The organism is Eubacterium callanderi, assembly GCF_900142645.1.
Lineage (GTDB): Bacteria > Bacillota > Clostridia > Eubacteriales > Eubacteriaceae > Eubacterium > Eubacterium callanderi.
Window position 1 is genome coordinate 56867 of the sequence record NZ_FRBP01000004.1, and the last position, 57671, is coordinate 114537.

General features: G+C 47.3%; 51 protein-coding genes, 1 pseudogene and 1 riboswitch (2 of these 53 running past the window's edge). Of the genes and pseudogenes, 36 read left to right on the forward strand and 16 right to left on the reverse strand.

Translation table 11 applies throughout. The features are described 5' to 3' along the window. The 9 genes from BUC22_RS05920 to BUC22_RS05960 all read left to right on the forward strand — a co-directional run. Positions 1-112: the 3' end of a GntR family transcriptional regulator gene (locus tag BUC22_RS05920; RefSeq protein ID WP_013379376.1), read on the forward strand. 587 nt of this gene lie to the left of the window's left edge; only the last 112 of its 699 coding nucleotides appear in the window; its start codon lies beyond the left edge, outside the window; it ends in the stop codon at positions 110-112. Positions 113-536: 424 nt separating this feature from the next. Then, entirely contained in the window at positions 537-1775 is a 1239-nt protein-coding gene (locus BUC22_RS05925) for a tyrosine-type recombinase/integrase (protein WP_013379377.1), read from the forward strand. A 340-nt stretch (positions 1776-2115) separates the two neighbouring features. Continuing rightward, a complete protein-coding gene (locus BUC22_RS05930) occupies positions 2116-10584 on the forward strand; it encodes an InlB B-repeat-containing protein (protein ID WP_013379378.1) in 8469 nt (2822 codons plus the stop codon). A gap of 262 nt (positions 10585-10846) precedes the next feature. Then, entirely contained in the window at positions 10847-11716 is an 870-nt protein-coding gene (locus tag BUC22_RS05935; RefSeq protein WP_013379380.1) for a hypothetical protein, read from the forward strand. Positions 11717-11732: 16 nt separating this feature from the next. Further along, entirely contained in the window at positions 11733-11999 is a 267-nt protein-coding gene (locus BUC22_RS05940; RefSeq protein ID WP_013379381.1) for a PqqD family protein, read from the forward strand. Beyond that, complete coding sequence (locus BUC22_RS05945) at positions 11992-12468, forward strand: S24/S26 family peptidase (RefSeq protein ID WP_013379382.1); 477 nt, start codon at positions 11992-11994, stop codon at positions 12466-12468. The genes BUC22_RS05940 and BUC22_RS05945 overlap by 8 nt, the downstream gene beginning before the upstream one ends. Positions 12469-12570: 102 nt before the next feature. Continuing rightward, complete coding sequence (locus BUC22_RS05950) at positions 12571-14259, forward strand: ABC transporter ATP-binding protein (protein WP_013379383.1); 1689 nt, start codon at positions 12571-12573, stop codon at positions 14257-14259. An 11-nt stretch (positions 14260-14270) separates the two neighbouring features. Next, on the forward strand, positions 14271-15482 hold the full coding sequence (locus tag BUC22_RS05955) for a nucleotidyltransferase domain-containing protein (protein WP_013379384.1): 1212 nt from the start codon (positions 14271-14273) through the stop codon (positions 15480-15482). Next, positions 15460-16203, forward strand: coding sequence for a hypothetical protein (locus tag BUC22_RS05960; RefSeq protein WP_013379385.1), 744 nt, complete (start codon positions 15460-15462; stop codon positions 16201-16203). Before BUC22_RS05955 ends, BUC22_RS05960 begins: the two co-directional genes overlap by 23 nt. Positions 16204-16257: 54 nt before the next feature. Here BUC22_RS05960 and lsrF read toward each other — a convergent pair whose 3' ends face one another. The 4 genes from lsrF to BUC22_RS05980 form a co-directional block, all read right to left on the reverse strand. After that, positions 16258-17136, reverse strand: coding sequence for a 3-hydroxy-5-phosphonooxypentane-2,4-dione thiolase (gene lsrF, locus BUC22_RS05965; protein WP_013379386.1), 879 nt, complete (start codon positions 17134-17136; stop codon positions 16258-16260). Positions 17137-17209: 73 nt separating this feature from the next. Then, positions 17210-18208, reverse strand: a complete 999-nt coding sequence (locus BUC22_RS05970; protein ID WP_013379387.1) for a dihydroxyacetone kinase subunit DhaK — start codon at positions 18206-18208, stop codon at positions 17210-17212. Positions 18209-18394: 186 nt separating this feature from the next. Further along, positions 18395-18718 carry a hypothetical protein gene (locus tag BUC22_RS05975; RefSeq protein ID WP_013379388.1) on the reverse strand — a complete coding sequence of 108 codons (324 nt, stop codon included), beginning with the start codon at positions 18716-18718 and terminating at the stop codon, positions 18395-18397. Positions 18719-18756: 38 nt separating this feature from the next. Beyond that, positions 18757-19380, reverse strand: coding sequence for a dihydroxyacetone kinase subunit L (locus tag BUC22_RS05980; protein WP_013379389.1), 624 nt, complete (start codon positions 19378-19380; stop codon positions 18757-18759). Positions 19381-19625: 245 nt separating this feature from the next. Between BUC22_RS05980 and BUC22_RS05985 the strand changes: the two genes are divergently transcribed. Then, on the forward strand, positions 19626-20564 hold the full coding sequence (locus tag BUC22_RS05985) for a sugar-binding transcriptional regulator (protein ID WP_013379390.1): 939 nt from the start codon (positions 19626-19628) through the stop codon (positions 20562-20564). Here BUC22_RS05985 and BUC22_RS05990 read toward each other — a convergent pair. Both BUC22_RS05990 and BUC22_RS05995 read right to left on the reverse strand, forming a co-directional pair. Beyond that, positions 20547-21077: an ATP-binding protein gene (locus BUC22_RS05990; RefSeq protein WP_013379391.1), complete on the reverse strand. Its 531-nt coding sequence runs from the start codon at positions 21075-21077 to the stop codon at positions 20547-20549. The genes BUC22_RS05985 and BUC22_RS05990 overlap by 18 nt on opposite strands. Positions 21078-21102: 25 nt before the next feature. Next, positions 21103-21708: a DUF2284 domain-containing protein gene (locus BUC22_RS05995; protein WP_013379392.1), complete on the reverse strand. Its 606-nt coding sequence runs from the start codon at positions 21706-21708 to the stop codon at positions 21103-21105. 113 nt (positions 21709-21821) lie between these two features. Beyond that, positions 21822-21985: riboswitch (cobalamin riboswitch) on the reverse strand. A gap of 366 nt (positions 21986-22351) precedes the next feature. On the opposite strand from BUC22_RS05995, the gene BUC22_RS06000 reads away from it, so the two are divergent. The 9 genes and pseudogenes from BUC22_RS06000 to BUC22_RS06035 all read left to right on the forward strand — a co-directional run bounded on the left by BUC22_RS06000 (position 22352) and on the right by BUC22_RS06035 (position 31082). Then, positions 22352-23776: a peptidoglycan DD-metalloendopeptidase family protein gene (locus BUC22_RS06000; protein WP_073382593.1), complete on the forward strand. Its 1425-nt coding sequence runs from the start codon at positions 22352-22354 to the stop codon at positions 23774-23776. Between the two features lie 291 nt (positions 23777-24067). Next, positions 24068-24241 (forward strand): annotated as a pseudogene (locus BUC22_RS22665) (DeoR family transcriptional regulator); the annotation flags it as partial. 39 nt (positions 24242-24280) lie between these two features. Continuing rightward, complete coding sequence (locus BUC22_RS06005) at positions 24281-24844, forward strand: DeoR/GlpR family DNA-binding transcription regulator (protein ID WP_437341561.1); 564 nt, start codon at positions 24281-24283, stop codon at positions 24842-24844. Beyond that, on the forward strand, positions 24822-25727 hold the full coding sequence (pfkB, locus tag BUC22_RS06010) for a 1-phosphofructokinase (RefSeq protein WP_013379397.1): 906 nt from the start codon (positions 24822-24824) through the stop codon (positions 25725-25727). The genes BUC22_RS06005 and pfkB overlap by 23 nt, the downstream gene beginning before the upstream one ends. A gap of 17 nt (positions 25728-25744) precedes the next feature. Continuing rightward, positions 25745-27757, forward strand: a complete 2013-nt coding sequence (locus BUC22_RS06015; RefSeq protein WP_013379398.1) for a PTS fructose transporter subunit IIABC — start codon at positions 25745-25747, stop codon at positions 27755-27757. 137 nt (positions 27758-27894) lie between these two features. Next, positions 27895-28152 (forward strand): HPr family phosphocarrier protein, encoded by a 258-nt coding sequence (locus tag BUC22_RS06020; protein WP_013379399.1) that lies wholly within the window; start codon positions 27895-27897, stop codon positions 28150-28152. Positions 28153-28394: 242 nt separating this feature from the next. Continuing rightward, positions 28395-29012 (forward strand): anthranilate synthase component II, encoded by a 618-nt coding sequence (locus BUC22_RS06025; RefSeq protein ID WP_013379401.1) that lies wholly within the window; start codon positions 28395-28397, stop codon positions 29010-29012. Beyond that, the gene (gene pabB, locus BUC22_RS06030; RefSeq protein ID WP_013379402.1) at positions 28981-30333 is read left to right on the forward strand and encodes an aminodeoxychorismate synthase component I; all 1353 of its coding nucleotides are present in this window, start codon (positions 28981-28983) and stop codon (positions 30331-30333) included. The genes BUC22_RS06025 and pabB overlap by 32 nt, the downstream gene beginning before the upstream one ends. Next, positions 30330-31082 carry an aminotransferase class IV gene (locus BUC22_RS06035; RefSeq protein ID WP_013379403.1) on the forward strand — a complete coding sequence of 251 codons (753 nt, stop codon included), beginning with the start codon at positions 30330-30332 and terminating at the stop codon, positions 31080-31082. Before pabB ends, BUC22_RS06035 begins: the two co-directional genes overlap by 4 nt. Before the next feature lie 27 nt (positions 31083-31109). Here the strand turns inward: BUC22_RS06035 and BUC22_RS06040 are convergent, their stop codons facing one another. Next, the gene (locus BUC22_RS06040) at positions 31110-32219 is read right to left on the reverse strand and encodes an Mbeg1-like protein (protein ID WP_013379404.1); all 1110 of its coding nucleotides are present in this window, start codon (positions 32217-32219) and stop codon (positions 31110-31112) included. A gap of 159 nt (positions 32220-32378) precedes the next feature. On the opposite strand from BUC22_RS06040, the gene BUC22_RS06045 reads away from it, so the two are divergent. From BUC22_RS06045 to BUC22_RS06075, 7 genes are all read left to right on the forward strand, one after another. Continuing rightward, a complete protein-coding gene (locus BUC22_RS06045) occupies positions 32379-32873 on the forward strand; it encodes a hypothetical protein (RefSeq protein WP_013379405.1) in 495 nt (164 codons plus the stop codon). 154 nt (positions 32874-33027) lie between these two features. Further along, positions 33028-34062 (forward strand): radical SAM protein, encoded by a 1035-nt coding sequence (locus tag BUC22_RS06050; protein WP_013379406.1) that lies wholly within the window; start codon positions 33028-33030, stop codon positions 34060-34062. A gap of 14 nt (positions 34063-34076) precedes the next feature. Then, positions 34077-35045: an ABC transporter substrate-binding protein gene (locus BUC22_RS06055; RefSeq protein WP_013379407.1), complete on the forward strand. Its 969-nt coding sequence runs from the start codon at positions 34077-34079 to the stop codon at positions 35043-35045. Positions 35046-35053: 8 nt separating this feature from the next. Beyond that, positions 35054-35866, forward strand: a complete 813-nt coding sequence (locus BUC22_RS06060; protein ID WP_013379408.1) for an ABC transporter permease — start codon at positions 35054-35056, stop codon at positions 35864-35866. Continuing rightward, positions 35850-36590, forward strand: a complete 741-nt coding sequence (locus BUC22_RS06065) for an ABC transporter ATP-binding protein (protein ID WP_013379409.1) — start codon at positions 35850-35852, stop codon at positions 36588-36590. The genes BUC22_RS06060 and BUC22_RS06065 overlap by 17 nt, the downstream gene beginning before the upstream one ends. 181 nt (positions 36591-36771) lie before the next feature. Continuing rightward, the gene (locus BUC22_RS06070) at positions 36772-37230 is read left to right on the forward strand and encodes a hypothetical protein (protein WP_013379410.1); all 459 of its coding nucleotides are present in this window, start codon (positions 36772-36774) and stop codon (positions 37228-37230) included. Between the two features lie 170 nt (positions 37231-37400). After that, positions 37401-40412 carry an MrcB family domain-containing protein gene (locus tag BUC22_RS06075; RefSeq protein WP_073382595.1) on the forward strand — a complete coding sequence of 1004 codons (3012 nt, stop codon included), beginning with the start codon at positions 37401-37403 and terminating at the stop codon, positions 40410-40412. Positions 40413-40897: 485 nt separating this feature from the next. Here the strand turns inward: BUC22_RS06075 and BUC22_RS06080 are convergent, their stop codons facing one another. After that, complete coding sequence (locus BUC22_RS06080; RefSeq protein WP_013379413.1) at positions 40898-42400, reverse strand: GntR family transcriptional regulator; 1503 nt, start codon at positions 42398-42400, stop codon at positions 40898-40900. 201 nt (positions 42401-42601) lie between these two features. On the opposite strand from BUC22_RS06080, the gene BUC22_RS06085 reads away from it, so the two are divergent. Continuing rightward, complete coding sequence (locus BUC22_RS06085) at positions 42602-43102, forward strand: hypothetical protein (RefSeq protein WP_073382599.1); 501 nt, start codon at positions 42602-42604, stop codon at positions 43100-43102. Positions 43103-43333: 231 nt separating this feature from the next. Further along, a complete protein-coding gene (locus BUC22_RS06090) occupies positions 43334-43684 on the forward strand; it encodes a hypothetical protein (RefSeq protein WP_013379415.1) in 351 nt (116 codons plus the stop codon). Positions 43685-43720: 36 nt separating this feature from the next. On the opposite strand, the gene BUC22_RS06095 is transcribed toward BUC22_RS06090, so the two are convergent. Continuing rightward, positions 43721-44140, reverse strand: a complete 420-nt coding sequence (locus tag BUC22_RS06095) for a Mini-ribonuclease 3 (RefSeq protein ID WP_013379416.1) — start codon at positions 44138-44140, stop codon at positions 43721-43723. Next, positions 44125-45522, reverse strand: a complete 1398-nt coding sequence (cysS, locus tag BUC22_RS06100; protein WP_013379417.1) for a cysteine--tRNA ligase — start codon at positions 45520-45522, stop codon at positions 44125-44127. The genes BUC22_RS06095 and cysS overlap by 16 nt, the downstream gene beginning before the upstream one ends. Before the next feature lie 177 nt (positions 45523-45699). Here cysS and BUC22_RS06105 point away from each other — a divergent pair, with 177 nt between their 5' ends. From BUC22_RS06105 to ispD, 7 genes are all read left to right on the forward strand, one after another. Continuing rightward, entirely contained in the window at positions 45700-46665 is a 966-nt protein-coding gene (locus BUC22_RS06105; RefSeq protein ID WP_073382601.1) for a bile acid:sodium symporter family protein, read from the forward strand. A gap of 93 nt (positions 46666-46758) precedes the next feature. Beyond that, on the forward strand, positions 46759-47511 hold the full coding sequence (gene yaaA / locus BUC22_RS06110) for a peroxide stress protein YaaA (RefSeq protein WP_013379419.1): 753 nt from the start codon (positions 46759-46761) through the stop codon (positions 47509-47511). Positions 47512-47640: 129 nt separating this feature from the next. Further along, positions 47641-47934, forward strand: coding sequence for a YerC/YecD family TrpR-related protein (locus BUC22_RS06115; RefSeq protein ID WP_013379420.1), 294 nt, complete (start codon positions 47641-47643; stop codon positions 47932-47934). Then, positions 47934-49151 carry a pyridoxal phosphate-dependent aminotransferase gene (locus BUC22_RS06120; protein WP_073382604.1) on the forward strand — a complete coding sequence of 406 codons (1218 nt, stop codon included), beginning with the start codon at positions 47934-47936 and terminating at the stop codon, positions 49149-49151. The genes BUC22_RS06115 and BUC22_RS06120 overlap by 1 nt, the downstream gene beginning before the upstream one ends. A 9-nt stretch (positions 49152-49160) precedes the next feature. Further along, the gene (locus BUC22_RS06125) at positions 49161-49466 is read left to right on the forward strand and encodes a PspC domain-containing protein (RefSeq protein WP_013379422.1); all 306 of its coding nucleotides are present in this window, start codon (positions 49161-49163) and stop codon (positions 49464-49466) included. 8 nt (positions 49467-49474) lie between these two features. Continuing rightward, positions 49475-49939, forward strand: a complete 465-nt coding sequence (gene tsaE / locus BUC22_RS06130) for a tRNA (adenosine(37)-N6)-threonylcarbamoyltransferase complex ATPase subunit type 1 TsaE (protein WP_013379423.1) — start codon at positions 49475-49477, stop codon at positions 49937-49939. A gap of 4 nt (positions 49940-49943) precedes the next feature. Next, a complete protein-coding gene (gene ispD, locus BUC22_RS06135; RefSeq protein ID WP_041690090.1) occupies positions 49944-50648 on the forward strand; it encodes a 2-C-methyl-D-erythritol 4-phosphate cytidylyltransferase in 705 nt (234 codons plus the stop codon). 47 nt (positions 50649-50695) lie between these two features. Here the strand turns inward: ispD and BUC22_RS06140 are convergent, their stop codons facing one another. From BUC22_RS06140 to BUC22_RS06165, 6 genes are all read right to left on the reverse strand, one after another. Then, positions 50696-51502, reverse strand: coding sequence for a DUF92 domain-containing protein (locus tag BUC22_RS06140; RefSeq protein WP_013379425.1), 807 nt, complete (start codon positions 51500-51502; stop codon positions 50696-50698). Positions 51503-51512: 10 nt separating this feature from the next. Continuing rightward, on the reverse strand, positions 51513-52181 hold the full coding sequence (locus BUC22_RS06145; protein ID WP_013379426.1) for a diacylglycerol/polyprenol kinase family protein: 669 nt from the start codon (positions 52179-52181) through the stop codon (positions 51513-51515). After that, a complete protein-coding gene (locus BUC22_RS06150; RefSeq protein WP_013379427.1) occupies positions 52178-53041 on the reverse strand; it encodes a phytoene/squalene synthase family protein in 864 nt (287 codons plus the stop codon). Before BUC22_RS06150 ends, BUC22_RS06145 begins: the two co-directional genes overlap by 4 nt. Next, positions 53038-54537 (reverse strand): phytoene desaturase family protein, encoded by a 1500-nt coding sequence (locus BUC22_RS06155; protein WP_013379428.1) that lies wholly within the window; start codon positions 54535-54537, stop codon positions 53038-53040. Before BUC22_RS06155 ends, BUC22_RS06150 begins: the two co-directional genes overlap by 4 nt. Positions 54538-54651: 114 nt before the next feature. Further along, a complete protein-coding gene (locus tag BUC22_RS06160) occupies positions 54652-55227 on the reverse strand; it encodes an SOS response-associated peptidase (protein ID WP_013379429.1) in 576 nt (191 codons plus the stop codon). Positions 55228-55290: 63 nt separating this feature from the next. Beyond that, a complete protein-coding gene (locus BUC22_RS06165) occupies positions 55291-56922 on the reverse strand; it encodes a hypothetical protein (protein ID WP_013379430.1) in 1632 nt (543 codons plus the stop codon). 263 nt (positions 56923-57185) lie between these two features. Between BUC22_RS06165 and BUC22_RS06170 the strand changes: the two genes are divergently transcribed. After that, positions 57186-57671, forward strand: partial view of a thiamine pyrophosphate-dependent dehydrogenase E1 component subunit alpha gene (locus tag BUC22_RS06170; RefSeq protein ID WP_013379431.1) — the 5' portion only. It continues 477 nt past the right edge of the window; the window shows 486 of its 963 coding nt (coding positions 1-486); it begins with the start codon at positions 57186-57188; its stop codon lies off the right edge, out of view.

The following is a 57671-nucleotide window of genomic DNA, read 5'->3' on the forward strand; positions in this document are numbered from 1 at the left end:
TTATTTTAAGCAGAAATACTACGATAAATACGACCAATTGGTAGCCGTTGGTCAGACCTACACCATTGCGGACAGTATACAGGTAGTGGCCACGAGCCGGAATGGCGTATGAAGTGGAGGATGAAGTAATGTAGAATTTTTGCTGAAAATTCTGCATATAGTATTAAAATAATATTTTTAGTAAATAAGACAATGTATAGCAGTATACGCCGAAACGACGTATACTGCTTTTTTAGTTTTCTTAAAAAGTGCGTTCGAAAATAATGCATCAATTTGATTGTAGAAACTTGTGCAAAAAAGAAAAAACTCGTGAAATAGTACCATTTCACGAGTGAAGTTTGTTCCAAATTTCGATAAGAAAACTATTAATCCTACCAGTTGGGGATATTATATCATCTTTGTAAAATAAATGCACGCACTTTTTTACGTGTAAAATAGAAAAAACACCATACAAATCCATTTCTTGCCCTTTGTTTTAGATATAATTGACAAAAGTATGGTCAAAATAATGGTCATACCAAGAGAGGAAAAACGATATGAAGAACTACCGTAAAAATGTAAGAAAAAGAGCGGATGGGCGTTATGAAGCGCGGTGTATTGTAGGTTATAACAATATTTATGGCAAGGCAGTCTATCGGTATTTATATGCAAAAACCTATCAGAAGGTAGTTGAAAAATTAGAATGTTGTGAAAAAGAAAATTTTGAAGAAGTTGAACTGCAAAGAGTCTTAAGAAAAAACAGGAAGCGTAAAAATTCCAGTGGTGTCATAACTGAAAAATTTCAAGAAAAGGAAATTATAAACTCTGAGGAGTATTCTGCCTTTTTGCGGGAATGGCTGACGGACTGGCTTGAAAACAGCAAAAAAACAGAAATCAAGAAATCCTCTTATACACAATATAGCAGTGTTGTCTATAATCATCTGATTCCTACAATAGGTGACTATAGGCTGCAGGAAGTAACCAGTGACGTTATTCAAAACTATGTAAAAGCAAAATTAAGCCACCATCAAAAGGCGTTGTCAAGCACAACGGTCAGACGCCATATTTCTATTTTATCTTCTGCACTTAAACAAGCTGTGAAATTAGGGATTATCACGGTCAATCCTTGTATAGATGTGTGTATTCCCGCAGCAAAGAAAAGGAAAATGGATGTTTTTAGCAAAGAAGAATATCAGAAGCTTGAGAAAACCTTGTACTGTGACCAAGACAAGGTAAAGGCGACAGCTGTTCTGTTGGCGTTAAAAACAGGCGTACGGCTTGGAGAATTAGCGGCTCTTCGGTGGTGTGATATTGATTTTGAGGAAAAAACAATGATGGTGCGCGACGCTGTTCATCGTGTGAACACATCAGAAGAGGCTGGTGGTAAAAAAACGACAATGATTTTTGAAGGAACGAAATCCTATTATTCTGAAAGGAATATTCCAATGAATCATGAGATTTATACATTGCTAAAGGGCTATGAGGCAATCCTTTCGGTGAAAGGAGAGTTTGTTTTTTTAAGTAAAAAAGGATCATTTATTGATCCAAGAGTTTATCAAACCTATTTTGCAGATGTCTTAAAAAATGCAGGTATCAAGAAAAGGAATTTCCATATTTTAAGGCACACATTTGCCACAAGGGCCGCAAGTAAAAATATGCAGTTAGCTGTCCTAAGCAGGCTTTTGGGGCACTCCAATATTACTGTCACATTAAAGAGCTACATCCATCCTCTGACAGAACAGGATCGTATTGAAATGAATAAATTATCAGAGATTCCAATAGATAAAGAAAAATAAAATGGTCAAAAAAATGGTCGAAATCTATCAGGATGGTGTAAATAAAGGAGTTAGCGATTAAAACTCGTGAAATGGTACTATTTCACGAGTAAATTCAAGACTTCTTAGTTTACGCATCATTGTACTTTTATTCTGATATTCAGAGATGGCAACTCTAGAATATAAAACTTTTTGTAATCGCGGAGGATGGCCTATTCCTCCGCCCATTTCTCAACCCAAATCGTACATAGTGTACGATATTAAAATTAAATTTACGTTAAGGTAAAGAAAGAGGTGAAGCCTGCAACAAAAATGTGTGAAAGTATATGGGATTAGGGATTCAAACAGGAGGTAAAAGAAAGTGAGAAAGTCTAAATTAAAACAGACCATATCAATGCTGCTCGCAGTATTGATGGTATTCATGTCCATGAATTTCTCAGTGTTTGCAGAAGAATTAACCGCTCCGGCCGACGAGACCAAAACACCTGCCGTCGAAGCGCCAGCTGAGGAGCCAGCAGAAGAACAGACACCAGCCGTCGAGGCGCCGGCACTGGTGGATGAGGAAACAGGGACAACAGAAGAAAATACAACAGACAATTCGTTACAAAAGGAGCAGTCGGCATTACTGCAGACACCAACAACAAATGGAGAAGTGATTGCAAAAATTGATGATCAGGGTTATACAGATCAGGCAACATTTCTGACAGCATTTAACGCGCTTGCGGGAGTGCATACCGTTCAGCTATTGGCAGATGTTGATCTTGGTATAATCACGACGAATAATGCTCAAGGACATGCACAAGCCAATGATATTTTTTTAGTGAGACAAGATGCACAGATAATCCTTGATTTGAATGGTTGGGCGATTACTGGCGATCTTGCAAGCGGAAACAACTATAATGATGAAGAGATTATTGGCAATTTTGGTGTTTTGACGATTCAAGATAGTAGTGCGGATAAAACCGGTAAAATAGAAAACACTGCCGCAAATCCAAATATTTGTGTGCCAACAGTTTCTAATGAATTTAATGCGACACTGATCGTTGAGGGAGGAACTATCCAGTCAACAAAAGGTAACGCCATCACTAATTATGGAAAAACAACTATTTATAGCGGTACTATTAAAACAAACTCACCTGCTACTGGTGGTTGGGACAATGGCGCGGCAGCCATTCATAACCGAGGTAACCTTGCTATAGAGAAAAAGGACGGACTCTCTGAGCCTGAAATATCGACCAATCGAGGTTATCCTGTCTGGTGCGGTGATTCCAGAGGCATTGGTAATGCTCAGATCTCGGCCGGTAAATTTACAACCAATCATGATATGGACATAAAGATTCAGACCGGTCATTTTGACACTGTCGTTAATGTTACTGGCGGCACATGGGATAAAGATCCAACTGATTATGTCAGCAAACCTTATATTGTAAAAAAAGATTCCGGTGGAATATATACCGTTGTTAAGGGAGATGATGGAACAAAAGAGGCAGCTACTTATGCAGAATTAAAAAGGATTTTATCAGATACAACAGACAATTGGGTAGAAATCCTTATCACGGACGATATCACCGTAACTGATGATTTGACGATTCCATTAAAAGCAAATGTTGAAATCCAACCGGGTAAAACGCTCAAGATCTCTAATGGAAAAAAGGTTGAATTGAGTGGTAAACTAATAAATAACGGAACTCTTGATATCAGCACTATAGACAGCGGCTGGATCAATAATATTGACCAGTTCAAAAATAACGGGCAGATTATCGGCCTTCCAACACCCGAAAATAATGTTTATAAAATTTCGACTGTTAACCAGCTCCAGTTTTTACAGTATGTGATGGTAGCTGGAAACGGGCCCTTTACAGGAACCATTGAAATTCAAAACCCAATAGATGCGCAGGGGTACAAGTTCCGAGCATTGGGTGATAACACAAACGTTTTTTCAGGAACTTTTGATGGAAAAGAGAATGAAATCAAAAACATTACCGTCGACGCTTTCAACAATAGTGGCTCACTATTTAACCGCGTGACAGACGCGACTTTTCAGAATCTGAATCTGACAAACTGTGACATTTACACAAACGGTGGTTATCTTGGTCTGCTAGCTGGCAGCGCCAGTGGGACAACAATTGTAAAAGATTCAACATTAGGTGGGAAATTGTCTGCGGACAATACCTTCTTCGGGGGTGGACTTTTTGGTTCTATCACTCCAGGCGGTCTCTTCAATTTTGAAAATTGTGTAATGGACCTTGATATTACCGCGCCATATAATGTCGGAACTTTTTGGGGATCGACGGAAAATTCGTCTGTAGAAGTTACGATTGTCAATTGTAGCAATGCCGGCGACATCAATGCGACCGGTGGCTCCTATGGCACCATTGGTGGCTGGGGGCATGGTCTGCCCTTAAAGGTCACTGTTTTCGGTTATGATTATACAGGAACAGTAACCGAAAATTGTAAAGTGCAGGAAAACCCAAAATACTGTACAAAATCGGATAATGATCAGTTCATTATAGCAGCTGCGAGAATTCAAAACTCAGACGGAAGCACTCAATATTATGGAAGCATTCAGGAAGCGGTGTCTAATGCTGCTAATGGAGATATTATTGAGATCGCGCCCGGCACATACAATTTAGAATCAACCTTAAAAGTTGAAAAACCATTAACCTTAAGAGGCATGGGGAGCGTTGTCATTATGCGTGATGATACCTGGAGTCCTGCTCAGGCGACAAGCGGTGAACAAGGTTCTCTTATAAACATTGACAGGGTCACAGGTCCAGTCGTGTTGGAAAACCTTACTGTACAGGACGCTCGAAATATTGATGGAGCCAGCGGACATGGTATCAACATTGTGCAGTCTGCTGACGTAACCATGAAGAACATCACCTCAAAGGGTAATGCCGCCGCAGGCGTAGTTGTCAACGGCTCTACCGTAACTGCCACAGGCCTGTATACCAGCGGAAATGGGTGGTATGGGGTTAATGTGGATCAAGGGAACGGTGTGACTGATGATACTCTGTTCACGTTAAAGGCACCCTATCGCTTTGGGGAAACTTATCAAATTGTATCCGATAAATATAATTCAAATGATAACATCGAGGTAAATCTGCCGGATGCGTTTGTACAAAGTGATTTGGAGAATGGATCCGTTTATTGGAATGATTTTTCAACAATGATCAAGAATCAAAATAAAAACAGAACCTACCCAACTATTCAGGCAGCCATTGATGATGCGAACCGGAACAATACGATTCTGATTCCGGCAGGAATCTATGCGGAAGACCTGAACATCGAACAATCCGTCACTCTGAAGAAAGCGGAAAATACAGAAGGTGATTGCGTTTTAGACGGAAATATTACAGTGGCTGAAGGTAAAAAAGTAACACTCAGTGACCTGAACGCGGGAACAAATGCTGCCGTTATGGTTAAAAAAGGTGCGAATTTAGCACTGGTTAACAGTGATGCCTTTGTTGAAAATCAACATATTACTGTCGAGAAACTTTTCGGTACAGAATATGATACCAGTGTCATTAAGCAAAATGACCAGAAGGTTGCAAAAGATAAACTCTCATTTGTTTATCTGGGTGAAGAAATAAGACCAGATATGAACCTTTTCAGAGCAGATGAAGTATCTTATACGGTTAAAACGCCAGCCCAATTCTACTGGTTATCGCAGCAGATTAATAAAGGAAGCATTGATACTTTAAAAGTAACGATTAAATTAGGCAACGATCTTGATTTCCATAATGACGAATGGTTACCCGTAGGGGTAGAAGGTCATGAGTACAAAGGAAATTTTGATGGACAGGGAAAAACCATTTCCAATTTATATATTAATAGGCCAGGTGAAAATTACCTTGGACTGTTTGGAACGGCCAATAATAACAACGCATTAAGAAATATAACATTTGACAAAGTGGAGATTATTGGAAAGAGCTTATACAATGGTGGACCAGGTGGTCTTTATGGAGGTAATTACGCTGGTGCCCTTGTTGGTAGATTGTTAACTGGCATGGTAGATAGTGTTTCTGTTAAAAGCTTTTCCTATAATTCTGATAGAGATACAGCAGCTGGTAACTTTATTGGTGGTGTCATTGGATCTGCTGAAAGTATTAATCTGTCCAACAGTAGTGTCAATACTGGTGTGTTTATGACAAGTGGTGATAATGTTGGTGGTGTTATCGGCTTTATCGAGTCAAATGCCAATGTTACAGATTGTCATGGGAATAATATTGACATAGCAGAGAACTGCACCGGTGATGCTGGCGGTGTTATCGGTACAGCAACAAACGGAAACGTAAAAGTTTATAATTGTAGCGTTAAAAATAGTACCATTAGAATTTCAACGCCGATCTATGTAGACCCAGACTACACTTACCGAGGTGAACTTATTGGCGAGATGCGTTCTGGTATTCTTTATCTGTATAATTGCACCTCTGAAAATACAACGGCAATCAACGTAAAAATTCCAAATGATGAAAGTCAGCTTGTAGGCGGCGACCAAACAAAAATTAAAATCCTGACTGTCTACAATGAAAACACTGATACACCATACGCAACCATTCAGGAAGCAATAAACGCAGCTGATTCTGGTGATACGATTACCGTTGGCGCTGGCATCTATGATGAAGCTATTAATTTAAATAAAGCTGTGAACCTTGTTGGGCCAAATGCGGATATTAACCCGAATGGAGATAATGATCTGCCCTCCAGCAGAGGCGAAGAAGCAATCTTAAAAGGTGGTATCAATATCACCAGACAAGATAAGAACAGTAGTGAGTCAATCAGTATTAAAGGATTAAAATTTACAAAAAGCGGCATCTATTCAGTTGGTTGGGGGAATGACCCTAATTTGAATAGTATCACGATTGAAAACAATGTGTTTGAAAATATCGCGAATGAGTTAAATAATAGTGAAAAAAATGTATCAGCTATTCACTTTAATTTAGCAGATAATCAACCAGTTCAGAATTGCACCATCAAAAACAATCGTATTTCTGGTGTTGCCAATGGTGACTCCAGCGGGATTAATGTTTTTACGGTCAGTGGAACAACAACCATTACTGGTAATTACATTGAAAATACCAATCATAGCGCATTGCAAATTCCGGGCACAGCCGCAGGGGATGTAATGATTACCGGTAATACCTTTAAAGACTGGGATCAGGATGTAGCGAACGGCGGACGCGCCATGCGTTTTGGCAAGTTTGCAAAGGTCGACTCAATGACTGTTACAAACAATAAAATAATTCGAGACTTAGAGCCAGGTGAAGATAAAGATCAAATGGCAAAATTTGACACAATACCAGATGAAGGGTCACTTGACTTTAGCTTAAACTACTGGAATGGCAAGCTGCCAGTGACAACCTATGGTAAAGCAGAAGACAGCTCTGTCATTGTCATATCAGAAGGTAATGCAAAAATCGATGCATTGCCATATTACGCTGACGAAGAAATGAAGAGACCTTTAGTACCGGTTGAAGTAAAGGACAGTACAGGGAATTTAAAAGGAAATTACTTAACGATCCCTGAAGCTGTTGCTGACGCAGAAACTAAAGATCATATTGTAATTTCCGAGGGTATCCAGACGTTATCAAGCAGTATCACCATTCCAAGTGGAAAAGACCTGACATTTGAAGGGACAGTATCCGACAGTGGCGCATTACTGACAACACTGCAGAGAAGCGCTGACGGTGGCGATGGTAATAACATCATTTTTTCAGCAGCACAGGAAAATGTTCAAACAACGGTTAAAAACCTGAACTTTGTCACAACAAAAGAAGGAGCATCCACTTTCTATTCAGACAAAAAATCAGCAGAATTAACCATTGAAGGCTGTAGCTTTAATCCGGCCGAGGGCATAAATTACGGTGGAAATATTGTAATGGGTGCTGGCGTTGAAAATACAGGCAAACTGAGCTTTGTTAACAATAAGGTAAACTTCAGCTTCCGAAATGGTATTAACGCAGCAGGAAACAATAGTGTTATTACCGGGAATGAATTTGTATATACCAGTGACAGAATTAATGATAGTAACAGAACCTCTGTACTTTCACTGGTAGCTGATGATAACAGTGGAATTATTACTATTACAGACAATATTTTTAAAAACGCGAACCGCGCTATCGCAGTAGATAATTCAAAGATGCTAAGCGGGAATAATGTAACCATCCAAGATAACCAGTTCATTGACGTGCGTTATGGATTTGAATTAGGCTCTACGGTCAACAAAGGCTGCGGCGTATATGATTTATCTAAAAACTACTACGCTAGAACACAACCAGATGGCTCAGAAATAGCCGCTCCGATGTTAATTGAGGACGCCGATATTTCTGAAGGAACACATTTTGATGGATCAAGAGATTACAAAGGCGATCAGGTCAACGTTTATCCATATTACGTTGATAAGGAAATGACAAAAACTTACGCGCCGGTAGAAGTACAGCATAAAGATGAAGGTGCAAAAACCGAATACTTCGGCACCATTGCCAAAGCATATGAAGCGGCACATGCAGGCGATACTATCGTCATCAACAGAGCTGCCAATGGAAGCGACGCGGTCATTGATGAAGCGGTCGATATGAACACAAAAGATGCGGACCTGAAACTCATGGGCAGCACAACCTTTAACGGTACTTTTGCGGGATCAACCCGAGCCAGCCTGATCTTACAGAATGGGACAACCGCGACCTTCACAAATACAGCGCAAAATGCGATTCAGTACTTTACCTCGGTTGATGTCGAAAACTTCAATGCAGAGGCTCCGACACAAATTGTTGCGCCAACAGTTAACACCTCACAAAACTCCTTCATCGCCAAAGGCGGCCTGATGGACTATGTCAAAGGTGATCCGAACAGTACATGGACCTACGGCAGCCCAAGCGACCGTTTTAACGGAGGTGATGGAACAGCCGAAAAACCATGGCAGATTAATACGCCGGAACAGCTGAAGCTTGTTCAAAGTACAGATACTACCGGCAAATACTTTAAACTGACCAATGATATCACAGTAAATGACTGGACACCACTGGCAAAATTTGAAGGTAACTTCAATGGTAATGGCTATACAATTACTGGCAATAACGTGAACTTTATTGATGAATTAGCTAAAAGTGCTAAAGTCGAAAAACTTCGGTTTGAAGGCTTTACCAATTTAGTGAATACCAATAATGGCACCGTTGAAAACTGTTATACCGTTGGAGAAAAAACCACCGCGATTGTCAATATTATGGACAAAAATGGAAAACTGACCGACAGCTTTACAGCTGGAACAAAAGCGGTACAGACTAATGAAGCGCAAGGCACAATATTACGTGTCTACTATTGCGGTGAAACAGGCGGTATCGGCACAGCCATGACCAAAGCGGACATGCAGAAAGCACGCTTTGCTAATACGCTGAACAGTGAAAAAGAAGGTGTGTGGGATTATAACGCAGATATTGAAAGCCCATCGGCATATCCGTTTGTGATGAAGGATGACAAGACAACAACGATTCAGAAATTAGGTGAAGTTAAAGTTATCTGTGATTCAAGTATTGGTAAAGTATCAATAGTACAACCAGACGATGGAATCTATGCAAAAGATACCATCACCTTAAAAGCTGAAATCACAAATTCAGATTATGATTTCTTGTCTTGGACAAATGTAAGCGGCGAAATTATTGGAACAAATAGGACCTGTGATTATACGGTGCGCACAAAAGATGATGTTGGAACATTTACAGCAAACTTTACACGCAAACCAACAATTACAGTAAGTGCATTGAATTTCAATGCAAGTGCAGGAAGTATTAGCGTAAATGGCATCGAAAATTCAAATGCTGTGAATGCTGAGATCAATGTTGGTACTATGGCAAGATTAAAGGCAACACCAAAGGCTGGCTATAAATTTGTTAAATGGACGACTCTCCAGGACATGAACACCGCGGTTTCAGTTGAAGATACGTTTACGATTTATGCCGGAACCAGCAATTTACAATATCTCGCGCATTTTGAAGAAATTCAGGCTGATAAAGTAACAGTAAGTTTCAAAAACTCTGTAACAGGTGCGATCATTGGACAACCCCAGACCATTGATAAAAATGGTGAAGTGGCTGTACCAGAAGCGCCAGTCTATTTGGATAGAGACTTTGTCGGTTGGTATGACGGCAATATAAAAGCAAATGTTGTGAATGGCAAGATTCAAAATGTCCAAAAGGATACAACCTATGAAGCCCGTTATACACAAAAACAAATACAGTATACTGTGACCGTCACTAAAGGGAAAATTGACGGTGAAGAAGAAACAAACGTGAAAAAAGATGCTAATAGCCGCGTAACAGTTATTGCAAATACGCCGGAACAAGGCAAGCAATTTGCCGGATGGAAATATACAAACGGTGATTCCATTATCAGTTACAACGCAACTTATACTTTTACGCTAAAAGCAGATACATCAATTGAAGCAACTTATTCAGAACTTCCAGTAGAAAAGCAACCAACGGTTTCTATTGATCCGAACCCTGTTCAAATTGATCAGAGTGAAGGCCTGTATAAGCTACGCTTTATTGTAAGGTCAGAAGTTCCAGATGATGGTGGTTACACGCCAATTAAATGTGGGATTGTGGCAAAAAAAGCAGATGTAGCAAACCCAGAAGAATTAGCCTTAGGTGCAGCTGATGTAATCGTAGGTGGAAAAACAAATATCGGAAATCAATATACCTACACAGTAAACTTGGGAAATTTGGCGGTTAGTACGACTGTTTCCGCGAGAGGATACTTGACTTATATGAAGAATGGTGAGACATATACTATCTACACCGACATGGTCAAGGGAACTGTAGTAGCGAATTAAAACATAAACGCCATGGCAGAGGGCTTTATACTCTGCTATAAAAAACTTAAGTGGAGGTGAAAAATTTGAAAGACTATCTAAAACCGGGACTCGATATTCAGGAATTTGAAGTAGAAGATATTATGGTGGATAGCAGTGGTGAGGAAGATCTTTAACCTAGTGAATACTATATGGATTCTTCACTGAGCAACAAGTAAATTTGAATAGGAAACTTTATTGTAGAATAAAGTTTCCTATGTCAATATTTAAGGTAAGTAAAATAATGAATAGATACATAATAGCTGAACTTAATATCAAAATGGCAATTTTTGGAAAAATCTTGAAAGATCAGTCCAGAGCATATCAATCATTGATTAGTCCAGAAAAATATAAGTTTGAATTTAGAAGTGATCAAGATAGCATACGGATCGAAGGAAATATTATTCAAAAAACTAAAGAAAAGATTATCTCAGAAACCATTGATAAATGGATATTTTATCGCAAAGAGGACAAGATCCTGAAAATACAAAAAATTTATTATAAAAACAATAATAATGCGGAATTTCGATACAGAGAACTTTTAAAAAAATATCCACTTTTAAAATTTGATGATTATGAGTATATCAATACCGGCTTTGCCTTCTCAAGAGCACTGCTCGATTATAACGGCTTTTGTCTCCACTCCTCAGCGGTAGCGCTGGATAACAAAGCGGTTTTGTTTTCTGCGCCTTGCGGTACTGGAAAATCAACCCATACCGGATTATGGCGAAAGTACTTTGGGGAAGATAAAGCCATCATCATCAATGACGATAAGCCGGCCATCCGCTTGATGGGCGATACCTTTTATGTGTATGGTACACCATGGAGCGGTAAATCAGACTTAAACACCAATGCTAAAGTGCCTCTGCAGGCCATTGTGTTTTTGGAACAGGCATCTGAAAATTGTATTGAACGACTGAGTAATAAAGATGCCGTCAGATGGCTATATTATCAGAGCTTGCGACCGACAGGCCCTCGAAGTGAAGAAAAAACAAGTAACTTACTTAATCTTTTGGATAAAATAGTATGTCAGATACCCATCTATAAAATGGGCTGTACCATCAGTGAAGAAGCCGTAGAGCTTTCATATAATACAACAATACTTGGTAAATAGTATAGGAGAATCTTTTATGAAAATAAAAAATGGATATATGCTGAGAGAAGTTGCCGGAGAGGCTGTTGTCGTGCCCACTGGTGAAGCAACCCTCAATTTTCAGGGCATCATCTCTCTCAACGAAACCGGAGCTCTTTTGTGGAAAGAGCTGGAGCAGGGCTGCGAGAAGAAGGATTTGGTTCAGGCACTTTTAGACGAGTATGAGGTTGACGCTGAAACAGCCGAGAAGGATGTGAATGAATTTCTTAAGCGGGCAGATGACGCTGGACTGATTGATGGCTGAACCAGGCGGCCGTCGGGTTGATCTGGAACATATGCACCCCATCATCACCGAAAAGCTGTCCTCCGGCGGCGAAGTCATTTTCACATCTGCCGGTACCAGCATGCTTCCGACTCTTCGGGACCGCGAGGACCAGGTCTGTATTGTGCGGCCTCCGAAACGCCTGCGCAAGTATGATCTGCCATTTTACACCAGAGACAGTGGCCAATATGTGCTGCACCGAATCGTAAAGGTAAATGCAGACGGCACCTACACACTCCGGGGAGATCATCAGTTTGTGAATGAAGAGGAGGTGCGTTCCGACCAGATCATCGGCGTTGTCAAGGGCTTCTGGCGCGGCGGCCGCTACATCCCCTGCGATAATCCCTGGTACCGCCTGTACTGCCGGGTCTGGTGGCTTCTGTATCCGGTGCGGTACGTGGTGCTGCGGGGGCGCGGTGCGGTATTCCGTCTGCGTCGTCGATTTCATTAACAGCCCCAGCCCTCTGCATCCACGCTGTCCCGCCTCTGATGATTCCGTTCTTTTAGGGATGGCGCGGGTGCACAGGTCTGGGGCTTTTGGACAGGAGTTTTCGTGAATACCAAGCGTACCTACACCGATAAAGAAGTTTTTTCCTGGCTTTACCAGAATGCGAAAGGGCAGATTTTGGCCTGTGTGCTGCTGGTTTTCGCCAATATTGGGCTGGCTTGCATGGGCGTGGCCTTTGCGCTGGCGTCTAAGAGCGTCATTGACGGGGCCATGGCAGGGGGACGAGCAATGCTTGTCTGGCGCAGCGCGGTTTTCTTTAGCATTATCGTGCTTCAGGCACTGCTGCAGGCCTACTGCCGCCATGCCCAGGCCACCATTCAGGGCCGGCTGGAGATGGGCTTTAAATCCCGTTTTCTGTCGGCTGTTTTAAAAAAAGATTATCAGGCTGTCATGGCTTACCACAGCGGCGATCTGCTCAACCGGCTCACCAGCGACGTGCAGGCCATTGCAAACGGCGTGACCTCGCTGCTGCCCACCTTTTCCGGGCTCATCACCAAGATCGTGTCTGCTTTCTGGGTGCTCTGCATGCTGGACTGGCGGTTCTCACTGATCTTTGCCCTGGCCGGTGCGGCCATGTTTGTGGTCACACGCTTTTTCAGGAGACGGCTCAAGGCTTTGCACAAGCGGGTCCAGGAGACGGACGGGCGGGTGCGCTCCTTTTTGCAGGAGCTGCTTTCAAGCTTTCTGGTGATCCGCACCTTTCAGGTGGAGGGGGCCATGGAGGACAAGGGGCGGCGGCTTCAGCAGGCCAATTACGACGAAAAAATCCGTAAAAACACCATCAGCGTGGTAGCCAATACAGGCATCAGCTTTATATTTAATCTGGGCTACCTCTATGCTCTGGTGTGGAGCTGCCACGGGCTGATCGCAGGAACCGTGAGTTTTGGGACGCTGACGGCTGTGCTGCAACTGGTCAACCAGGTGCAGTCTCCCTTTGTGGGACTATCCGGCATGCTGCCCCAGTACTACGGCGCCCTGGCCTCTGCCGAGCGGATGATGGACATCGAAGCCCTGCCCGATGAACCGGCAGTGGACAACGCCCCCTATGACGCTGGGGCGCTGTACGCACATATGCTGGGGATCGAGCTGCGCAGCCTTAGCTTTCACTATGACCGGGATCCTGTGCTTAATCAGGCGGATCTATACCTTGAGAAGGGCAGCTTCGCGGTGATTTCGGGTTTGTCAGGCGTTGGGAAGAGCACCCTGCTCAAGCTGCTGCTGGGGGTTTTTACGCCGGATTCAGGGCATATTGGGCTGAGAATGGACGACGGCTTCCGGATCGCGGCGGACCGGCAGACCCGGGGGATTTTTGCCTACGTGCCCCAGGGTAATTTTCTGCTCTCCGGTACCATCCGGGAGAACATTGCCTTTATCCGGCCAGAGGCCGCTGAGGAAGAAATCGTCCAGGCGGCAGAGCTCAGCTGTGCCATGGATTTTATTCGCGGGCTGCCCATGGGGATGGATACTATCATCGGCGAGAAAGGGCTCGGCCTGTCCGAGGGGCAGGTCCAGCGTCTGGCCATCGCCCGGGCATTGCTGGGCGGCGCGCCCATACTCCTCCTGGACGAAGTGACCTCCGCCCTGGACGCTCAGACAGAGAAGCAAGTGCTTGAGAACATTAAATGCCTCAGAAACCGGACATGCCTTATCGTTACTCACAAGGCAGCAGCCCTGACCGTCTGTGATGTAGTGCTGCGGTTTGTGGATGGAAAAATAATCATGGAAAAAAGATAGAGAGAAGTAAAATGATCAGAGACGAAAAATATTACGTGGTAGAGCTGCTGGCAGCGGTTTTAAAGGATCGGCAGCCCAGGCCGCCAGCGCTTGGCTGCGATTGGGACGTGGTTTACAGGGAAGCCAGAAGGCATTCGGTGGCGGGGATGGCAGACTACGGGCTTGAAAAGCTCGCGGAGGAGGAGCAGCCCCCGCAACTTGTCAGACAGTCCTTCCGGCAGGCCAGGCTTACAGGCATTGCCAAGGAGGCCACTCAGCATGTCACTGTGACCGAGCTGCTGAAAACACTCGATGAACAGGGCATCCGGGCACTCCCCCTCAAGGGCTTTGTGCTCAAATACGCCTATCCAAGGCCGGATATGCGGCTCATGGCCGATGTGGATATCCTGGTGGACGACGCCAACACAAAGGCGGTCGGTAAAATTTTGACCAGCAGCGGCTTTTCCTGTGAGCACGAGGGCGGCAACCACGATGTCTACTACCGTAAGCCCTATATGAATCTGGAAATCCACCGGAATATCCTGCCGGAAAAATACACCTTCGGCGGCTATTTCGACCATGTCTTTAACCGGGCTGTTTTAAAGGAGGGAACCCAGTGCATTTACGCCATGACCCTAGAGGATTTCTACCTCTACATGGTCGCGCACTTGACCAAGCATTACGCCCAGGGCGGCACTGGCATTCGCTCCATCATGGACCTGTGGGTATACCGGCGCTATTACAGAGACACCGCCGACTGGCAGGCCATTGACCGAGGCCTTGAAGTCATGGGCCTGAAAACCTTTGGCGAAAACCTCATGCGCCTGGCCGGGGTCTGGTTTGACAGCCAGCCGGGCGATGCGGTCACGGATGCGATGGGCCGCTTTATTCTGGGCAACGGCACCTATGGCACCACCCAGAACATGGAGCTCTCTGCCTTTACCAAAGTCTACGATCCCCAGGCGGATTTCCAGACTGTCCAGCGCCGCTACCTCTGGCGCACGCTGTTTCCGGGTATGGACCATATGCGCCAGGTCTTTCCCTGGGTGGCGGGCAGGCCCGCGCTGCTGCCAGCCGCCTGGGTGATGCGGGGCGTGCGCGCCATGCTCAAAAGGCCAAAGCGCACCCTGCACCGTGTGCAGGCCGTGCGCAGCACCACCGAAGATGAAGTGGCCAAAGCCAAAATGTTTTACGCGCAGTCCGGCCTGCAGGAGTTAAATCATGAGAAAAAAAGTCATTTATAAAGAAGACGCAGCGGTCGAGGAGCTCATCGAGGCGCTGGAGAAACAAAAGGGCGTACATTTTACGCCCGAGCAGTGCAGCGCCTTTCATTACGGCCTCAGCCTGGGTGCGGAGGTGGAGCACTGCGCCGACCCTGTCTACGATGGCGGACAACTGCGCGAGTTGTTCGAGGCCCAGGCCGCCGGCCTCGACACCCGGCTGATGAAAAATCCAGCTTACAGCTTCGGCCAGATGCACGAGATCGCCATTGGCCTGAAGGACGGCGTAAACGCCAGCGTTTACGCCAACCCGTCCTACACAAGAGAGCACATGTCATGGATGAGACGCGCTATGAGCCGCGGCATTGACATCAAAAACTATCCCGATTTTTTTAAAAGCGCATACGCCGCCACTCGCCAGTACAAGGCCCTCTGCAATGGGCTGCCCGAGATTGGCCAGCACCGCTACAGGATAAAGGCACGCAGAGTGGTTGAAACCGAGTATGAGATCGTGGTGGAGTGCAGCGATTTTGAAAATCTGCAGGAAGCCCTTGAGGCGGTTAACGCCATGACTCTGGAAAGCGCTCAGTCAGTAAAAAATAAATTGTATGAGCAGAAGGTGCAGATCAGGGAAAGCCGGTTTTCAGACCCTGTGTGCAAATCGTCGCGCATCGAGCTTTTCATGGAAGAGAAAACAGAAAAGAGAGGCTTTTGTCCCGACAGGATTAATTGCACTGACATCTGAAAAACAGCAAGGCTATTTTTGCCCTGCTGTTCTTTTTTTGATTTTTTTAATATTTTATTTTACCTTGATATCCAGATAGCATTCATAAGCTTCTGCGCCGGTGCGTCCGTTATGAACGACCTCGCGGATGGCCTGGATCATGGCTTTGGGATCATCTGCCTGGAAGACGTTACGGCCCATATCAACGCCGTGGGCGCCGCGGCTGATAGCCTGATAAGCCATTTCAAGGGCTTCAGCTTCCGGGATTTTCTTACCGCCGGCAATGACAAGCGGAACGGGGCACGCGGCTGCGACTTCCTCGAAATTATCGCAGTAGTAGACCTTGACGATCTGAGCACCGAATTCTGCCAGCATGCGGGTTGCCAGGGAGAAATACTTGGTGGTACGCTCCATTTCCTTACCAACGGCGACAACGCCGAGAGTAGGAATGCCGTAGCGGTTGCCTGCGTCAATGGTTTTTACGATGTTATTGATGCTTTCACATTCGCCCTCTGAGCCGATGAAGGACTGGATGGCCATACAGGTGGCGTTCATGCGGATGGCGTCCTCAATATCGACACCGATGACTTCATGGCTCATGTCATCCTTTAGAACAGAGCTTCCAGCAGAGCAGCGCAGAGCAATGGCTTTTTTACAGTCTGGCGGAATACAAGTGCGTAGTGCGCCCCGGGTGCCCATGAGGACATCAGCGTAGTCCATAAGCGGTGGGATGGCCAGATCAAGGCGTTCGAGTCCTTGGGTTGGTCCCATAATATAGCCGTGGTCAAAAGCGAGCATGATGGTGTTGCCGCTTTTGGGGTCAAAGATCTGGGATAGGCGTGTTTTCATACCCCAGTCTACGTTTTCCATGCCTTTGACGTGGAAGCTTTTATTTTCTGCCGGTTGGTCAAAACCAAAATTTTTTGCGTGTTTGTTGCCGTCTTTATCTGCCATAAGTTTAATCTCCTTTATTTTGAATTAAAAAGCGGCGTTTAAAGGCCGCTTTTGTGATTTGTCGTTGCTTAACTTAAACTACTTTGTATGGGGTCTTACATGGAGCATTCCAGTATTTCAGTTCTTCTTCGTCTACACGGGCCATAAACATCTGGAAGCCTGCTGTTTCCTGTACCGTCAGAATTTCGCCGACCCAGCTAGCTTTAACATAGATATCTTTTTCTTCCAGGTATTTGTAAACCTTGCGGAAAACAATGAGAAGTTCCATTAAAGTGGAGGAGCCGCTGCCGTTGATGAATACCATCACGTCTTCGCCGGCTTTAAGATCAAGATCTGCGATTAATTCGTCTGCCATGATCACAGCGGTTTCGTCGGCAGATTTCATTGGCTGGCGTCCGCCGCCGCCCTCTCCGTGCTGTCCCATGCCAACTTCCATTTCGTCATCGCCTAAGGTAGAGATAACTTCGCCGTTTGCCGGATGGGTTGCACCCTTGGCGGCTACAGCGATGGTTGCCATGTTGTCTGCGAATTTCTGGGCAATGGCAGCTACTTCGTCTAAGGATTTGCCCTCAGCTGCGGCAGCAGCAGCAATTTTGTATACAGGCACACAGCCAACCAGTCCGCGGCGGTCATCTGCGTTGGAGCGCGGTGCGTTTGCGATATCTTCTTGAGTAACCACTTTTTTAACGTTTAAGCCTAATTTTGCAGCTTCCTTCATGGTTTTATTACCTGTGAGCATATCACCTGCATGGTTTAAAACTACGAATAAAACGCCGTGGCCTTTATCAGCCATCTTTAAAGCTTCAATACAAGCCTTGTAGCCAGGTGCTGCGAAAATGTCCCCGATAACGCAGATGTCCACCATACCTTCGCCAACAAAACCTTCGATGGCTGGTTCGTGGCCAGCGCCGCCTAAGGTTACAACGGTTACGCGGTCGGCGTCCTTTAATTTTTTGTTAACAACCAGGTTGTTGCCTGTCACTTCGATAATATCCGGGTTTGCCAGTTCCAGGCCTTCCAGTAATTCCGATACAATGTTTTCCGGCTGGTTTAAGAATTTTTTCATGGTCATTTTAGTATTTCCCCCTGTTAATTTAGATTATATTTGGTTTTTAATTTTGTTTTTTTAAAAGGATCGTATCTTTTCTGAAAAACAAAAATTCAGATTGGAGTATTTTTCAGAAAAATGCGCTTGTTCGGTTACCGCCAGTCCGCTAACGCTCCTTGCTCGCTGCCAGTTTTCTTTGAAAACTGGACCTCACTTCATCTCCATGAGTTCGAGGACGGTGCCATGCACGTCGACAAAAGCGATGTCCAAGGTCTCGTCAACAGCCATTCTTCCGTTTAAGACAGTGGCACCTTCTTCTTCAATGAACTGGTCGATGTTTGGTACTTTATAAGCGACGTGGGTTTTGTTGACAACATCTGGGTGAAGGGGAGTCCCTTCTTCAAAACGCAGATATTCAAATTTCAGGTCATTGTTGTCAGGGCCGGAGATATAAACCTTCAGGCCTTCAGCATAATCTTCAGGTAATACGGTTTCCTTTACAGGAACACCAACGTGCATGATTTCATATTTCATCTTAAATTCCTCCTAAGAACTTAATAAATTAAAACAGATTAAAGGGCGTAGCCCTCTGCCAGTCCTTCGTAAAACAGGGCAAAAGATACAGAGCCGGGATCGGTGTGGCCGATGGCGCGGTCGCCGATGTAGCGGGCGCGCCCATATTTTCCCAGCATATCTGAGGTTGCATCGGAGCCTTCGCGGGCAGCTTTGGCAGCCTGGTTAAGAACTTCCTGATTAATCTTTTCGGCGTTTCTGATCACCTCGGTGGCCGGGTAAATGGCGTCCATCATAGATTTTCCGCCGGGTTTTGCACCGGATGTATCGAAGAATTCTTCGTAGGCGCCAAGAAGGATGGTCTTAATGAAGGATTCGGTATCCTGTCTGGGATCCGCTGTGTCGGCCATTCCACAGACAAAGGAGCCAAACAGAGGAGCCGCCGAGCCGCCGCTGATGTCCTCCAGGGTATCATTAAGAGCTTCCAGCGCTTCTTTGAGGTCGGTTTCTTCATTCCAGGCATCTACTTCGGTCATCAGTGCTTTGGCGATCTTTTCCATGGTGGTTCCATGGTCGCCATCGCCGAGCTCACAGTCCAGTTTGGTTAAGTTTTCGACGTTGCTGATGATTTTATTAGCAGATGTTAATAACATGTTTTTGATTTTTAAGGTTTCTACTGACATACTCTCACCTCCGGTATCGGTTTCAACTTGGTTACAGAATAGCATCGAAATTAACATTTGTCAATCAAAAAAACGTAAAAAAATTTAAAAACTTTAAAAAATACAGTAAAAACGCAAAAAACAAGCTATTTTCTGACAAATGTAAAGTTGATTAAATTTTAAACCTTAAAAGCAATGGATTGACATTTGTTAAAAAATAGAGTATATTTTAGAAAAAACAGTTGACATTTGTAAAGGAGAGCATCATGAAAGAGAAAGAACTGATCCGCCTTATTACCGCGGCGCAAATGTATTATGAAGAGAATATGACCCAGGCGGAGATCGCGAAGTCTATGGGTATCTCGAGGCCCTCGGTAAGCAATCTGCTGAACAAGGCTCGCAGGGAGGGAATTGTTAAAATTGAGATTAAGTCTTTTGACAGCACCAGCATTGGAAAAAGCCGGGAGCTGTGCAACCGGTTTGGCTTAAAAAGCTGCCAGGTCGTGAGCTGTATGGACGATAAAAATGAAACTCAGGAACGCCTCTATGAGGCAGCTGTGGATTTTCTTCTGGAACTTCTTCCAAAAACCCGTATCCTGGGACTTGGCTGGGGGTATAATATCAGCCGTATCATTGATATTTTAGCGAACCGGGAGCTCACTGAACAGTATAGCGGAAAGGTCTGTCCTTTGATCGGGACTGCCACAGTGCCCCACAAGGGCTACCATCCCAATGAGCTGGCCACAGATTTTGCACGGAAAACTGGCTTTGAGGCGGATTTTCTGATCTCACCGGCTTTCCCGACTACGAAGCAGGAGCGGGATTTGTTTGTGACGACGGATAATTACAACAGCATTTTGGCCTTGTGGAAAAAGACAGACACAGCCTTAGTGACCCTAGGGGGATATCCCTGTGTACCAGACCACGCTACAGCCCTGCGTTTTGGGCGGCGGCTGATTACGGAGCGGGCCACTTCTAATATTCTGTCTTACTTTTTTAACTGGAAAGGCCAGCAGATTAAAGGGGAGGATGATTTTGCCATTCAGATTCCGCTGGCACCGCTTTCTAAAATTAAGAATTTTGTTGGTATTGTGCCTGTGGAAGCGAATGTAGGGTCGGCCATCGGCTGTCTGAATACGGGGTTCGCGCGTCACCTTATCATTGATGAGGAAACCGCTGAAAAAATTTTAAAAACGGACGTATAACAGGTCACTTCCAAAACACCCCTCATTCTTTTCGGGGCTGCGTCTCAGGATAAAGGAGGCAAGCTCCCGGCCGCCGATCCGGCGGGTGTCCCGGATACCGTCATAGGCGTCGGTGAGTGCCTGGAGTTCCTCTGTATACTGAGAAAGGGGCCTGCAGGGCTGTCTGGTTTTGATGGACAGGGAAATAACGCCTGCGTTAAAAAGATTGATGCTGTAGTCCACGCTTTTTTCTCCCGCAGAAAAGGCACTTTCCAGCAGAATCTCTGTCAACCGGCAGATATCCCGTTCTTTCACAAAGGAGGACATGGGGTAGAAAACCATAGGATTAAAGTCAATCCCCTTTTCCTGGGCGATGGCCTGAAAGAGGGAGATGACGCCATCCAGGGCGCAGTAGGCTGTGGCTGCCTTTTTTCTTAGGCCGCTGTATTTTTCCTTGAGGGCATGGAAATCGGAAACGGTGAAAGCGGGAGGCAAGAGCTCGGCAGAAGGAATGGAAGAAATGGTCAGGTTCATAGCGGTTCTCCTTTCTGAATGGGGATTAAAACAGCACAAAGCTGAAATAGGTGACGGTTTCGGGGCCATTATTATAGGAAAGGCCGGTTTTGCTGGCCAGATCCATGACCACGATGCCGTAGCCCTCCACAGAAGGGAATATCTGGTCGGGATAACGGCAGGGGGCATCAGGGTAGGTGCACTGGTCGCAGATGATACAGCCCTCTGTAGAGAGCACCAGCGCGCCTGGATAATGGGCTCTGAAAAGCCTGGCGGATTTTGCCGTGGCGGCCTCGTGGACCATACGTGCCCGGTGCCAGCCTCTGGAGTCGTACTGGCCCTTTAAATCGGTAACGGTTGAAAGCAAACAGACATTTTCGTAGGAACGGCATTTGGCAACACAGCTGTTGTAGCTGCCTACCGCTGGCGGGCAGGCCCAGGTGGCGCCGTAATGACCGCACTGGTTCCCCTCGCACAAAAGTCTTGTGCCCATGGAAAACAGCAGGTCGCTGGTTTTGGCAAAGGCATATTCATGAATACCGAACAGCTCACGTTTATCTTCAAGCTGGCGCTTGAGGGTCATCAGGCTCTTGATGACGGTGTCGCCTTTAAATTCTTTGGCAGGCTCTGCCTGTTTTTTTATTTCGATCAATGGGAATACCTCACCTTCATTTAGTACAATAAAAAAGCCTTCTCCGTCTCGAGAAGGCAAAAAATACGAAATCAATTAAAGAACGTATCTCTTAAATAACTCTAAATCGGAGTGTTTTAAGAAAACATTATGCCGGTCTTCTGGCTCTACAATGGCATTCCCCCAACCTTCCCATCCTGAGGACAGTGGTATATTAAGAGGACATATTGCATTACAGCTGCGATTACAGCAAAGGATTTTCACCTTTTTCCCATTTACATAATGTTTACAATATTAAGTTATCCTTATCATATCCCTTTGATTTTCTTTTGTCAAGGTTTATTCGGCCCTGAAAAGAGACTTCTTGTAAATTTGTTTTTTTATAACAATATTTTCCTCTTTAATTTAATTTTAGTTGTAAAGAAAAAAATAATAAATATCCGATAAAGGGGCGAGAACCGCCTTGATTAAACCTAAAATACGTATATTTTAATGAATTTTTCATAAAATATTAAGTAATTTCGGTTAAGGTATTGGCAAGTGCCAAAGGATATGTTAAAATATATCTAAATTGTAAATAACTTTACAATTTGGTCAAAATTATATAGGAGGGTGGTGATTAGGCATTAGCAACGAAAGCCATCGCTCAAGTGGCAAGCTTCAAATGTTTTTTAAGAAGCTTGCGCATTACGCCAAGCACTTGAGCAAAAGAGAAAAAGTCGTATTCACAGGTTTCTGTGTAGCGCTTCTTCTCGGATTCTTTTCTTCAACCTGTCTTGGTTACAAGGTAATGGTTGACGGAGAGGTTTTAGGCTATACCAAAGATGCAGCTGTGTTTACACAGAGTCTGGATCAGGTAGAGCAGGATATGCGATCGAAAACGTCGATAGAAACAGCATATGTCTACAATGATATACAGATTAAAAAGAGCATCACATTTAATAAACCAATGTTTTCAGAAGAAGAATTTACTGATGCATTGAACGCACAGGATCTTCAGGTCGGCGTTCATGGTGTACAATTGAAGGTTGACGGACAGGAAGTCGGGAACCTGGCTTCATCTGACCAGGTACAGGCCGGTATTGCAGGTGCAATTAATAAGATCGGTAATGTACAGGATTCAGATAAGCTGGTAAAATGCGACATCCAGAGCGACGTTGTAGAAACGCCTAAGAATTTTCCGCTCGAGGACTTAAACAGTCCGGACGAGTGCGCTAATCTTTTAGCAACAGGTAATACTAATCCGAGTAAGAGTGAAGAGAGTACGAACGCTCCAATCCAGGTAGCAAGCCGTGGTGGAGCCGATGTGGCAAGAGACCAAAGCAATGAGCCAGCCCAAGAGGAAGCTCCAGCAGCTGAAGGTACCGTTGAAAATAATAGTAATGAGAATGTAGAAAACCAGAATAATGAGACTGAGACAAGCTCCAGTATCTTAAAGATTAATCTGACTAAAACATCAACTAAAAAAGAAGACATACCTTTCCAGACCGTTGAGCAGGAAGATCCAAATATATATGTTGATCAAACTGTAGTTACACAGCAAGGTGTGGACGGAGAACTTGATAAGGAAGTCGAAACCGTCTATGAAGACGGCAAGGTTATGAGTGAAACAACCTTATCCGAAACAGTTGCAAAAGAGCCAGTGGCTCAGATTGTTTCAAAGGGAACGAAGCAGTACCCAACCATGTCTTCAAAGAAAGGCAATTTTATTTTACCGGCAGTCGGTAATATTTCCGCTTTAGATAAGCCAGGAAGCCACGCAGGCTGCTTTGCAGTGGATATCGCGAACTCAATGGGTACGCCGATCTACGCACCGCAGAGTGGTACAGTCATCCGGGCAAGTGAATTTGGCGGTTACGGATTATGCGTTGACATTATGATGGACGATGGAAAAACCGTCCTGAGAATGGGTCATAACTCCGAATTTAAGGTAAGCGTTGGTGACCGGGTCGAAAAAGGCCAAGTCGTAGCGTTAATGGGCAGCACTGGTAATTCAACCGGACCGCACTCCCATTTTGAAATCCGCATTAACGACGTTCAGCAATTTTTACCAGATTATTTTGACATCAAGGACGGCGACAACGTCTGATGTCATGATCGAAAAAATTTAGTATATGCATATCACTGATAAAAAAGAACCAAATCGCGTGTTTGGTTCTTTTTTATTTTTTGAAAACAACCTCGGGCGTCGGTCCGGCTGCCAGCGTTTCTGGTTTGTTGACTTTTATACCCGGGCGTGGTAGGCTTAAACAGTCAAATTCAGTCATTGCTAATCATATTTAAGAGAAAAACAAGGGTTTTTTTGAATTGTTTTGAAGTTTTTTGAATGATTATGCTTGACATTGACTGAAGATGGTGATAATATACAGTTGCGGAGGTCAAAAAGATGTTAACAGAGGAAAGATTTAACATTATTTTAAAAACCGTGGAGAGCAAAAAAGCAGTGACAGTGCAGGAACTGACTGAGCTGCTTGGAAGCTCAGAATCAACGGTGCGGCGGGACTTAACCGCCCTGCACGAGATGGGCCTTATCAATAAGGTTCATGGAGGCGCTACAGCCGTTGATAACAGCTATACGACAAGTGAAGATGATGTGGCTTACAAACATGGCCAGTACAGTGAGGAAAAAAAGCGTATCGGCAAGTACGCGGCTTCGCTCATTAAAAAAAGTGACTTTGTTTTTATTGATGCGGGAACAACTACAGAGGCTCTCATTGATTATATCAGTGAAAAGGAGGCGACTTACGTGACCGATGGACTCGGACACGCAAATAAACTCCTTAAAAAGGGGTATAAAGTATTTATTCCAGGTGGACACCTTCGGGTTTCAACTGAAGCCATGGTGGGCGAGGAAACAGTGGAAGCCCTCAGAAAATACAATTTTACCCTTGGCTTTTTTGGAACCAATGGCATCAGCCCCACGGCAGGGTACACTACGCCGGATGTTCATGAGGCCCTGGTTAAGAAGGAAGCCTTTGAAAACTGCCGGGACGCTTACGTTTTGAGTGACCCTTCAAAATTTAATAAAATTTCTTCCGTTACCTTTGGCAGCATTGGTAACGCGACGATCATCACCACAGATTTGCAGGATCATAAATACCTGAAATTCACAGAGATAATGGAGGTAGATAAAAATGATCTACACAGTGACCTTTAATCCATCCTTGGACTACATTGTAAAGGTCGATAATTTTAAGACCGGTCAGGTAAACCGAACCGCTTCAGAGCGGCTGTTCCCGGGCGGCAAGGGTATCAATGTTTCCATTGTGCTTAAAAACCTCGGATTTGACAACGTGGCCCTGGGCTTTATCGCTGGTTTTACCGGAAGAGAAATTGAGAAGCGTGTCCGGGACTTTGGATGCAGTTCCGATTTTATTGAAATCGACAACGGTCTGTCCCGAATCAACGTCAAGCTTAAGTCCCAGGAGGAGAGTGAGATCAACGGCCGCGGGCCTCAGATTTCTGAGGAAGCTCTTGAAAAGCTCTTTGCTCAGCTGGACCGGCTGAAGGCAGGTGATGTGCTGGCGCTGGCCGGCAGTATCCCCAGTTCCATGCCGTCAGATACGTATGAGCGTATCATGGCGCGCCTTGAAAACCGGGGGATTGACATTGTGGTGGACGCCACTAAGGATCTGTTGAAAAAGGTCTTAAAATATCATCCGTTTTTAATTAAGCCCAACAATCATGAGCTTGGCGATATGTTTGGGGTTACCCTTAAAAAAAACGATGATGAGATTATTTTATATGGAAAAAAGCTCCAGGAAATGGGTGCGCGCAACGTGCTTGTTTCCATGGCGGGCGACGGAGCCATCTTTTTGAACGAGGATGGCAGTGTGCATAAAAGCGCAGCACCCAGCGGCGAGGTTAAAAATTCCGTGGGTGCGGGCGATTCTATGGTGGCAGGCTTTCTGGCAGGCTACCTGGAATCTGGCGATCGGACAGCCGCCTTTAAGATGGGCGTAGCTGCCGGAAGCGCCAGTGCCTTCTCGGAAGAGCTGGCAACCAGACAAGAGGTCGCAGACCTTTTAAATAAAATCTAATTCCAGGGGGAAAAGAAATGCGAATTACAGATTTGCTGAAAAAAGAAGGCATTGACCTTCAGGGAAAATCTGCATCCAAGAGCGAGACCATTGATAATCTGGTCGATCTCATGGACGCGACCGGAAACCTTAACGACAAGGAAGGCTACAAAAAAGCCGTTGTTGCCAGAGAGGAACAGGGAACAACCGGAATCGGCGAAGGGATCGCCATCCCGCATGGCAAGACAAGCGCTGTGAAGGAAGCCGGACTGGCGGTCATGGTGAGCAAGGAAGGCACCGACTATGAATCCATGGACGGACAGCCCGCCCACCTGCTCTTTGCCATTGCTGTGCCGGACAACTCCGATGATATACATCTCGAGCTTTTAAGCCGCTTATCCATGATGCTCATGGATGAGGACTTCAGACAAAAGCTTATAGATGCCAGAGATAAGGATGAATTCCTGAAGCTTATTGACCAAAAAGAAACTGAAAAATTTGGCGAAGAAGACGCTAAAAAAGAAAAGGAAAATATGGCAGAAAAAGCTGTGGAAAAGGTAGAAACAGAGGAAGCCAAAGTGCGGGAAGCGGCTGCTGAGGTAGACACTGGATATCCGAAGGTATTGGCGGTTACTGCCTGCCCAACCGGGATTGCTCATACCTACATGGCTGCTGAAGCCCTGGAGGGTAAAGCCAAGGACATGGGCGTCAGTATCAAGGTTGAAACAGACGGCTCCGGCGGGGTCAAGAATGAACTGACCCGAGCTGAAATCGCTAATGCCGACGCCATTATCGTGGCAGCGGATAAAAATGTGCCCATGGCTCGTTTTGACGGCAAGCCGGTCATACAGACAAAGGTGGCCGACGGCATCCATAAGCCTGAGGAGCTGATCAGCCATGCGCTGGAGGGCAGAGCCCCTATTTACCATGCGGACAGCAAGGAAGAAAATACTGCTGACAGCGGCGAAAAGCAGAGCATTGGCCGCAAGATCTACAAAGATTTAATGAATGGCGTTTCCCATATGCTGCCTTTTGTTATCGGCGGCGGTATCCTGATCGCCCTGGCCTTCCTCTTTGACGATTACGCCATCGACCCAGCCAACTTTGGGATGAACACCCCCTTCGCGGCATTCTTAAAGACCATCGGTGGCGCGGCTTTTGGTTTCATGCTCCCGATTCTGGCAGGCTATATTGCCATGAGCATCGCGGACCGTCCGGGCCTGGCCGTTGGTTTTGTAGGCGGCTACATCGCCAGCCAGGGCTATATCCTGGGCATGGTGGACGGCACCATGACCATTACCACTGGCGGGACCTCCGGTTTCCTTGGCGCGCTGGTCGCAGGCTTCCTGGCCGGTTATCTGGTGCTGGGACTGCGGAAGCTGTTTGATAAATTGCCCGATGCCCTGGAAGGAATCAAGCCAACGCTTCTGTATCCTTTCTTTGGCCTCCTGATCATGGGCGCGCTGATGGTGTTCATCATCAACCCGCCAGTCGCAGCGCTGAATACAGCCATGACCAACGGCTTAAACAGCATGGGCGAAAGCTCCAAGGTTATCCTTGGTATTATTCTGGGCGGTATGATGGCCATTGACATGGGCGGCCCATTCAATAAAGCGGCCTATGTATTTGGTACGGCAGCCATCAGCTCTGGACAGTATGACATCATGGCGGCGGTTATGATCGGCGGCATGGTGCCCCCAATTGCCATTGCCCTGTGTGCTACTTTCTTTAAGAACCGCTTTACACAGAAGGAACGTCAGTCAGCCCTTACCAACTATATTATGGGGCTGTGCTTTATCACAGAAGGGGCGATCCCCTTCGCGGCAGCAGACCCTATCCGCGTTATTCCATCCTGTGTTGTGGGCTCGGCGGTGGCCGGCGGCCTCTCAATGCTCTTTGGCTGTACATTGATGGCGCCCCACGGCGGTGTGTTTGTATTCCCGGTTGTGGGCAACCCGCTGTTCTATGTTGTATCGCTGTTGATCGGCTCCGTTGTCGGCATGATTTTGCTGGCAATTTTGAAAAAACCATTAAAGAAAGAAGCGGCATAATCATTTTATAGCAATATTTATGCCAGATTAGTATAAATATAAAAATTTTTAGAAAATAGACAAGATTTGCTATGCAAGTTTGGGTAAAAATGTTAATATAATACTAGAAATTTTTATAGTCCAAAGGAGAACTTAAAATGAAAGAATTTAATTACACAATTACGGACCCAGCAGGTATTCACGCAAGACCAGCAGGCTTACTTGTTAAAAAAACCCAGCCATACGCATCTGAAATCAGTCTTGTGAAGGATGGCAAAACCGGTAATGGTAAGAGCATGTTAAGCGTTATGGGTTTAGGTGCTAAAAACGGTGAAACCATCACTGTACAGGCAGACGGTCCTGACGAAGATACCGCTATTGTTGAATTAGAAGCATTCTTTAAAGAAAACCTCTAAATCGCTCCCTCTATTAAATTAAAATATATTTGGAAAGCGGCGCCGTTTTTAATCATCACGGTGCCGTTTCCCTTTTTTTGAAAAATATCCTTGAGTTTTGAGTGAAAATCAGTTAAGATAAAAGCAGTCAACCAAATAGGGTGTGCCTTTTCAATGAAAAGAAGACTGCCAAAAACAGACGTGCTGAGGGCGCGCCTGTTTTTGGCTTTTTTTGTGCACCAAATTTACAGGGAGGACCACAAATGTATATCATGATTGACAATTACGATTCCTTTGTTTATAATCTCGATGCTTATTTTAAAGAGCTGGGACAGGAGATAGAGGTAATCCGCAATGATGCGGTAGACATTCATGCACTGCTTGAACGTGGGGATATTCAGGGAATCATTATTTCTCCGGGTCCCAAAAATCCGGAGGACTGCGGTAAATCTGCCGAAGTCGTGCGCGCTTTTACCGGCAGAGTGCCGATTCTGGGGGTCTGCCTGGGGCACCAGATTATCGGCCATGTTTTTGGAGCAGTGGTGAAAAAAGGTGAAAGACCCATGCACGGCAAGATAACGCCAGTATTTCATAAAGGCAGAAACCTGTTTGAGGGGCTCAGGCAGGAGATGCCTGTCACCCGTTACCACTCACTGGTGGTGGCTGAAAACAGCCTGCCGGAGATTCTGCTCATTGACGCGCGGTCTGAGGACGGCGCAATCATGGCGCTTTCCCACAGGAATTACCCGGTTTACGGTATCCAGTTCCATCCCGAGGCAGTGTTGACTGAAGCGGGGCATGCGGTGTTGAGCAATTTTATTCGGTTATGTGAGGAGTGGTGGAGTCAAAATGAAAACACAGATTGTCGAATGGCCTCTTAAGTATGGCGCAGCTGAGCTTTTTGACCTTTACTGCAGCCTTCCCGGCGCTGTTTTACTGGATTCCTCCCTGGTCAATGAAATGGGGCGTTTCTCCATGATCGGGCTGAATCCCTATAAAACTCTAGAAGTAAAGGACGGCTCTCTGTTTGTGGACGGCAGTCCGTCTGAAGGCAGCCTGGAGGAAGTTCTGGGCGCGTATATGGCAGCGCATTATGAAAAGAACGATACCGTACTGCCTATGATTTCGGGCGCTATTGGCTACTTTACCTATGACTATGGCCGGTGCTTTGAGCGGATAAAGACCCGCCATGCCAGGGGTCAGGAGATTCCGGACTGTATTTTAAATTTTTATGACAATCTCATCATTGAGGACCGGCATGAAAAAAGGCTGTACCTGACAGCCAGCGGTATGCTGGCAGAGCCTGAAGTAGCTCTGGACACATTAAAAAGCGAAATTACTGCCTTTAGGCCCGGTAAAGAGACTGGAAAATGGGAAGAATACCCCGTGAAAATTGCCTCGGATTTTGAGAAAGAGGCTTATAAAAAAGCCATTGACCGGATGATCGACTATATTGTGGAAGGTGATATTTATATCGCGAATATGACCAGGCGTATTATGGCCTACAGCGGGAAGCCTCCCTACGCCATGTTTAAAAGCCTGCGTGAGAATAATCCTTCACCCTTTGGCGGCTATTTTAACTATGGGGATTTTCAGATCATTAGTGCCTCGCCAGAACGATTTCTGCACATGAAAAACGGTCTGGTAGAAACACGGCCTATCAAGGGCACACGCCGCCGGGGCGAAACGCCGGAAGAGGACGCGGTTCTGAAAAAGGAGCTTCAGGAATCCGGGAAGGATAAGAGCGAGCTGCTTATGATCGTTGATTTGGAGCGCAATGATCTCAACCGGGTCTGTGAGCCGGGGAGCGTAAAGGTCACCAGCCTGTTTGACGTGGAAACTTACGCAACAGTCTTTCACCTGGTTTCCAATATTGTCGGAAAAATGCAAAGCGGCCTGACAGCCCCTGACCTGCTGCGCGCCGCTTTCCCTGGCGGGTCGATTACCGGAGCACCTAAAATACGAGCCATGGAAATTATCGACGAGCTGGAGCAAAGCCGCAGGGGGCTGTATACGGGTTCCATGGGCTATCTTGGTTTGGATGGGAGCTGTGATCTGAACATTGTGATCCGCACCGCGCTTTACCAGAACGGCTGCTACACTCTGGGCGTGGGCGGCGGTATTACCTGCGAGTCGGATCTGGAATTTGAGTATGAGGAAACAGAGCAAAAGGCCAGGGCGCTTCTGGAGGCCATGCGATGAGCGCGCAGGAGCTGATTTTGGACGATGGCTTCTGTTTTGGACTGGGAGCCTTTGAAACCATCGCGGTAATGTACGGGCAGCCTGTGTTTTTAGAGCCACATCTGAAACGGTTAAGAGAAGCTTTGGATTTTTTTGGAATACCAGACCCTGTGACCGCGGAATGGGTGGACGAAATTCTAAAAAAACATTGCGTGAAGAACGGGGTGCTCAAGATTATGGTTTCCCAGGAGAATTGTCTGTGGTCCTGCCGGGAAAACCCTTATACCCCGGCGGATTATGAGCGTGGCTTTGTGCTGAGAACCAGTCCGGTGCGGCGCAATGAAACCTCGCCTTTGACATGGCACAAGACGCTCTGCTATGGGGAAAACGTTCTTGAAAAAAGACGGGCGGCTGCCCAGGGCTTTGATGAGCCAGTATTTTTAAACAGCAGAGGTCAGCTGACAGAGGGAGCGGTAACCAATCTTTTTTTTGTAAAAAAAGGGCGGCTGATTACGCCCTCTCTGTCCTGCGGTCTGCTGCCGGGTACAGTCCGAAATTACCTGATTAACCGCTACGATGTGGAAGAAAGAGTGATTTTTCCGGAGGAGATTGGTGAGTTTGATGAAGCCTTTGTCACAAACGCTCTGATGGGGATGCTGCCTGTCCGTCAGCTCGACGACATCGCCTATGGTGAAAAAAGTGTCTGGGAGGCAGTCTGGAGAGATTATCATGATCTTTTGCGGCAGGCGCTTGATTGGCCAGTGGCGTGAAGCGGTATAATGAAGAAGCCCCAGATTTTATTCTGAGGCTTTTTTGTGCGGCAGCAGGGTATGAAAGGAATCTTTGGCGGCGTCCAGGAGCTTCGAAATGGCTTCGGTCATCATTTTTTTTGTTTCGGGGTCGGTATTTTCAAGGGTCTGCTTGATGGCACGGGCATTTTTCAGGGAAAAGTGCGCCAGATCACTGACGGTCTGAGCCTGTGTCACAGACAGGATGTCATAAAAGGTATCGATAAACTGTTCGCGCTCCTCAGGAGACATGTCATCGACCCACACCTTGACGGTTTCGTCCATAAAACGGCAGCCGGCAGTCACCGATTCCAGACAGACGAAATCAGGTCCCAGAATTTCCCAGGAGTAGGGGTCATGCTGGGCAATGCCAATCTGTTTGCTGTGTACCACGGTGTAGTCCTCCGCGTGCTCAAGGAGCATGCCCACAATGGAGGTCTGAGGCACGAAGGTACAAATGCGGCCGCTTACCGCCTGATAGGATGAGATTTCCAGTACCTCGGCGGGAAAGCCGGGACCGTCGTTGCTGTAAATCGCCTCAATACGATTGAGGTAAGCCCCGCAGTGAATGCCGGCATATACTGCCAGGTTACCGCCCTTCGAGTGACCACCCACACGCAGGCGAATGGCGCCAAGGCTCCCGGCAGCATGCTTCAGATATTCGGCGGCTTCAGTCTGGGAGGGAACACAGGTTTTAAAGCTCATGTTAAAGTCTTCTTTCCAGCCGACAAGGGTGTTGTCTGTGCCCCGATAGGCAATGAAGGCCAGTCCGTCACCGGTCAGAATGGTGAGCCCACAAAACTGCTTTTCCAGAATGGGGTCCAGCTGGTCATCGTAAAGGCAAAGCCCCATATCTGAAAAACGGCGGCTTTGCGCCAGTTTCCTTAAAAGGTGTCCATCCTCATCCACCCGCAGGCGCAGCTTCTGTTCCTCCTCAGGCAGTGCCGAAAAGCGGGCAAAGGCCTTGGTAATACTGACAGCCACGGTGCTGTTTGGAACAATGCCCTCGAAGCGGATATAGGAAATACAGCTGAGAATCAGATTATCTACCGCGTTAAAGGGAGACTGGTCCAGGGTGAGATCTCCTCGCCAGTCAAGGTAATCAAAAATATTGGACATGATAAAGTCCTCCTGTTATGTAAGCCTTGCCATTAGAATAGCTCAAAAGGAGGGAAAAGACAAGAAGATATTTTGTCAAAAGTGATTCAAAGTCGCCTTTTATTAGCTTTGAAAATATGTTAAAATGGTTGTAAACATTTACGATGAGAGGAGAAAAAAGTGAAAAAGCAAATGAAATTATTGGGGGTTTGGCTGGTCGTTTTATGCCTGATGCTGTCCATTACCGGCTGTGGCGATGACGGGACCCAGGCTTATGCCGAAGAGTTTACCGATCTGGCGACTGAAATTTCCCAAGAGAACACGGATTGGCAGAAGCTTTTAAACGGGGCAGATTATGAAAGCCAGGACTGGATCAACAGTGTGCAGTCGAAGCTTTCTGAGATGGAAGCCAGCTGGACTAAACTGGGGTCTTTAAAAGCCCCGAAGAAAATGGAAGACATTCAGTCCAGCTTTAAAGGTGCATCGGATAAAATGCTGTCCGCCATTGCCCTTTATAAGGAATGCTTCAAAGCCCCCATTGATCCCAATAATATTGATGAGGCAGGCTTGAATGCCCTTGTTGACAAGGCGGGAGAGGCTGATGCGATGGCTATGGAAGCCTCCAGCCTAATGCTGGAAGGTTCTCAAAAGGCCACAGATATGATTAAAAAATAAAGAGGTATTGAAATCCCGGACCAGATGGTTCCGGGATTTTTTAGTTTAGAAGCCGACAGCAGCACAAAATCATCTGGACAAACGCTTTAAAACACGTTATACTACATCTTGACATCTATATGACAAAGTCTAATAGAAGAACAAAGAGATATGTGTGAAAGGAAATGAAATGCAGGAAAAAGAAGAGCTGTTTGCCTTTATTGAAAGGGCTGAAAGAAATGTGCTAGAGGGGAAGGAATTGGAACGGGCAGAACTGATCCGTTTGCTGGCCATTGATCCGGATTCGGAGGCCTGTGATCGCCTGGGACAGGCGGGCCGCCGAGTGGCTTCGCGAGTGACTGGTGACAGAGCCTACCTCTGGGGCGCTATGGGAGTTGACTATAAGGCATGCCCCATGAATTGTGACTTTTGTTCTCTGGGTGAAGCCTGGGGGATTGTGGAGCCAGACCATGAGCGGGACTTTTCGGAAACGGAAATTATTGAGAACGTTCGGGATTATGCGGAAAACAAAGTGCGTTGGATCGTCCTCAGGACTACAGAATTTTACAGTCTGGAGGTACTTTCAGAGCTTATTGGAAAGATCCGAAGGGCTGTGCCAGGCCGCTATGAAATCGGCCTGAACGTGGGTGAGTTTGATCTGGAAAAAGCCAATGCCCTTTACCGCGCCGGTGTGGACTTTGTATATCATTCTCTACGGCTTAGGGAAGGCAGGGATACCCGGTTTAGGCCAGATGAGCGTCTGAAAACACTGCGGGCCGTCAAGGATTCCCCTCTGAAGCTGGTTTTTCTGGTTGAGCCCATCGGCATTGAGCACAGCAATGAGGAAATCGCAGACATCTGTCTGTGCGCCATTGAGCACCAGGCCATCGTGACTGGCGGTATGGCCCGTGTACCGGTGCCAGGAACTCCTCTTGGTGTGCACCCGCAGATAACTGAAAACCGCCTGGCCCAGATTATAGCCGTCACGCGTCTGGCTGGCGGCAGCCGTGTGCCGGATATCTGCGTGCATCCGGCAACGCCAAAGGCCATGTGCTTTGGCGCCAATGTGGCTGTGGTGGAAACAGGATCTATCCCTCGGGACAGCTGCTGTCTGCCAAAGGAAAAATGGAATCAGTTTGACGCCCAGACAGCAGGTGAATGGTTTGAGCAGGCTGGCTATACCCTGTATGCCGGACCAGAAATGCAGTGAAAAAGGAGAATGAAATGAAAATTAAAAAATATATGGCGATGGCTCTGGCGGTGGTGATGGCTGCGGGACTGCTTGCTGGCTGTGGCAGCCCAGGAGAAGATACAGCGGCAAAAAGTGAGAAGGTAACAGTGGGAACCTGGAAAACAGCCCAGACCATCACGCCTTATTTTTACGATGAATTTATGCCGGAAAGCGTTGAGGTTTTGCCCTTTACCAACCCAGGTGACCAGAAAACCGCGCTGCTGGCAGGCAGCCTGGATATGTGCGGCACCACACTGGTTACTGCCATTACGGCAGCCTCCAAGGGGGAGCCGGTCAAAATTGTCACAAGCCTGTGCAATAAATGCTCGGCATTGGTAGTGGACAAGGACTCTGGTATCCAGAGTGAGGCTGACCTGAAGGGCAAGCGCATTGCCTATGTGCCTGGCACTATGCACCATGCCCTGCTGCTGGAGGTGCTTAAGCGCAATGGCATCAACACAGACACCGATGTGGAGCTTAAGCGCATCGACTTTTTCGATATGGGGCAGGCTTTGGTAAATGGGGATATTGATGCTTTTTTAAGCGGCGAGCCTTACCCGTCTCAGGCTGTTCAGGAGGGGTATGGACGCATTCTTAGCTATCCCTATTTTGATGACAGCGTTGGAACCATCAACGCGGCTATGATTGTTACTGAGGACACCATTAAAAACAAACCGGAAATGGTTCAGGATTTAGTGAATGCCCATGTGGACGCTACCAGGATGCTGAACGAAGATCGGGAGAAATGGTTAAATAAATCAGCAGAATTTGGCACAGACAAGGCTTTACTGGAAATCTCAGCAGATAATATTGAGCTCTGTTCGGACATTGACGATACCTTCATCCAGAATACCAGAAATCTGGCGGACTGCATGAAAGAGCTGGGCATGATCGACACAGTGCCGGATATTGACGCCATTTTTGACCTCAGTTTTCTGGAACAGGCAGCTAAGCGGCGTTAGGGAGCCACATGGAAAGGTTTCGGAACATTTTAAAGCGGGTGGACGCGGTGGGGTGGATTGTCCCGGCACTGGTGGTGCTGGTCTGGCTCTGGCTGTCTGCTTCCGGGCAGATCCCAGCTTATAAGCTGCCGTCTCCTGTGGAGCTCATTCGGGTGCTGGCAGATTTTGCTTCTGGCGGTCTGGGCGTCACTCCTTATTCCGGGGCTCTGTGGGAAAATCTGGGCATCAGCCTGCTTCGAGTGCTGTCTGGTTTTTTCATTGCCGGGAGCCTGGGCATGATTATGGGGTTTCTGACTGGCCGTATACCTGTGCTAAAACGTCTTTTTGACCCGGTGATCCATCTGATCAAGGCGGTGCCCGGTATTGGCTGGCTGCCCATAGCCATTGTCTGGTTTGGGGTAGGCGAGGGAAATACCCTTTTCCTCATGTCGCTGGCAGCTTTTTTTCCTGTTTATGTCAATACTGCTGCTGGGGCGGCGGCTATTCCTGAGATGTATATTCAGGCTGGGCAGATGCTGGGTGCGCAAGGCTTCGGGCTTTTCCGTGCCATTGTTTTTCCGGCGGCTTTTCCTCAGGCGGCAGTGGGGCTTCGGCTTGGACTTGGCGTTGCCTGGGCTTACCTGGTGCTGGGTGAGGTCACCGGGGTCACAAAGGGACTGGGCGCGATCATGAGCGATGCCCGGATGCTCGGCCATGTAGAAATGGTTCTAACCGCCATGATTGTTATCGCTGTGGCCGCAAAGGTGACGGATTTTTTGCTGGTGGCTGTATGCAGGAGAATCTATCCACGGGGAGGCAGGGGAAATGAGTCTGGCATTTAAAAATATATTCCATGGCTACGGCGGCCTGGAGGTTTTAAAGGATGTGAGCTTCAAGACTGAGCCGGGCAGGATTACAGTACTGCTGGGGCCCAGCGGCTGCGGAAAGTCAACACTTTTGAAGCTGGCCGCTGGTTTTGAAAAGCCAGTGATGGGATCGGTATGCTTTAACGAAAGTCCTGTGACTGGCCCGGGTGTGGAGCGTGGTATGATGTTCCAAACGCCAGTCCTGTTTGACTGGCTTACTGTCGCGGGTAATGTGGCCTTTGGCCTCAGGCAGGCAGGTGTGCGGGGAAAGGAGCAGCAGGATCGGGTAAACCGTTTTATGGCTCTCACAGGCCTCGCTGATTTCAAGGACTACTACCCTGGCGCCCTGTCGGGCGGTATGCAGCAGCGAGCAGCTCTTGCACGGCTGCTGGTTATGGAACCCCAGTGCCTGCTCATGGATGAGCCCTTTTCCGGGCTGGACGCCCAGCTGCGGCCGAAGATGCAGGAATTGGTATTATCAGTCTGGCGGGATCTGCGGCCTACTGTGCTCTTTGTTACCCATGACGTCGAGGAGGCTTTGGTTCTGGGGCATCGGATACTGGTTTTTAGCAAACGGCCAGGCCATATTGTTAAAGATATTGAGCGAGCGCTTGAAAAAAAAGACCCTCTAGATCAGCTCACAGACCCAGGTTTTGGAAAAGAAAAAAAGAATATTCTGGAAATCCTCCGGGATCTTTAAGTAAACTAAAATCAGATAGAAGGAGCGGCACTTATGGCACACCGCTCTTTCTTTTTTGTTTCTTAAGCCCGAAGTATAATTTAAAGCAGACCTATGCAAATAACAAAGGCTGTGTTAAAATCAATTAAACGGATGGTTTAACATGAGAGGCTTTTATAAACGAAGCTGGGAGGGAGATTAAATGAAAAGAGGTCAGCTGATTTTAAGAGGGGCCGGCGCATTGCTTGCAGCCGTCATGTTTTTTTATACAGCTGCCTGGGTCGGAATTCAGCTGTTTGGCGATGATGACCGCTATCTGAACCCGGAAAAAGCAAAGGTCGTCTCACCACTGGGAGCAGCCAGCGAATGGAGATACCACATTCCCAATACAGGGGATTACACTGTGGGCCTGAACGCTGAGGGAAAGCCTGTTTTTGAGGATCCCCACCGTGCGATCAATGCCTTTAAGAGGGATCATCGCCTCTACTTTATCAGGATAGGCCTGCACTTGGGACCGGTTTTCTTCGGACCGAAAAATTGGAAACGATTCCAGAAGGAATTTTGGACTGCTGCCCCGAAGGTCTGGGGTGAGATGGATGGGGATCATGAGCTTTATGACTTTCTGAAGGTCTACAGCAACAGCTTTGATAATTTTATTTAAAAGTCATGGGACTGTTTTCATCAGAAGTAAAGTAAACATGTGAGAACCCGAACCGTGGGATTTTATCTTTAAAGGTAAAAATATTGAATATCCCTTTAAGGATAGAAATGTTACAATAGTACTTGTAAGGAAAAACAAAACGATAACCAAATCAACGAGGTGATTCATAAATGATAGAGCGAAATTTCGGACCCAACGATGCGTGGAAAATGCTGAATGATTATACGGTAACCTTTATTACCGACCAGTTTGTATTCAGAGACGGCGGTATGACAATTCCGGCGGAGCTGAACAAATTTTTTGGCGCGGAAAGCGGGGAAACACGGGTTGTTTTCCTGTTTGAGGGACGAGAGTTTCCCTCCTATATTGAGTGCGGCTTTGGCGAAAACAGTGTGAACAACATCAAGTTGACCTGGAGCAAAGCCCTGAGCAGCAAATTTATTGGCCTGTTTCCTGATTATGAAAATTTTTTTGCCAATATGACCGAAAATCAGATGGAGGAGCGGCCGATTCTTCAGTTTGAAAAACTTGAGGCTGACGAATTTCTGGTCAAAATGATTCTGCCCACCGATGAAGCGCTGACAAAAAAACAGGAGCTTTTCGATTATCTGGGACCCAGTAAAACAGTGGTTTCCTTTAAAAGCTCCTACGAGATGGTCTTCTTAAAAAACTATCTGGAGCAAGCGGACAACCGCGGCAAGGCCGATGTGTTTATGGTGTCTGCCGGTGTCAAAAAGTTTTACGAGGCCCGGGAGACACAGCGTAAGTCCCAGGATAAAAACGCGGATAAGACCATCGAAAACGTGAAAGAAGCAGGACTGGATGACGTACTGGCCTTTTTAATGGATGGCCCTTACGCACTCATGGCAGAAAAGGGTTTTCTGGTCATGGAAACCATTGATGAGCATTTCTACTTTGCTCTTGAGGTCTCCATGCTGGACGAGCTGAGCACTGACGATAAACGGCTGATCATCGAGCTTCTGGATCAGAAAATTGAGCACTACTTTGAGCGTATGGACGGTCCCGGTCTTCAGGAAAATCTGACCAGTCTGATGGACGAGTATGGTCATTATTTTACCAGAGATTTCCGTTACTCCTTTAAAGACATCCTGACTGACGGTATCCCCGGCTGCATTGAAGCTCTGAAATTTGTGGACGGCGACCGCTATAAGGTCACAGGGTTTGCAGGGGTGGAGGAGTGGACCGAGATTCCCTGGGTAGCAATACTTGACCGCAGCATCACCAGGGTGCCAAATACCGGCGTCTTTGTGCAATACCTGCTCAACAAGGATACCCAGAAGCTGTATCTGACCCTGTTCCACGGTTTTAAAGAAATTGAGGAGGAAGCGCTAAAAACCGGACAGGAGGATGTGAAGCCTGTTGTGGCAGCTGCACTGCGTCCATTGGTGGCGGAAATCCAGAGAAGAGTGGACCCCAGAGGCTTTGATACAGGCAGCAAAGACGTGGACCTGTATGACGACCGCTTTCGTGAAAGCGTGATCTTTTACAGAGAATACGACCGCATGGTGCCTGGGGACACACAATTGGAGCAGGACCTTCAGGAAATGCTGGAGGTTTACAACGATTATTACGAGCGCTGTATTCTGAACCTTTACCCTGAGGAAGAAGAACCAGAGGAACCCGAAGCTCCTGAAGTGCATGATGAGGAAGTCTCAGAGATTGATGGGGCCGCCGAAGAACCGGTAACCGAAGCTGAAGCTGAAGTTCATGAAATGGAGGCAGCCGAGATTATTGAACCTGAGAATGAGGAGCGCAGTGTGCCTGAAATCATTGAATGGGAGCCGGTAGAAGAAGCGGCAGAACCTGTGGCCGAAACCCAGCCCGAGCACATGGCGTCTGCTCCTGAGCCGGATCAGCCTGAGCCTGCCTCTGTGGCAGAACAGCCGGTGGCCGAGGTATCCAATGAAGCGCCCCGAAAGGCTGCCCGCAGCATCAGCGAGGCAGCTTATCTGGAAACTAAGCGTGTTATGGAGGAATCCTCCGCTGAGACTGAGGAGGTCAACGCAGTGGAACGCATCTTGGAGCGGGTCGAAAATCTGGTGGAAGAACCGGTGGACATTCCTGGAACCCTCCGTCAAGTGGGGGGGTACATTACCGCCCACGGCTTTACCTGTACACCGGGTATTGTGGAAAACCTCTATCTCTGTCTAAAGGCCAAGCCCTTTGTTATCCTGACCGGTATCGCGGGTATTGGCAAATCCAGCCTGGCACGCTTGTTCGCTGAGGCCATGGGAGCCAACACAGAAAACGGCCGATACAAACAGGTACCAGTCCGTCCAGACTGGAAGGACTCCAGAGGTCTGCTCGGCTATCTGGATTCCTCTGGACGCTTTGTCCCGGGCGCTCTCAATGACTTTATAAAAGAAGCAGTGGACAATCCCAGAAAGCCCTATTTCCTGTGTCTGGATGAGATGAATCTGGCCCGGGTCGAATACTATTTCAGTGAGATTTTATCTGTCATGGAGACCCGGCGTGACCGGGAAGGCCGCACCGTAACGGACCCGCTGCTGGGAGATGAGGCTTTTGGCCGTGACGAGCTGGCAAGGGAACGCTACGGCGAGCTTTACCTGCCGGAAAACCTCTATATCATCGGTACTGTCAGCAGTGAGGAAACAGCTTTTTCACTGAGCCGCAAGGTTCTGGACCGGGCGAGCCTTATCGAGATTGGACAGGTGAGCCTGCATCTGCAGAGCCCGCCGCGCACCATGCCAGAGCCAATCCATCTGGGCAACAGGTTTTTAAAAAGTGATGTTCTGGTTCTGGCTAACTGTACCCGCCAGCGGGACATGATTCAGGAGGTTGTCACGCTGCTTGAGGCGATGAATGGTATTCTCATGAAGGCCAACGCCCAGATTGGTTACCGGGTGCGTGACGAAATCTGTTTTTATCTGCTCTACAATGCCGAGTACGGCCTCATGAGCCAGGAGGATGGGCTGGATCATGCCATCCTGCAGAAGATTCTGCCGCGTATTCAGGGCGGCGGCTCCGCTGTGGAGTCTGTTCTGACCGATCTGTTCAAAATCTGTGCGGGTACCCGTTCCGGCAATGCAGTAAGAAACTATGCAGGCAACCGCGGAGGCCTCTTCCCCAAGAGTGCGGAAAAGCTGAGCGCCATGGTCAAACGCTTTGACCAGGAAGGCAAAACTTCCTTCTGGAGCTAAGCTGTCCACATATTCACATGTATCCACCGATCTTGTGGATAAACTGTTGATGATGTGGATAGATACAAGATATTGAGATTTTGAAACGAGTATGTTTGAAAAATAACAAAATATAGATAGCATCATTCAAAAAACACAGCGGTGCAAAAATTTCTCTGTGGATAATACTGGTGAGTCATTATTAAAACATAAATTAAGCTTGCGTTGTCCTCAACTTTGGATTATAATAAGGCGATGATGAAGCATCCGACAGATGTGTATCCAAAGCAGATGATTCCTTTTTATTGGAAAGTAAGGAGGGACTGTGACGGCCAGGCACTGCTGTAAACCTACCTTTCTCCACCTATCATGTTGTTAGATTTTCGAAAGCGAATGGCTCTTGTAGGAAACAGCACTCCCCAAACGGTGTTATGGCCCGCGGTTCCGGCCTTACCATTGATAAAAATTAAAACGCAGGGAAAGCTCAAGGTTTTCCCTGCGTTTTTTTAGTGTGAATTAAAATGAATAGAATCTGAGGCAAGGTTTAAAATTTCAAGCGCTGGTATCCGTATCGTTTCAGCGTCGGTCAGTCCTGCATCCATGAGCTTTTGACGTTTACGGATAAGAATATTCCAGCTGTTCATTTCCAGCTGGCGGGCAAAGCTCTCTTTGTCACCAGATTTTAGCAGGCTAATCAGAAGGTCAAGTTCCTCACCCTTTGCGTCCATATCGGAGTCGCCAAGGTAACTTAACGGTATCCCCCAGGACATAATATGGATGAGCGGGCTGAAAATCGCCCGTATTTCAGAGTTTTTATGAGAATAAAACACAGTTTTTAAAATCTGTCCATGAGTATAGAGGTAGTTCCTGCTCTGGGTTTCCTGTTCATAGAGGCGGATGATCTCGTCAATTCTTTCAGGGGTGATTGCGTTAAAGCTTTCCTGGGCAACGGTACGGACGTTAATGGTGACGAGCTGGAGTCCCATGAGGTAAAAAATCAGGCTTTTACGAGTCCCGGGACTGGAAAGATCCAGACTTTCTAAAGGCTTGCGGTACAGGCTTATCCGCGTTCCGCATCCGTTTATGGTCTCAGTCATGCCAACACTATTTAACAATGCGATGGTTCTTCGGATGCTGATCAGGGAGACACCGTATTTTTCGGCAAGAGTAGCCGGTGTTGGCAGAAATTCCTGGTTTTTATAAACGCCTTTTCGTATATCCGCAATTATGCTAACTGCCACGTTATAATATACCTGTGGTCTGCCTGCCTGTATGTGCCATACAAAGGGCAGTTGGTTGGGATTTTTGCCAAACCGATCGGTTACCTCCTTGTTCAAAAGGCCGATCTGTTCCGATAAAAGGCGGCAGACTCTGGTGAGAACCTGGCACATGCCAGCGTAATCCCCGGTGGCCTTGAAATCGGACAACTGGCTGAAGCCGTTCAAAAAAGAGGCAAAGGTGCCCAGATCATAGGGAAGGCCAATGGCGCTCATCTTTTTGGGGGAAAGATAAGTAAACATGGAGGCATCCAGGTGTACGCTTTCCAAAAGAGGGTTTCCAAGACTTGCGAGGACAAATCGCAGAGGATAGAAGAAGGGCAGGCTGTCCTCAAAGCTCGTCTGCAGAAGCAAATCCATCAGCTTTTCGGAGTCCTTTGGCTTCATAAAATAAAAAGCATGGAGCAAGGTCTTGGCAAATATTCCGGGCAGAAAGGCACGAAGCTCCTCCAGAGCGTCATGGCGGGCGGTGAAATGTTCAATATAACGCTCGCGGCATTCATCGTCACTGTAGGTAATGGTAACGATGGCGGGCCTTCCCCTTGTCAGGCGGATAAAGCCGTCTCGTTCAAGATTAATGAGGGATTGCCGTACCGTGTTGATGGAAATATTAAACTGTCCGCTTATTTTTTCAATGGTTGGCAGGGAGTCTCCTTCCCGGTAAAGACCAAAACGGATTTTGTTAGCGTAATGTTCATAAACAATTTGATAGAGATCTTGTGTATCTTTCAAGGTATTCATCCTTTATATTTAGTGTATAATCTATATTTTACCATTTATAGCCTCAAAATACCATGAATTGAGCGGCGAAATGCAATGCGGTTATGATTAAGGTGTAAAAAGAAAAAACTTCACCAAACGGTCACATTGCTGTCAGAAAGCCATCAGATTGGTTTGGTATCCTATTGATTATCAATTTACAAAGGAGTTAACATGAAAACGGAAGCTAAAAAGAAGAATAAAGCCAGTTTGGCCCTCTACATTGCCGCTGTGCTTTTCGGTATTTACGCAATTTTTTCCTTAATTAATACGGCTCTCTATATTTCAAATTTGATCAGTACCCAGTATATTACGGTATCTGAGAGCCTGACGGATATCATCGTTTATTTTGTCACTAATTGCGGTCCGTATATTTTCTATGCAGCTGCCCTGGGAGGTATGGGGTATCTGGTAGAAATGACAGCAGGACCCCGCAGGGAAAAATCAGCTGCGGATGAGAGTCAGACAGAGGAGAATACGGCAGAGATAACCCCGGATGCCGATCTGAGTTCAGCGATGGAAACCATTGTGGATGAAGCAGCACCGGAGGAAGAAAGCACTGGAGAACCAGCAGCTTCTGGAGAAGCCGAAGCCAAACCGGAAGCAGATTCAGACGAAAAAGAGAACAGTGATAAAGAGGCGTCAGAGCTTTCAGATATTGAGAAAGCTATTTAGACCCTGTAAAAACAGAATATATGTTATTATCTATAACCATAAGACCGTCCGCCATCATGGCAGGCGGTTTTTGTGTTACTGCCCTAAAAATAATCATAAAATACGGTAAACTGTAATTAAAAATAAAATTTACAGGAAAAAATGAAAAAAAATAGAATAAATGATAGATTTCATCTATCTAATTAATTATTTTTATGATAAAATATACAAAATACATGGGAGGTAACAGTGATGGATGGGATTACTAATCAAAAAGAATACGTTGAGAAAAACGCACGTATTGTTGAAGAAAAAATAGCCTCTGTTGAAAAGCTGATCCAGGCTGGAGAAGACAAAACAATTGTACGCGCTGCTTTTAAGGAGCTAAAGCAATTTGTGCGCACAGAATATGATACTTTTCATAAAAAGAAGTATTTTGGGACCTACATCTTTGACTGCTATCACCCTCTGGTTGAAGGCATTCATTTGTCTGCCCTGGGAGAAACGCGTGTCAACGCTACAGTGGAAAACATTCAGGAGGCGGTTCAGGAGGCGCGTGCAGTATTGGAAAGCTGGCGTGCGGACGCCAATGACGAACAGTAAAAAGGCCCTGCTTTAATCAATAAGCAGGGCCTTATTTTATTCGGACAGCAGGTTGATGCCGCGCACCATCAGCTCTTCAAGCCGTTCCTTCTGACCGGTAAGCTCAAGATAACCGACAAGGGCCTCGAGACCGGTGGCGTAACGATAGTCGATGGTTCTGGCATGTTTGGGTACATGGGAGCGGGTATTGCGGCCACGTCTTACAATAGTCTGCTCCTCATCGGTCAGAGAGTCCATGAGGGCCAGCGCCATTTTGGACTGTCCGTCGGCCCTGACGTACTTTATGGATTCCTTTGTCAGGTGGTTAACATTGGAGATACCGCCAGATACCAGAAAACGACGGATATACTCGGAATAAACACCATCGCCGATATAGGCAAGGGTCAATGGATTGAGGGCCCTTGCCTCAGCGATGGTGTATTTTTTTTGCAGACGTTGTTTTACGCTTTCTTCCATTTGACTCCTTCGCGCGTATCTTCAAGTATAATGCCTTTGGCCAGCAGCGCGTCGCGAATTTCATCGGCCAGAGAAAAATCCTTATTTTTACGGGCTTCCTGGCGCTGAGCGATGAGGGCTTCAACCTCAGCTTCCAGATCCGTTTCTTTTTCCTTTGCTGCCAGCCCAATAACGCCGGTCAGCTCCTTAAAAAGATCCAGTGCGGCTTTTACCGCCTCTCTGGAAGAGGCTTCGCTCAGATTGGAGTTGGTATCCCGTACCAGCTCAAAAATGGCGGCTATGGCGTCGGCAGTATTCAGGTCGTCGTTCATGGCGTCAATAAAACCTTTTTTGTATTGGGCCAGATTGTCCATCCATGTTTTTTCATCTTCGCTGGCGGCTTCTGACTTGTTGTTTTCAAGCAGATATTCCATCTGGTATTTGGCATTGTAGAGCCGCTCCAGAGCGTTCTGGGCTTGTCCCAGCAGCTCGTCGGAGAAGTTGACAGGACTTCTGTAGTGAGCCATAAGCATGAACATGCGAACCACTTCCAAATCATAGTGCTTGGCGATGTCGCGCACAGTAAAGAAGTTGCCCTTGGATTTGGACATTTTTTCATTGTTGATGTTGATATACCCGTTGTGGACCCAGTAGTTGGCAAACTTGCAGCCACAGGAACCCTCGGACTGGGCGATCTCATTTTCGTGGTGGGGGAAGATCAGATCCTGGCCGCCGCCATGAATATCAATGCTTTCCCCCAGATGCTTGCGGGACATGGCGGAGCATTCGATGTGCCAGCCTGGGCGTCCCTGGCCCCAGGGGCTTTCCCAGTAGGGTTCTCCATCCTTTTTCTTCTTCCAGAGAGCAAAATCCAGAGGACTGCGTTTTTCGTCGTTCACATCGATACGCGCGCCGGATTTCAGATCGTCGATGGACTGCTTGGAGAGCTTTCCGTAGTCGTGAAAATGGTCGACCTGATAGTAGACATTGCCGTCCACGTTGTAGGCCAGCCCGCGTGCCTCAAGCTCTTTAATCATTTCGATGATCTCAGGCATGTGGTCGCTGACACGCGGGTGCACGTCCGCCCGGCGGATGCCCAGAGCGTCGGCATCCTTGAAGTATTCTGCAATGTACTTGTCAGCGACTTCGGCAGCGGTAATACCTTCCTCAATGCTGCGGTTGATGATTTTGTCGTCCACATCGGTAAAGTTCTGGACAAACTTGACATCGTAGCCGATATATTCTAAAAAACGTCTGAGCACGTCAAAGACGATGAAGGGACGGGCGTTGCCGATATGAAAGTAATTATAAACAGTCGGCCCGCAGGAGTACATCCGTACCTTGCCTTCTTCAATGGGAACAAACGCTTCCTTTTTCTGGGTAAGGGTATTGTATAATTTCATGGCTTTCTCCTTCTTTATTTTTTACGATTGTGTTTATTATAGCATAGGCAGAGCGGTTTTCCTATAAAGGAAATAAAAATCTGTTTACGTTCTCATGGAAAAGTATTGTATACGGGCAGGAGGGGCGTGGTATAATGATTAAAAGGTTTGTAAATTTAGAATTGAAAAGAGATAAAAATGCAGTATTTAAGCCGTTTTAATGTTTTTATCGAAAAGTGGATGCCGCTGGTTACGCCATCCTGTCTGTTCATTGGGGTTATTTTCGCGGCGTGGCTGGGTCGGTTTGCGCCATTGGTACCGTGGCTTTTTGCTTTTATGACCTTTGCGGGCAGCCTTAGTTCCGGGTTCCGGGATATGAAGAAGATCGCCATGCATCCGATTTCGCTGATCGTGGTTCTGCTGATCCTGCATATCGTGGTGCCGGTTACCGCTTTTCTGGTGGGCAGCCTGATTTTTGATGATCCGCTGCTGGTCACCGGGATCGTTCTGGAGTTCATTGTGCCCACAGGCATTGTGAGTCTGGTCTGGGTCAATATTTACCACGGCAATTCGGCGCTGACGCTCTCTATCATTCTCATAGATACGCTGGTCGCGCCCTTTCTGGTGCCCTTCAGCCTGCATGTGCTCATGGGTTCGGCAGTGGAGATTTCGGTTGCCGGCATGATGAAGGATCTGGTGCTGATGATCGCTGTTCCAGCGCTGCTGGCTATGGCACTCAATCATGCCACAAGGGGGCGTGTCAAGCATACACTGTCTCCAAAGCTTGCGCCTTTCAGTAAAATAGGACTCATTCTGGTCGTCATCATCAACTCTACCAAGGTCGCCCCTTTTTTCAGCCAGATGACGCCTGCTCTGCTGTTGGTAACTCTCGTCATCTTTTTGCTGGCAGTCAGTGGCTTTTTCTGGGGGTTTCTGGCCTCCAAAATCTTTAAGGAGGACAATGACGGGCGGGGCTCCATGATCTTTAACAGCGGTATGCGCAACATCAGCGCCGGGGCTGTGATCGCCGGGCAGTATTTTCCGCCCGAGGTCATGTTTCCAGTTATGATCGGGACTCTGTTTCAGCAGATTCTGGCTGCCATGGCGGGCTTCTGCCTGGACCGGCTAGCGAGCCGCGAACGTGTTGTCGAGAAAGTATCTTAATAAAGCTTGAAAATTTATCAATCTGCTCTCGTATGAGGGCTTTTTTTAGTGTATACTATATAGAAATACAAAAACGAAAGAGGGTGTGTACGGATGAAGATGATTTTATCGCCTGCCAAGAATCTCAGAACCTTTGAACTGCCAGGTGCGGTAACCAGTCTGCCGGTGTTTGAAGCAAAAACGGCAGAGCTGGCGGATATTCTTAAAGCCATGACAGAGGATGATTTTAAGGCGGCAATGCAGCTGAGTGATCAGCTGGCAGCTCTCAACAGAGATCGTTTTGCGGCATTTCGGTTTGATACAGACGGCACACCGGCCCTGCTGGCCTACGATGGACAGCAGTACAAAGCTCTGGCGGCCGAAACCTTCACGCCGGAGGACTGGCAGTACGCAAATGCGCATCTGCGGATTCTCGATGCTCTCTACGGTGTGCTGAAGCCCCTTGACAGCATTTATCCCTACCGGCTGGAAATGAAAAATAAAATTCTGAAAAAACAGTCCCTGTATGCCTTCTGGGGTGATTTGATCTACCGGGAGATTACAGGTGGGGGAGATCTGCCTATTGTGAACCTGACCTCCGGCGAGTATGGCAGGGCGGTCGAAAAGCATCTGAAATCTCCGGATGAAATGATTACCTGCACCTTTAAGGTCATGAAAAACGGCGAACCTAAAACTCATTCTACCCAGTCCAAGCAGGCAAGAGGCCTGATGGCAGGCTGGATTATCCGTAATCGGGCAAAGAGCACTGAGACATTAAGAGGCTTTGATGCGGATGGTTACCATCTGGATGAAGCGCTTTCGTCTGACAGTGAACTTGTCTTTGTGAAAGACCTTTCACAAAGGTGATTTTTTGATATTTCTTTGCTTTAGCTGTTCAGCATGATATAATAATCCCATACGCTTTAATGGAGTATAAGATAATTTTAAGTGTTATCAAAGATAATGATTTTAATTTAAGAAAACAGAGGTAAAACCATGGATACAAATGATAAACGCAAAATGTTGGCTCAGGCCATTCTATCAATCGAATCAGAAGAAGAATGTTTTGAACTGTTAGAGGATATCTGTACAATAAAAGAGGTTGACGATATGGCCAACCGTTTTCAAATCGCCCTTTTATTATATGAAGGAAAAACCTTTATCGACGTAGAAAACCAGACCGGCGCAAGCTCTGCGACCATCAGCCGTGTCAACCGCTGCCTGAAGCATGGAAAGGGGTACCGTCAGATTATCGAGAGGATGTTTGACCAAAATGAAGGTGAGGATTAATGAGAACTTTTAAAAAATCCAAAAAGCTGGACAACGTCTGTTATGATATCCGCGGACCGGTCGTAGAGGAAGCAGACAGGATGACGGCGGAGGGGATTGACATCATCATGCTCAATACTGGAAATCCGCCGACCTTCAACCTGAACGCTCCGGACGAGGTTATCCGTGATATTCGCTATAACCTCAGAAGCTCTGAGGCTTATTGCCACTCCAAGGGGATTTTCCCGGCACGAAAAGCCATTGTGCAGTATTATCAGACAAAGGGACTTATGGACCTGAATGAGGAGGATGTGTATATCGGAAACGGCTCCAGTGAGCTGGTCTCTTTCTGTATGCAGGCACTGGTGGACGACGGCGATGAGATTTTAATCCCGGCGCCGGATTATCCGCTCTGGACCGCCTGCGCCACTCTGGCAGGGGGCAGGGCTGTCCACTATATCTGTGACGAGGAGTCCAACTGGTATCCGGATCTCGAGGATATTCGAAAGAAGATTACGCCCAACACCAAGGGAATTGTCGTTATCAACCCCAACAACCCCACGGGGGCTGTTTATCCGAGGGAAATCCTTGAGGGAATTGTCAAGATTGCGGTTGAAAATGAGCTGATCATTTTTTCCGATGAGATTTATGACCAGATCATTTACGATGAAATCGAGCATGTGCCTATGGGAACCCTTACTGATGAAACCCTGGTGGTCACCCTCAATGGGCTGTCAAAATCCCACCGTGTTCCGGGCTTCAGAGTTGGATGGATGGTTTTTTCAGGAAACAGGGAAATGGCCAGAGACTATATCGAGGGTATCAATCTTCTGGCAACCATGCGTCTGTGTGCCAATGTTCCGGCCCAGTACGCTATCCAGACCTCCCTCGGCGGATATCAGAGTATCGACGACCTGGTGCGTCCGGGGGGACGTCTTTACGAGCAGCGCAACATTGTTTACAAGCGGCTCAACGAGATCCCGGGTATCAGCTGTGTCAAGCCTGACGGCGCGCTGTACTGTTTCCCGAAGATTGACATCAAACGCTTCAACATCACAGACGACGTTCAGTTTGCCCTGGATTTCCTCAAAAGGGAACGCGTGTTGCTGGTACAGGGCACAGGCTTTAACTGGGCCGAGCCCGACCATTTCAGAGTGGTTTTTCTGCCAGCGCCCACACAGCTTGAAGAAACCATGGACCGCCTTCAGCGCTTCATGAGCGGTTATATACAAGGATAATACAATTTTATGAGTAATCGAAAAAAACGTCTGCTCAGAGACAAGCAAAACGGAATTATCTCCGGCGTGTGCCAGGGGATCGGGGAATATCTGGGCGTCTCGCCCTGGATTTTCCGGGTATTATTTATTCTGCCCGTACTGCCGTTTGTACTCAATTTTATCTCCGGTGTGGTCAGCATTCTTCTCTATGTGCTTTTATCCGCAGTGATCAAGGATAAGGGCGGAAGCGCAGGAACAGGCCAGGATGACAACGTGGTAGAGGTTGAGTATGAGATTGTCGATGACGAAGACGATCAGAAAAAATCGGATAGTTAGGAATGTTCATGAAAATCACAATAAAGACGGAATCTCCTGAAGCCACAAGACGGCTGGGAGCAGATTTCGGCAGCCTGTTAAGCGGCCCTCATACCATCCTGCTGACAGGAGGTATGGGAGCTGGTAAAACGGCTGTCACTAAGGGGATTGTCGAAGGGATGGGCATCTTTGACGATGTCAGCAGTCCGACCTATACCCTGGTTAACGCCTATGAGGACGGGGATAAAAAGGTCTATCACTTTGACCTGTACCGCCTTGGGGACCCTGAGGAGCTATACGAAATGGGTTTTGAGGACTACCTGAGAGAGGGGTGCAGCCTGATCATTGAATGGCCTCAGGTGGCTTGTGACTATCCCTTTACATCCAAAATAATCTTTGTTCTGGATCAAACCGAAAAACCGGAGGAACGCCTCATTACTATTGAGACAGAGGAAGCAGCAGTCATTGACGGCCTTAAAGAATTGGGATGGTGAAAGTATGGAAAAGATAAAAACCAGTGTCATTATCCCCGCCGCCGGTCAGGGAACGCGCATGAATGCGCCCATCAACAAGCAGTACCTGACCCTGCGGGGAAAGCCGATTCTGTCCTATACGCTGGATGTTTTTGAGCGCTGCTCCCTCATAGATGAGATTATTCTGGTCATCAATAAAAATGAGTTTAAAATCTGCCGCCAGCAGGTTTTAAATCCTCACAGCTACTCCAAAATCAAACTGGTGGAGGGCGGATCGACCCGTCAGAAGTCTGTTTATGAGGGGCTGAAAAAGGTCAGCCCTCAGACCGATATTGTACTGGTCCATGACGGTGCAAGACCTCTGATCAAGGAGGATATCATTGTTCAGAGCATTTATGAAACCATCCAGCACAAGGCCACCATTGTGGCCGTACCAGCCAAAAACACCATTAAAGTTGTTGAGAAAGACGGCTTTGTGGAATATACTCCAAACAGAGACTTCCTGTTTGAGATCCAGACGCCCCAGACTTTTACCTATGATCTGCTTTTGGACGCCCACGAGAAGGCTATCCAGGAGGATGTGGAGGGCACCGACGATGCCTTTTTGGTTGAGCGCATGTGTGTGCCAGTCAAAATTGTCCGGGGACACTACAACAATATTAAAATAACGACACCTGAAGATCTGATCATCGCGGAGTCGCTCATTGACCTTTTTTCAGGAGAGCATTAGAAAAGACCATTTTCCAGCGGGAAAATGGTCTTTTTATATTTGAGCTTTTATAAAAGATTAAAGAAGATGCTGCCAAACACTCCGGCAACCATACCGCTCAGGAAATTGACGACATCATTGTTCATGATTTTAAAGCCTTTGACCAGCACCGCAGCCTCGCCGTGATGCTCGGTCTTTTCTGTCAGGCGGCCGCAGCTGGCACAGCGGTACTGAGCCTGAACCACAGCGCCCAGAATACTGTCGGTCACACAGCCCAGAAAACCGCTGACGGTGATAATGAGCACCCATGAAAGACGGAGAACCGGGAGCCCCCAAAACAGCCCGCCGGACAGGCAGAAAACCAGAGCAATGAACAGCGCGCCGGAAAACGAGGCGGCCATCCCCAGAGGACTCACAGCGCCTGAAGTACCAGCCTCCATGGGCTTAAAACCAATGATTGAAACCGGCGGCTTCCGGTTTAAAACGCCAATTTCCGAGGCCCAGGTATCCGCATTGGAGGAGGCAAAGGAGGCGGCAAAAATAATGAGGAAAACAGGATTCTGATAGAACCAGAAGAGGATTGCCGCTGCCATTCCCGGAGCACCGTTGGCAAAAACCTGTACGGCGTCGCGCTGGCCGCCTTTTTCATTGAGCTGCTGGGCAGCTTCCTTTTTACTGGATTTGATAAAGGTCAGCAGGCTGGAAGAAATGAAAAAGGCGATCATGGTCAGCCAGAACAGGAGGCCGCCGCAGAGGTAAATAACGGTGCCAAGCACCACTGCCGCCACAAAGCCGCTAAGGCTCAGGGCCTTTTTTTTATAGGCTGCAAAGCCAATGATGGCGCTCAGAAGAACGCCGAGTAGTAAAGCTTTCATTGATTACTCCTTAAAAAAACAGCTGGTATAGGAAAAAGGTAAGCAGAGGAACGGTCAGGTTATCAAGACCAAAGGGGGAGACAGCCTCTACTACCGTGGCAAAAACCGCAAGAATCAGGGCCTGAAGCAGGATGGTTCCCAGAAAGACTGGTGTTGCAGCCCAGAGGATCACGGTGCAGACCACAAAGGAAACTACCAGCATGGTCAGGCTGCCTACGTAGCTTTTGGTATTGCCGAAGATACGGTACGCCATTATGCCATAGCGTTTTCCAATGACTGCAGCCAGACCGTCACCATATCCCATGATAAAGACGCCGAGGGCCCCGGCATAGGGCGGGCTGTAGCCGCCAAAGCATAGGATGGTCAAAACCAGCAGGGAGATGGGGTAATAAACGGTACCCAGATCCCCTTTGCCCTCGTGGCGCTCCATGGCGCTGAACAGATCCTTCCGATAGGAAATAGCGTTAAGCACAATAAAGACTGCCGGCACCACGGATGCCCACACTACGTTATTAAAACAGGCCATGGCAATGAGCCACCAGTTAGATACACCAATGTGCACGAGCTTACGGGAGCCTTCTGTGGACAGCCCACGCTTTTGCAGCAGGGTGGACAGCCCCAGTATGATAAAAACATAGATAAAAGACAGAATGATCCCGAGAAGATTTGTGTCGATCATAAAGGGTTACCTCTCAAATTTCGAACCGCCTGGGTGCTTTGGCGGTAGAGTAAGAGCTGCCGTGCCTTTGGCACCACAGCCCTTTTGCTGAAGCAGTCGTATTGGTTGTCCCGGACAGCGGTCAGTATCTGGCGGTAGAGGACAGTGGCCAGGAGTACAGGCAGGCGGCTGTCTGCGTCAAACAGAGGAAGTCCCATCAGCGCTTTTTTATAGAGAAACTCGGATCGGCGGGCCTCATGTTCCCAGAGCTGTTTAAAGGTGTGGTTGACAGTCTGTCCGTGCAGTTCCTCGTCGGAGTAGCCGTAAAGCAGCTGGATTTCCCGGGGAATATAGACCCGTTTGTTTGTCAGATCCTCACCCACGTCCCGGAGGATATTGGTCAGCTGCATGGCCTTGCCGAGATCCACTGCGTTTTGCGTAAGAAGCCGGTGATGTTTTGAGAGCACAGGCAAGATCATGAGCCCGACACTGCCGGCGACATAGTAGCAGTAGCTCTCAAGGGCGGTTTGGGTAGCAGGCTGTTCAAAGTTTAAGTCCATACGCTGACCAGTGAGCATATCATCAAAGGGCAAAAAATCAATATTGTAGTGCTCAGCTGTGTGCCGGAGCGCCCGCCACATGGGCTCATCCGGGGTGAGCCCGGCTTTGAAAGCTTCAAAGGTTTCCTGAAAGGCTTCAAGCCCGCGGCGATCCTGTTGAATATCGGCCAGATCGTCAGCCCTGCGGCAAAAGGCATAAATGGCAAAGATGGATAAAGCTTTTTGACGGGGCAGCGCCGAGAAAGCCCGGTAAAAGCTTTTGGAATTTTCCTTGATCACGTCCTCACAGAAGGCGTAATCACGTTCGAGAGTGGCGTTCATAGCAGGCCGTCATCCCTTAAAAGCTCATCCACCGCCAGCTTGGCTGAGGTGAGGACAATGGGAACCCCGGCGCCGGGATGCACACTGCTGCCACAGAAGTAAAGCCCCTCACAGTGATCAGCCTTGTTGTGGGGACGAAAATAATTACTCTGGAACAGGGTTGGCTTCAGCCCAAAGGTCGCGCCGTTATAGGCGTGGAAAGTATCCTGGAAATCCAGCGGGGTCAGGCTTTTCTCAAAGACGATGTGGCTTTCGATATCCTCAAGTCCCGGGATGGCGGACAGCTTGTCCAGAATTTTTTCACGGTAGGCTTTGATGGTTCGGTTGTCCCATAAAACATCGCCCTTGGAGAGCTCGGATACTGGTACCAGTACATAAAGCGCCTCACAACCCTCAGGGGCCATGGACGCGTCGATTTTTGAGGGCAGATAAAGATAGATGGAAGGATCATCGGGCAGAGTATAGGTTTCAAAAATTTCACGGACATTCTGGTCAAAATCGCCGCCAAAGCGGATATTGTGCACTGCCAGATCCGGGATTTTTTTATCCAGCCCCAGGTAGAGCAGAAAGCAGGAGCAGGAGTATTCCAGCTCGTCGATCTTATCGTCCGTATATTTGCCCTTTGCCTCCACGTTATGAACCAGGGATTTCATGACATAGGGGAAATCCGCACTGCAGACGATGTAGTCCGGAGATTCCACAGTATCACCAATGTGGACGCCCACAGCCCGGCCGTTTTCAATATCGATGCAGTCAACCGGTGTGTCCAGCCGCAGGGTGCCGCCAAGCTCTTCAAAGAGACGCACCATGCCCTCAGCCATGGTATACATGCCGCCGGGCATGTACCACACGCCGTAGAGCAGCTCGATCATGGGAATGATGGTGTAAATCGAAGGACCCTGATAGGGTGAAATGCCAATATAAAGGGTCTGGAATGCCAGAGCCTTCCGCAGGTTTTCATTTTTTACAAATTTGGAAATCGAGGTGTAGGCGTCGTCAAAGGTCTTGAGCTTCATGGCGTTGGCCAGGGATTTGAGGTTATAAAAATCACCGCGGTCCCGGAAGGATTTATCAATAAACTCATCCTTGGCTACCAGATAGCGTTTGTAGACATCAGCCAGATAGTTAAAATAGCCGAGAGTATCCTCGGGACTGATGGATTCCAGCATGCCTGTCAGCTCGGTCAGTTCTGAGGATACCCGCTGCTGCTCGCCGTCTGAAAAAGTGAGGACATACATTGGGTCCAGCCGTTTCATGGGAATGTAATCCTCGGGGTTTCTTCCGGCGTATTCAAAAATTTCTCTGTAAATATCGGGCATCATGACAATGGTCGGTCCCACGTCAAAGGTAAAGCCCTGTTCTTTGATCTGGTTCATTTTACCGCCAGCCTGGGGCAGGCGTTCGCAGATATCGACCTCATAGCCGTTTTTTAAGAGGCGGATGCCGGCGGCGAGTCCGGCTGTCCCGGCACCTATAATTGTAACTTTTTTGGCCAAATTAATCAGCTCCTTATCGTTTTGTTTAAAGGTTATATACCCTTAAACCGAAAAAGGAAACTATTAAGCGATGTAGCAAATACTAAACCTATAGGAATAAATCAAGCCTTCTGGCTATTTTAGACAGTGCCGAACCAGCTCAGGAGGCACTGTACGGATCAGCTCAAGGGCGGCGTTGGTGTCGTAAAGCCAGGCCTCTGCCTGATCTCTTGGAATAACGACTGGCATCCGGTTGTGGATCTCGGCAACCAGACTGACAGGCTCTCTGGTCAGAATAACAAATTCGCGGGTATCGCCTGTCTCACGGTAGATGCCTGCCAGATAAATGAGGGAAGGGCCACTGCCCTCAAAGACAAAAAGCTTTTTCTCCGGCGTCCACTCATAAAAGCCTTCGGCGGGGACCAGACAACGGCGGTTTAAAAAATCTTCCCGGAAAGTCTCTTTTTCAAGCAGTGTTTCGGAGCGGGCATTGATGATTAAAGCTTTGCGGTAGGGATTGGGATAACCCCACTTCATGACTGTTGGCACCCTTCCGTTTTTATCTCCGGCGATATAAACCGGTGCGTACTCGGAGGGAGCGATGTCGCCCTTTGACGCAGGTGCTTTGGTCTCTGCACTCATCAGAGCCTGCCAGAGCCTCCGGGCTTCCGTATCGGTTTTATGTGAGAATAGGGTGTAACGTCCGCACATAGACAGACCTCCTTTATAATGCTGCCCGTATTATAAACCGGGCAGCTGAAAACAGGCTTTAGTTTAGCTGGCGTGTTTACGGGCGAAAGCTGCCGTTCCTGCGAGGACTGCCGCCAGCAGGGTAAAGGGCAGGACTGGTGAGGCGGCGTTATCTGTACTGGTTTTGGGGTTGACTGGGCTGGCTGTGGTTACTGGCTGTGGTACCTCTGGTTCATCGGCCGGTGACTCGCCCGGTGCAGCGAGCGTACCGCTATAGACAGCATTGTTATGGCTGTCATAGGCAGTAACACGAACGCCGAGTGTTTTGCCGGCCATGCTTTCATCAATGGGAATATCATGTTTAAATTCAAGCTCAGAAGGGCCCGACGCGCGTACCAGTGTATCGACAGGCTTGTCAATATTTAGGTCGACACCATCGCCAGTGATATCATAATGAAGACGGGTAATTTTATTGTTCAGGGTATAGGAATTGTCGCCGTTGTCGACAATATCCTCAGAGGCCAGTTGAATGGGCGCAGTAACGCCATAGATTGCAAGAGTTTCTCCGGCATCTCCGCAGGTAATGCCATCTTTGGTGTCGAGGTCTGCCGCGGTGACAATATCGGCTGTATTGTAGTTGTTTTCATCCGTAGCACCTGCGATTACCTCAGCCCGGGTAATGGCAACCTTTTGCCCGGCGGGCAGCGCCTCCAGCTCTGCCTTAACAGTATTGCCGCCGATCGTGAGAGAGGGTTCTCCAATACTGTAATAGTAATAAGCCATACGGTCGGGACTGTCAATAGCGCCCTGGGCCTGGAGAGCGCCGAGCTCAACGCTGTAGCTGGAGCTTGACTTTTTCAGGTTGTACAAAACACAGTGGACCTTGCCGGAAGCGTACTCGGCCGCATCAGCAGCGCGCCATTCAGGTAGGATCTCACAGAAAATACTTTGTGACCAGTAGCCGGGAAAGGGATCGCTGTAAACACGGTAGCCGTTATCGTCTGCCCAGGTTTTTACAAAATTAAAGTGTTCATCTGGAGAAAAACGTGCCAGTACCTTGTTTTCAGAAACGCCGATGGTGATGGCCTTTTGAGTCTGGGCGAGTACTGTGGAGTCTTGTTCCTCCAGCGTAACTGTGATGGTGTAATTCCCCTCAGAAAGCTCTGGATAGGCCGCACCATTTGCGTCCCGCCATTTCATCTGGTCAATCTCATTGCCTCCTGCGATCATAGCATAAAAAGATTTATCATTATAGTAGCATTTGATAGAGGCGTTGTTAAAGTCGCTCCCATTAACTGGGTCGGTGCTGATCAGCTCTGGCATGCCGGAGCTTTTGATATCCTCTGTGGTAACCGGACTGTAGTAATTCAGATTGTTGGGTAGATAAAGACTTGTGTTTCCCTTGACCGAGGTAGTGACATTTCTGACTGAAGTGCCGTCTGCATCTGTCAGCGAAACGGTCAGGACAGCGTCATCTGGCAGACTGCTTCTGTTTTCGATGCTGCCGAGAACATAAAAGCTTCTGCCAGGGGCGATGGTGGTTTCTGCTTCAGAGGGTGTTTCAATGCTCAGGGATGCGGAGGGCGCAGCCGCAGCGCCGGCCTCCTCAGCTAAAACGCCAAAGGGCCAGACGAGCAGTGTCAATGCCACAAAAGCACAGCAAAAAAGCCTTGAGAAGCGGCTTTTTAAATGGAATGATCTTGCATTTGATTTCATAATAAACCTCTCCTTTTAAATGTAATCATAAAAATAGTATATCATTTGAAAAGGCCCGTAACAACCGGCTTTTGCCGTCTTGAAAAACACTTGAAGAATTCAGGAAGATGTTTCTGCTTCATTCTTTTTTCAGAAGGGAATTAATACTTTCCTTTTAAGCCAAAAAAAGCTATAATATTATATAATGAACAATAAATAATGGGTAAATAGGACATTTGCCCGGCCTTAGAACATCAAAGATACGAAGATTTGGAGGATTATCGATGATGGAATTTGATAAAGAATTATTAACAAAAATGTATTATAGAATGAACCAGGCCCGCTTTTTTGAAGAAAAGGTAGCCTGGCTGTTTTCAAGGGGACAGGTCCATGGGACCACCCATCTGTCTATGGGACAGGAAGGCTCTGCAGTAGGGGCCTGTCTGGCTTTGGACGAGGGAGACCTTGTGTCTCTGACACATCGCGGCCACTCCCAGGCCATTGGCTTTGGCCTTGACGTCAAGCTGATGATGGCGGAATTTTTAGGCAAGGAAACCGGCTACTGCAAGGGTAAGGGCGGTTCCATGCACATCGCGGATTTGAAATCCGGAAATATCGGAGCCAATGGCGTGGTCGGCGGTGGTTATCCACTGTCCTGCGGCGCGGCATTGACTCAGAAATACAAAAAAACCGGCAAGGTTGTGCTCTGCTTTGCAGGCGACGGGTCGACCAATGAGGGGAACTTTCATGAATCTCTGAATCTGGCATCG

Bases quoted from the DNA above. Each gene is read 5' to 3' on its own strand.
- BUC22_RS05925 (WP_013379377.1), top strand. From the start codon at position 537: ATGAAGAACTACCGTAAAAATGTAAGAAAAAGAGCGGATGGGCGTTAT.
- BUC22_RS05935 (WP_013379380.1), top strand. From the start codon at position 10,847: ATGAATAGATACATAATAGCTGAACTTAATATCAAAATGGCAATTTTT.
- BUC22_RS05940 (WP_013379381.1), top strand. From the start codon at position 11,733: ATGAAAATAAAAAATGGATATATGCTGAGAGAAGTTGCCGGAGAGGCT.
- BUC22_RS05945 (WP_013379382.1), top strand. From the start codon at position 11,992: ATGGCTGAACCAGGCGGCCGTCGGGTTGATCTGGAACATATGCACCCC.
- BUC22_RS05955 (WP_013379384.1), top strand. From the start codon at position 14,271: ATGATCAGAGACGAAAAATATTACGTGGTAGAGCTGCTGGCAGCGGTT.
- BUC22_RS05960 (WP_013379385.1), top strand. From the start codon at position 15,460: ATGAGAAAAAAAGTCATTTATAAAGAAGACGCAGCGGTCGAGGAGCTC.
- lsrF (WP_013379386.1), bottom strand. From the start codon at position 17,136: ATGGCAGATAAAGACGGCAACAAACACGCAAAAAATTTTGGTTTTGAC.
- BUC22_RS05970 (WP_013379387.1), bottom strand. From the start codon at position 18,208: ATGACCATGAAAAAATTCTTAAACCAGCCGGAAAACATTGTATCGGAA.
- BUC22_RS05975 (WP_013379388.1), bottom strand. From the start codon at position 18,718: ATGAAATATGAAATCATGCACGTTGGTGTTCCTGTAAAGGAAACCGTA.
- BUC22_RS05980 (WP_013379389.1), bottom strand. From the start codon at position 19,380: ATGTCAGTAGAAACCTTAAAAATCAAAAACATGTTATTAACATCTGCT.
- BUC22_RS05985 (WP_013379390.1), top strand. From the start codon at position 19,626: ATGAAAGAGAAAGAACTGATCCGCCTTATTACCGCGGCGCAAATGTAT.
- BUC22_RS05990 (WP_013379391.1), bottom strand. From the start codon at position 21,077: ATGAACCTGACCATTTCTTCCATTCCTTCTGCCGAGCTCTTGCCTCCC.
- BUC22_RS06000 (WP_073382593.1), top strand. From the start codon at position 22,352: ATGTTTTTTAAGAAGCTTGCGCATTACGCCAAGCACTTGAGCAAAAGA.
- pfkB (WP_013379397.1), top strand. From the start codon at position 24,822: ATGATCTACACAGTGACCTTTAATCCATCCTTGGACTACATTGTAAAG.
- BUC22_RS06015 (WP_013379398.1), top strand. From the start codon at position 25,745: ATGCGAATTACAGATTTGCTGAAAAAAGAAGGCATTGACCTTCAGGGA.
- BUC22_RS06020 (WP_013379399.1), top strand. From the start codon at position 27,895: ATGAAAGAATTTAATTACACAATTACGGACCCAGCAGGTATTCACGCA.
- BUC22_RS06025 (WP_013379401.1), top strand. From the start codon at position 28,395: ATGTATATCATGATTGACAATTACGATTCCTTTGTTTATAATCTCGAT.
- pabB (WP_013379402.1), top strand. From the start codon at position 28,981: ATGAAAACACAGATTGTCGAATGGCCTCTTAAGTATGGCGCAGCTGAG.
- BUC22_RS06035 (WP_013379403.1), top strand. From the start codon at position 30,330: ATGAGCGCGCAGGAGCTGATTTTGGACGATGGCTTCTGTTTTGGACTG.
- BUC22_RS06040 (WP_013379404.1), bottom strand. From the start codon at position 32,219: ATGTCCAATATTTTTGATTACCTTGACTGGCGAGGAGATCTCACCCTG.
- BUC22_RS06055 (WP_013379407.1), top strand. From the start codon at position 34,077: ATGAAAATTAAAAAATATATGGCGATGGCTCTGGCGGTGGTGATGGCT.
- BUC22_RS06060 (WP_013379408.1), top strand. From the start codon at position 35,054: ATGGAAAGGTTTCGGAACATTTTAAAGCGGGTGGACGCGGTGGGGTGG.
- BUC22_RS06065 (WP_013379409.1), top strand. From the start codon at position 35,850: ATGAGTCTGGCATTTAAAAATATATTCCATGGCTACGGCGGCCTGGAG.
- BUC22_RS06070 (WP_013379410.1), top strand. From the start codon at position 36,772: ATGAAAAGAGGTCAGCTGATTTTAAGAGGGGCCGGCGCATTGCTTGCA.
- BUC22_RS06075 (WP_073382595.1), top strand. From the start codon at position 37,401: ATGATAGAGCGAAATTTCGGACCCAACGATGCGTGGAAAATGCTGAAT.
- BUC22_RS06085 (WP_073382599.1), top strand. From the start codon at position 42,602: ATGAAAACGGAAGCTAAAAAGAAGAATAAAGCCAGTTTGGCCCTCTAC.
- BUC22_RS06090 (WP_013379415.1), top strand. From the start codon at position 43,334: ATGGATGGGATTACTAATCAAAAAGAATACGTTGAGAAAAACGCACGT.
- BUC22_RS06095 (WP_013379416.1), bottom strand. From the start codon at position 44,140: ATGGAAGAAAGCGTAAAACAACGTCTGCAAAAAAAATACACCATCGCT.
- cysS (WP_013379417.1), bottom strand. From the start codon at position 45,522: ATGAAATTATACAATACCCTTACCCAGAAAAAGGAAGCGTTTGTTCCC.
- BUC22_RS06105 (WP_073382601.1), top strand. From the start codon at position 45,700: ATGCAGTATTTAAGCCGTTTTAATGTTTTTATCGAAAAGTGGATGCCG.
- yaaA (WP_013379419.1), top strand. From the start codon at position 46,759: ATGAAGATGATTTTATCGCCTGCCAAGAATCTCAGAACCTTTGAACTG.
- BUC22_RS06115 (WP_013379420.1), top strand. From the start codon at position 47,641: ATGGATACAAATGATAAACGCAAAATGTTGGCTCAGGCCATTCTATCA.
- BUC22_RS06120 (WP_073382604.1), top strand. From the start codon at position 47,934: ATGAGAACTTTTAAAAAATCCAAAAAGCTGGACAACGTCTGTTATGAT.
- BUC22_RS06125 (WP_013379422.1), top strand. From the start codon at position 49,161: ATGAGTAATCGAAAAAAACGTCTGCTCAGAGACAAGCAAAACGGAATT.
- tsaE (WP_013379423.1), top strand. From the start codon at position 49,475: ATGAAAATCACAATAAAGACGGAATCTCCTGAAGCCACAAGACGGCTG.
- ispD (WP_041690090.1), top strand. From the start codon at position 49,944: ATGGAAAAGATAAAAACCAGTGTCATTATCCCCGCCGCCGGTCAGGGA.
- BUC22_RS06140 (WP_013379425.1), bottom strand. From the start codon at position 51,502: ATGAAAGCTTTACTACTCGGCGTTCTTCTGAGCGCCATCATTGGCTTT.
- BUC22_RS06145 (WP_013379426.1), bottom strand. From the start codon at position 52,181: ATGATCGACACAAATCTTCTCGGGATCATTCTGTCTTTTATCTATGTT.
- BUC22_RS06150 (WP_013379427.1), bottom strand. From the start codon at position 53,041: ATGAACGCCACTCTCGAACGTGATTACGCCTTCTGTGAGGACGTGATC.
- BUC22_RS06160 (WP_013379429.1), bottom strand. From the start codon at position 55,227: ATGTGCGGACGTTACACCCTATTCTCACATAAAACCGATACGGAAGCC.
- BUC22_RS06165 (WP_013379430.1), bottom strand. From the start codon at position 56,922: ATGAAATCAAATGCAAGATCATTCCATTTAAAAAGCCGCTTCTCAAGG.